Source organism: Acetobacter sp. (assembly GCF_022483985.1).
Lineage (GTDB): Bacteria > Pseudomonadota > Alphaproteobacteria > Acetobacterales > Acetobacteraceae > Acetobacter.
Genome location: NZ_JAKVME010000001.1, coordinates 1,265,281 through 1,322,951, shown reverse-complemented (window position 1 = coordinate 1,322,951; position 57,671 = coordinate 1,265,281). Strand labels below are relative to the sequence as shown.

The 57,671-nt window shown below is 59.1% G+C and carries 44 protein-coding genes and 1 pseudogene (2 of these 45 only partly in view); 28 read left to right on the top strand and 17 right to left on the bottom strand.

Annotation, left to right across the window (positions count from 1 at the left end):
- From prfC to LKE90_RS05815, 3 genes are all read left to right on the top strand, one after another.
- Positions 1 to 1,316, top strand: partial view of a peptide chain release factor 3 gene (gene prfC, locus LKE90_RS05825; protein ID WP_291493005.1) — the 3' portion only. The gene continues 247 nt to the left of window position 1, outside the view; the window shows 1,316 of its 1,563 coding nt (coding positions 248–1,563); its start codon lies beyond the left edge, outside the window; it ends in the stop codon at positions 1,314 to 1,316.
- Between the two features lie 319 nt (positions 1,317 to 1,635).
- Positions 1,636 to 2,448: an IclR family transcriptional regulator gene (locus LKE90_RS05820; RefSeq protein WP_291493003.1), complete on the top strand. Its 813-nt coding sequence runs from the start codon at positions 1,636 to 1,638 to the stop codon at positions 2,446 to 2,448.
- 118 nt (positions 2,449 to 2,566) lie between these two features.
- Positions 2,567 to 3,370 (top strand): DUF3108 domain-containing protein, encoded by an 804-nt coding sequence (locus tag LKE90_RS05815; protein WP_291493001.1) that lies wholly within the window; start codon positions 2,567 to 2,569, stop codon positions 3,368 to 3,370.
- Positions 3,371 to 3,455: 85 nt separating this feature from the next.
- On the opposite strand, the gene LKE90_RS05810 is transcribed toward LKE90_RS05815, so the two are convergent.
- Positions 3,456 to 5,138, bottom strand: a complete 1,683-nt coding sequence (locus LKE90_RS05810) for a M3 family oligoendopeptidase (RefSeq protein WP_291493048.1) — start codon at positions 5,136 to 5,138, stop codon at positions 3,456 to 3,458.
- Positions 5,139 to 5,328: 190 nt separating this feature from the next.
- Between LKE90_RS05810 and LKE90_RS05805 the strand changes: the two genes are divergently transcribed.
- The 11 genes and pseudogenes from LKE90_RS05805 to LKE90_RS05755 form a co-directional block, all read left to right on the top strand.
- Positions 5,329 to 6,171, top strand: a complete 843-nt coding sequence (locus tag LKE90_RS05805) for a 2OG-Fe(II) oxygenase (RefSeq protein WP_291492999.1) — start codon at positions 5,329 to 5,331, stop codon at positions 6,169 to 6,171.
- Between the two features lie 357 nt (positions 6,172 to 6,528).
- On the top strand, positions 6,529 to 7,932 hold the full coding sequence (locus LKE90_RS05800; RefSeq protein ID WP_291492997.1) for an aminotransferase-like domain-containing protein: 1,404 nt from the start codon (positions 6,529 to 6,531) through the stop codon (positions 7,930 to 7,932).
- A 336-nt stretch (positions 7,933 to 8,268) separates the two neighbouring features.
- Complete coding sequence (locus tag LKE90_RS05795) at positions 8,269 to 8,751, top strand: MSMEG_0572/Sll0783 family nitrogen starvation response protein (RefSeq protein WP_048834973.1); 483 nt, start codon at positions 8,269 to 8,271, stop codon at positions 8,749 to 8,751.
- A gap of 23 nt (positions 8,752 to 8,774) precedes the next feature.
- Positions 8,775 to 9,749, top strand: coding sequence for a Nit6803 family nitrilase (locus LKE90_RS05790; RefSeq protein WP_291492990.1), 975 nt, complete (start codon positions 8,775 to 8,777; stop codon positions 9,747 to 9,749).
- Complete coding sequence (locus tag LKE90_RS05785) at positions 9,746 to 10,855, top strand: MSMEG_0568 family radical SAM protein (RefSeq protein WP_291492988.1); 1,110 nt, start codon at positions 9,746 to 9,748, stop codon at positions 10,853 to 10,855. The genes LKE90_RS05790 and LKE90_RS05785 overlap by 4 nt, the downstream gene beginning before the upstream one ends.
- Positions 10,852 to 11,415, top strand: a complete 564-nt coding sequence (locus LKE90_RS05780) for an MSMEG_0567/Sll0786 family nitrogen starvation N-acetyltransferase (protein WP_291492986.1) — start codon at positions 10,852 to 10,854, stop codon at positions 11,413 to 11,415. The genes LKE90_RS05785 and LKE90_RS05780 overlap by 4 nt, the downstream gene beginning before the upstream one ends.
- On the top strand, positions 11,415 to 12,386 hold the full coding sequence (locus tag LKE90_RS05775) for a sll0787 family AIR synthase-like protein (protein ID WP_407066087.1): 972 nt from the start codon (positions 11,415 to 11,417) through the stop codon (positions 12,384 to 12,386). The genes LKE90_RS05780 and LKE90_RS05775 overlap by 1 nt, the downstream gene beginning before the upstream one ends.
- The gene (locus tag LKE90_RS05770; protein WP_291492984.1) at positions 12,383 to 13,558 is read left to right on the top strand and encodes an MSMEG_0565 family glycosyltransferase; all 1,176 of its coding nucleotides are present in this window, start codon (positions 12,383 to 12,385) and stop codon (positions 13,556 to 13,558) included. Before LKE90_RS05775 ends, LKE90_RS05770 begins: the two co-directional genes overlap by 4 nt.
- The gene (locus LKE90_RS05765; protein WP_291492982.1) at positions 13,551 to 13,838 is read left to right on the top strand and encodes an MSMEG_0570 family nitrogen starvation response protein; all 288 of its coding nucleotides are present in this window, start codon (positions 13,551 to 13,553) and stop codon (positions 13,836 to 13,838) included. The genes LKE90_RS05770 and LKE90_RS05765 overlap by 8 nt, the downstream gene beginning before the upstream one ends.
- A 14-nt stretch (positions 13,839 to 13,852) precedes the next feature.
- Positions 13,853 to 15,100: an MSMEG_0569 family flavin-dependent oxidoreductase gene (locus LKE90_RS05760; RefSeq protein ID WP_291492981.1), complete on the top strand. Its 1,248-nt coding sequence runs from the start codon at positions 13,853 to 13,855 to the stop codon at positions 15,098 to 15,100.
- A gap of 15 nt (positions 15,101 to 15,115) precedes the next feature.
- Positions 15,116 to 16,882 (top strand): annotated as a pseudogene (locus LKE90_RS05755) (AMP-binding protein); the annotation flags it as partial.
- A gap of 213 nt (positions 16,883 to 17,095) precedes the next feature.
- Here LKE90_RS05755 and LKE90_RS05750 read toward each other — a convergent pair.
- From LKE90_RS05750 to LKE90_RS05735, 4 genes are all read right to left on the bottom strand, one after another.
- A complete protein-coding gene (locus LKE90_RS05750; protein WP_291492979.1) occupies positions 17,096 to 18,316 on the bottom strand; it encodes a pyridoxal phosphate-dependent aminotransferase in 1,221 nt (406 codons plus the stop codon).
- Positions 18,317 to 18,335: 19 nt separating this feature from the next.
- Positions 18,336 to 19,538 carry a pyridoxal phosphate-dependent aminotransferase gene (locus LKE90_RS05745; protein WP_291492978.1) on the bottom strand — a complete coding sequence of 401 codons (1,203 nt, stop codon included), beginning with the start codon at positions 19,536 to 19,538 and terminating at the stop codon, positions 18,336 to 18,338.
- 477 nt (positions 19,539 to 20,015) lie between these two features.
- Positions 20,016 to 20,675 (bottom strand): tetratricopeptide repeat protein, encoded by a 660-nt coding sequence (locus LKE90_RS05740; RefSeq protein WP_291492976.1) that lies wholly within the window; start codon positions 20,673 to 20,675, stop codon positions 20,016 to 20,018.
- Entirely contained in the window at positions 20,662 to 22,995 is a 2,334-nt protein-coding gene (locus LKE90_RS05735) for a TonB-dependent receptor (RefSeq protein WP_291492975.1), read from the bottom strand. Before LKE90_RS05735 ends, LKE90_RS05740 begins: the two co-directional genes overlap by 14 nt.
- Before the next feature lie 248 nt (positions 22,996 to 23,243).
- Between LKE90_RS05735 and LKE90_RS05730 the strand changes: the two genes are divergently transcribed.
- Positions 23,244 to 23,393 (top strand): hypothetical protein, encoded by a 150-nt coding sequence (locus LKE90_RS05730; protein ID WP_291492974.1) that lies wholly within the window; start codon positions 23,244 to 23,246, stop codon positions 23,391 to 23,393.
- Between the two features lie 382 nt (positions 23,394 to 23,775).
- Here the strand turns inward: LKE90_RS05730 and gluQRS are convergent, their stop codons facing one another.
- Positions 23,776 to 24,657, bottom strand: a complete 882-nt coding sequence (gene gluQRS / locus LKE90_RS05725; RefSeq protein WP_291492972.1) for a tRNA glutamyl-Q(34) synthetase GluQRS — start codon at positions 24,655 to 24,657, stop codon at positions 23,776 to 23,778.
- 221 nt (positions 24,658 to 24,878) lie between these two features.
- On the opposite strand from gluQRS, the gene LKE90_RS05720 reads away from it, so the two are divergent.
- Positions 24,879 to 25,424: an HNH endonuclease gene (locus LKE90_RS05720; protein ID WP_291493044.1), complete on the top strand. Its 546-nt coding sequence runs from the start codon at positions 24,879 to 24,881 to the stop codon at positions 25,422 to 25,424.
- Positions 25,425 to 25,430: 6 nt separating this feature from the next.
- On the opposite strand, the gene LKE90_RS05715 is transcribed toward LKE90_RS05720, so the two are convergent.
- The 3 genes from LKE90_RS05715 to LKE90_RS05705 form a co-directional block, all read right to left on the bottom strand.
- A complete protein-coding gene (locus LKE90_RS05715) occupies positions 25,431 to 25,751 on the bottom strand; it encodes a hypothetical protein (RefSeq protein ID WP_291492970.1) in 321 nt (106 codons plus the stop codon).
- Positions 25,752 to 25,907: 156 nt separating this feature from the next.
- Entirely contained in the window at positions 25,908 to 26,117 is a 210-nt protein-coding gene (locus tag LKE90_RS05710) for a heavy-metal-associated domain-containing protein (RefSeq protein WP_291492969.1), read from the bottom strand.
- A gap of 194 nt (positions 26,118 to 26,311) precedes the next feature.
- Positions 26,312 to 28,732 carry a heavy metal translocating P-type ATPase gene (locus tag LKE90_RS05705; RefSeq protein WP_291492967.1) on the bottom strand — a complete coding sequence of 807 codons (2,421 nt, stop codon included), beginning with the start codon at positions 28,730 to 28,732 and terminating at the stop codon, positions 26,312 to 26,314.
- A gap of 154 nt (positions 28,733 to 28,886) precedes the next feature.
- Here LKE90_RS05705 and LKE90_RS05700 point away from each other — a divergent pair, with 154 nt between their 5' ends.
- The gene (locus LKE90_RS05700) at positions 28,887 to 29,471 is read left to right on the top strand and encodes a TadE/TadG family type IV pilus assembly protein (protein WP_291492965.1); all 585 of its coding nucleotides are present in this window, start codon (positions 28,887 to 28,889) and stop codon (positions 29,469 to 29,471) included.
- Positions 29,468 to 30,016: a TadE/TadG family type IV pilus assembly protein gene (locus LKE90_RS05695; protein ID WP_291492963.1), complete on the top strand. Its 549-nt coding sequence runs from the start codon at positions 29,468 to 29,470 to the stop codon at positions 30,014 to 30,016. The genes LKE90_RS05700 and LKE90_RS05695 overlap by 4 nt, the downstream gene beginning before the upstream one ends.
- Before the next feature lie 24 nt (positions 30,017 to 30,040).
- Here the strand turns inward: LKE90_RS05695 and LKE90_RS05690 are convergent, their stop codons facing one another.
- Positions 30,041 to 32,008, bottom strand: a complete 1,968-nt coding sequence (locus LKE90_RS05690) for an OPT family oligopeptide transporter (RefSeq protein WP_291493042.1) — start codon at positions 32,006 to 32,008, stop codon at positions 30,041 to 30,043.
- 245 nt (positions 32,009 to 32,253) lie between these two features.
- Between LKE90_RS05690 and LKE90_RS05685 the strand changes: the two genes are divergently transcribed.
- The 4 genes from LKE90_RS05685 (at position 32,254) to LKE90_RS05670 (ending at position 39,285) form a co-directional block, all read left to right on the top strand.
- Positions 32,254 to 34,674 (top strand): mechanosensitive ion channel family protein, encoded by a 2,421-nt coding sequence (locus LKE90_RS05685; protein WP_291492961.1) that lies wholly within the window; start codon positions 32,254 to 32,256, stop codon positions 34,672 to 34,674.
- A gap of 45 nt (positions 34,675 to 34,719) precedes the next feature.
- Positions 34,720 to 35,553 (top strand): SDR family NAD(P)-dependent oxidoreductase, encoded by an 834-nt coding sequence (locus tag LKE90_RS05680; protein WP_291492959.1) that lies wholly within the window; start codon positions 34,720 to 34,722, stop codon positions 35,551 to 35,553.
- A 215-nt stretch (positions 35,554 to 35,768) separates the two neighbouring features.
- On the top strand, positions 35,769 to 38,435 hold the full coding sequence (locus LKE90_RS05675; RefSeq protein WP_407066086.1) for a M16 family metallopeptidase: 2,667 nt from the start codon (positions 35,769 to 35,771) through the stop codon (positions 38,433 to 38,435).
- 58 nt (positions 38,436 to 38,493) lie between these two features.
- Positions 38,494 to 39,285 (top strand): class I SAM-dependent methyltransferase, encoded by a 792-nt coding sequence (locus tag LKE90_RS05670; RefSeq protein ID WP_291492957.1) that lies wholly within the window; start codon positions 38,494 to 38,496, stop codon positions 39,283 to 39,285.
- Positions 39,286 to 39,404: 119 nt separating this feature from the next.
- Here LKE90_RS05670 and LKE90_RS05665 read toward each other — a convergent pair whose 3' ends face one another.
- The 5 genes from LKE90_RS05665 to LKE90_RS05645 all read right to left on the bottom strand — a co-directional run bounded on the left by LKE90_RS05665 (position 39,405) and on the right by LKE90_RS05645 (position 45,375).
- On the bottom strand, positions 39,405 to 40,778 hold the full coding sequence (locus LKE90_RS05665) for an ABC transporter ATP-binding protein (protein WP_291492955.1): 1,374 nt from the start codon (positions 40,776 to 40,778) through the stop codon (positions 39,405 to 39,407).
- A gap of 100 nt (positions 40,779 to 40,878) precedes the next feature.
- Complete coding sequence (locus LKE90_RS05660; RefSeq protein ID WP_291492953.1) at positions 40,879 to 42,603, bottom strand: ABC transporter permease subunit; 1,725 nt, start codon at positions 42,601 to 42,603, stop codon at positions 40,879 to 40,881.
- 60 nt (positions 42,604 to 42,663) lie between these two features.
- On the bottom strand, positions 42,664 to 43,128 hold the full coding sequence (dut, locus tag LKE90_RS05655) for a dUTP diphosphatase (RefSeq protein ID WP_291492951.1): 465 nt from the start codon (positions 43,126 to 43,128) through the stop codon (positions 42,664 to 42,666).
- Between the two features lie 39 nt (positions 43,129 to 43,167).
- On the bottom strand, positions 43,168 to 44,553 hold the full coding sequence (locus LKE90_RS05650; protein ID WP_291492949.1) for a bifunctional phosphopantothenoylcysteine decarboxylase/phosphopantothenate synthase: 1,386 nt from the start codon (positions 44,551 to 44,553) through the stop codon (positions 43,168 to 43,170).
- A 3-nt stretch (positions 44,554 to 44,556) separates the two neighbouring features.
- Positions 44,557 to 45,375 (bottom strand): class I SAM-dependent methyltransferase, encoded by an 819-nt coding sequence (locus LKE90_RS05645; protein ID WP_291492947.1) that lies wholly within the window; start codon positions 45,373 to 45,375, stop codon positions 44,557 to 44,559.
- A 28-nt stretch (positions 45,376 to 45,403) separates the two neighbouring features.
- Here LKE90_RS05645 and mutM point away from each other — a divergent pair, with 28 nt between their 5' ends.
- The 6 genes from mutM to gyrB all read left to right on the top strand — a co-directional run bounded on the left by mutM (position 45,404) and on the right by gyrB (position 53,686).
- On the top strand, positions 45,404 to 46,339 hold the full coding sequence (gene mutM, locus LKE90_RS05640) for a bifunctional DNA-formamidopyrimidine glycosylase/DNA-(apurinic or apyrimidinic site) lyase (RefSeq protein ID WP_291493038.1): 936 nt from the start codon (positions 45,404 to 45,406) through the stop codon (positions 46,337 to 46,339).
- A 102-nt stretch (positions 46,340 to 46,441) separates the two neighbouring features.
- Positions 46,442 to 46,711, top strand: a complete 270-nt coding sequence (gene rpsT, locus LKE90_RS05635; RefSeq protein WP_291492945.1) for a 30S ribosomal protein S20 — start codon at positions 46,442 to 46,444, stop codon at positions 46,709 to 46,711.
- Positions 46,712 to 47,252: 541 nt separating this feature from the next.
- Positions 47,253 to 48,662, top strand: a complete 1,410-nt coding sequence (gene dnaA, locus LKE90_RS05630) for a chromosomal replication initiator protein DnaA (RefSeq protein WP_291493036.1) — start codon at positions 47,253 to 47,255, stop codon at positions 48,660 to 48,662.
- 152 nt (positions 48,663 to 48,814) lie between these two features.
- Complete coding sequence (gene dnaN, locus LKE90_RS05625) at positions 48,815 to 49,939, top strand: DNA polymerase III subunit beta (RefSeq protein WP_291492943.1); 1,125 nt, start codon at positions 48,815 to 48,817, stop codon at positions 49,937 to 49,939.
- A gap of 31 nt (positions 49,940 to 49,970) precedes the next feature.
- On the top strand, positions 49,971 to 51,107 hold the full coding sequence (recF, locus tag LKE90_RS05620) for a DNA replication/repair protein RecF (protein WP_291492941.1): 1,137 nt from the start codon (positions 49,971 to 49,973) through the stop codon (positions 51,105 to 51,107).
- 137 nt (positions 51,108 to 51,244) lie between these two features.
- Positions 51,245 to 53,686 (top strand): DNA topoisomerase (ATP-hydrolyzing) subunit B, encoded by a 2,442-nt coding sequence (gyrB, locus tag LKE90_RS05615; protein WP_291492939.1) that lies wholly within the window; start codon positions 51,245 to 51,247, stop codon positions 53,684 to 53,686.
- A gap of 355 nt (positions 53,687 to 54,041) precedes the next feature.
- Here gyrB and LKE90_RS05610 read toward each other — a convergent pair whose 3' ends face one another.
- On the bottom strand, positions 54,042 to 56,201 hold the full coding sequence (locus LKE90_RS05610; protein ID WP_291492938.1) for a VWA domain-containing protein: 2,160 nt from the start codon (positions 56,199 to 56,201) through the stop codon (positions 54,042 to 54,044).
- Between the two features lie 7 nt (positions 56,202 to 56,208).
- A protein-coding gene (locus LKE90_RS05605) for a DUF4159 domain-containing protein (RefSeq protein WP_291492936.1) crosses the window boundary here: on the bottom strand, positions 56,209 to 57,671 show its 3' portion. It continues 1,396 nt past the right edge of the window; 1,463 of the gene's 2,859 nt are visible here — the last part of the coding sequence; the start codon falls outside the window, past its right edge — the gene reads right to left on this strand; its stop codon occupies positions 56,209 to 56,211.

Below are 57,671 nucleotides of genomic sequence, written 5' to 3'. Positions count from 1 at the left end.
TGACCTTTGAATATGGTGGCTGTGTGTTCAATCTGCTGGACACGCCGGGTCATGAAGACTTCTCGGAAGACACCTATCGGACACTGACGGCGGTTGACTCGGCCGTGATGGTGATCGATGCGGCCAAGGGTATCGAGGACCGGACACGCAAGCTGTTTGAAATCTGCCGTCTGCGCGATATCCCCATCGTGACGTTCATTAACAAGATGGACCGTGAATCGCGTGATCCGTTCGAAATTCTGGACGAAATCTCCTCTTCGCTCGCGCTGGATACGACCCCGCTGACATGGCCTGTGGGACGGGCGGCGACCTTTGTCGGCACGTACGACATCAGGAATGGTGAGATTCATACGACGACGCCGATCGATGAGAGTGATCCGCGCATGGTGCAGGTGCGGGAAGAGCTTGAGCTTGTGTCCGCCGCTCTTCCTGAATTTGATCGTGAATCGTTCGATGAAGGTCATCTGACGCCGGTGTTCTTCGGTAGCGCCATGAAGGAAATTGGCGTGACCGACCTGCTGGACGCGCTGGTGGCCTTCGGGCCTGCTCCGCGCGCGCAGAATACTGAGAGCAGGACGGTTACGGCGGACGAGCCGCAGATGGCCGCGCTGGTCTTCAAAATTCAGGCCAACATGGACCCGAATCATCGTGACCGCATTGCCTTTGCCCGTGTCTGTTCAGGCAAACTGACCCGAGGCATGCGGCTGCTCAATACACGGACAGGCAAGAGCTTCGTGCTGCATACGCCGCAGTTCTTCTTCGCCCGTGACCGTCAGCTTGCCGAGGAAGCCTTTGCTGGCGATGTGGTGGGCATTCCCAACCACGGCACGCTGCGGATCGGTGATACGCTGACGGAAGGCGAGGCCATCCGCTTTACGGGTGTGCCGCATTTTGCGCCGGAAATCCTGCGTCGTGTCCGTCTGGATGATGCGATGAAGGCCAAGAAGCTCAGGCAGGCCCTGACGGAACTGGCTGAAGAAGGGGTTGTGCAGCTCTTCAGGCCACAGGACGGGGCTCAGCCTGTCGTGGGTGTTGTGGGAACGCTTCAGTTGGATGTGCTTCAGGAGCGTCTGAAGGGCGAATATGGCGTGATGATCGGCTTCGATTCCACGCCGTTCTCGCTAGCGCGCTGGGTGACGGGAGACAGGGCGAAACTTGAGACGTTCATGATGGCCAACCGCTCATCCATGGCGGATGATCTGGACGGCGATCCTGTGTTTCTGGCCAGTTCCGGTTTCATGATGCGTCGTACCGAGGAGATGAATCCCGATCTGGCGTTTCACGACGTCAAGCAGATTGGTATTGAGATCGGGTAAGCCCAGACGGGCAACCTGCTTCAGTCTGGCCTCGTCTGTGAAAAAGGACGCCTGTTAAGGCAGGCGTTTTTCCCCTTGCGGCTTTAACGAGACTGTTTTCGCTTTTTCTCACGGAGTGAGGCGGGGAAGTATTCAGGGGGAAGTATCGGAGGGTTGGGGCGCTGTGCGAAACCCGCACAGGAAAGGCTGATTTTTCAGCGCTCTTTCAGCCTATCCGACGAGACCGTGTTCTGGTTTTTGTTGTTCATTATATTGAACACGATCCCGTATCTCGGATATATCCGATTCTTGAGACCGACGTCAAGGACACTCATGGGTGATGATGATGAAAGACAGTGAGGCAGTTCCGGCTCTTCGGCGTGCGGTGAAAATTCTGGACCTTGTCAGCGCACAGGGGGCGCCGCCTAACGCTGCGACAATCGCTCGGCTGCTCGACCTTCCCCGTAGCTCGGCGCATGGGCTTGTGACGGTGATGGCGGAGCTTGGACTGCTGGAAACGACCGGAGGCGCTGGGGGAGGCGGTTTCAGGCTCGGTTCAAGGCTGCTCGACTGGGCGGTGCAGGTCAGCCCGAGACAGGATTTGCTGAATGCGTTTCATCAACTGATTGGTGAAAGGCCGGAGCTGGGCGCCTACACCGTCAGTCTGAGCACGCTGGAAGGCGAAGAAGTGGTGTATGTCGCCAGCCGGGCAAACGAGAAGGGGTTTGGCATCCATTACAATGTCGGGTTGCGTCTGCCCGCCATGTACACCGCGACGGGTATGGCGCAGCTTGGAGCGATGGAGGGGGCAGGCCTCAGAAAATGGCTCACGCTCTATCCCATGTCATCCTGGCCGGCTCCACCGACCACGGCGGGCGCTTCTGCTCCTGTCGCGGTGATGGACGAGATCGCCGGTGTGCGGCGTCGGGGATACGCGGTTGACGATGAGCAGGTGCAGGTTGGGGTCTGGTGTTTTGCCGCACCCGTTCATGATCTGGCCGGGAACGTCGTAGCGGGCTTGGGAATCAGCCAGCCGAAGCCAAAGGATACCCTGAAGCAGGCAGAGGCGATGGGGCGGCTTGTCGTGTCGATCTCCCAGACCCTGTCGGGACGGCTGGGATATCGTGGACGCTTGGGCGCACTTGGCGAGTGAAAGACTCTGGTTCTATGTAAAGCAGAGTTTTCCATCACAGCATTCGGTGAACAGCTTGACTGACCATCTTCTCCGGACCGGCGGCCTTTCCCTGCAAAACAGGACTGCGGCGAGGCGAATGCTGTTTCTGTCCGTATGCGGCCTGCTTCTTCTGACGGGCGGTTCTTCCCATGCGGAGGAAATCCCGCAGTTCAGCATTCCTCCAGCCAACACCGCGATTCATATCAAATACACGATTTATACGCACTGGCTGCCGGTGATGAAGCTGGACACCAGCTTTCTGCTTGAACAGACACATTACAACGTCGCTTTGCAGGCGCGGGCGGAAGGTCTGCTGAGTATTTTCACCAAACTGCGTATCCAGTCCGTGGCGACCGGAGCCATCCGTGATGATAGTGTTCTGCCATCCCGTTATGACAGTCAGGGGTTGAGCCGGTCGGCCCAGCGCCACGTCGTTCTGGATTATCCGCAGGGTCAGCCGGTTGTCACCCTGCTGGAGCCGAAAGAGGATGACCGGGAGCCGGTGCCGGACGCATTGCGGCAGCGTGGAGCGGATATCCTGACCACCATGGCGAAAGTCATCCTGAAAGTGCGTCAGACAGGCCATTGTGACGGCACTCATGACGTGTTCGACGGGATCAGAGTGTCGCATTTTACACTAAAAACCGCCGGGCAGGACATGCAGCCGGACGTCTTTCAGAACCGGAAAATTCCTGCGATGCGTTGTGAGTTTATCGGGTATCAGACGGCAGGCTTCATCAAGGGACATCAGGCGAAAGCCCTGCGCGAACCTCATGGCGGAACAGTCTGGTTCATCAATGTCGATGGCTACGGACCAGTGCCGGTACGCACGGAAATCGATCATCCCAAGGTGGGGCATCTGACCGTCAAACTGGACAAGCTTGAAAAAGGCGCGGGCTGAGAACCGCGCCTGCCTGTATCAGGGCATCGTCTGTCGAGGCATCCTCGCCCCGACACAGCTATGGCTGAATGTTGTAGCCGCCTCTTTAGCGGGGGCCATTTTCCAGAAAGTCAGCCGCTTCCCGAACAACGTCGGCCAGCACGCCGGGAGCGAACGGTGACACAAGTCCCGCATTGGCGATCAGTCCGGTGAACGGAGCTGATCCGCCCTGCGCGCACAGACCTTCATAAGCCTTCATCGCCGCAGGTTCATCGCGCCGGGACTGAAGCCAGAGCTGCATCGCGCAGCAGAGCGCCAGTGTATAGTCGAGGTAGTAGAACGGGTTGCGATAGATATGACCCTGAGCCTGCCAGCGTCCGCCCTGCGCCGGATAGGACAGGTCGCCATAGTCACGCCACGGCATATAATGACGTTCGAGCCGTAGCCAAGTTTCATGACGCTCCTGCGCTGTCATGGTGGGATTGGCGTAGACTTCATGCTGGAAGTGATCGACGCACACGCCGTAGGGCAGGAAACTCAGTGACCCGATCAGGTGCATCCGGCGGAAGCGGTCGGCGGCCCCATCTTCAACCATCAGTTCCATGTGTGGCCATGTCAGGAACTCCAGCCCCATGGAGTCGATTTCCGCGGCTTCCATGGTCGGCCACAACTCGTCGATCGTGGGCAGATCACGGCTGCGCCAGTTCTGGTAGGCATGCCCCATCTCATGGGTGAAGACATTGATGTCGCCATGCGTGCCGTTGAAATTGGCGAAGATGAACGGCATTCCGACATCGGGGAAGGCGGTGCAGAAGCCGCCGCCAGCCTTGCCGTCCCGGTTCTTGAGATCGACGTAGCCTCCTGAGACCATGCTCCGAAAGAACGGTCCGAGATCGCCTGACATGCGGTCGAACATGGTCTGGGCGCGTTCGATGAGCAGATCATAATCCCCAGCGGGCTTCGGGTTGCCTCTGGGATCGACAAAGCTCTCATCCCAGTAGTGCAGGGCGGGCCATTCCATCTCTTCGCGTCGCTGTTCCAGCAGCGAGGCGACCAGCGGCGTGACATGCGTGACAACTTCCTCGCGGAAGCGCGCGACGTCTTCCGGACTGTAATCGACGCGGCGCAGACGGCGGTAACCAAGCGGAGTATAGGTCTCGAACCCGAGAGTGCGGGCCATGTCCGTGCGCAGTTCGACCAGTCGGCCGTAAAGTGCGTCGAGTGTCTCTCCATGTTCGGCAAAGAATGCCCATCTGGCCTGCTCGGCGGCGTGACGTATCGCGCGGTCGGAATGCTCCATCCAGGGGGCCAGGCCGGACAGGTTGACCGTCTGCCCTTCGATTTCGATTCTGGCCGAGGCGAGCAGGGCGGTATACTCGCTTGTCAGGCGCGCTTCTTCCTCAAGGGCATTTTCAATTCTTGAATCGAACGTCGTGACGTCGCTTTTCCACAGGGCGATGACGTGCGGTCCGACAGTCGAGACTGTCGCGTCATGGAACTGGTCGGAGAGGAAGCGCTTTTTCAGGGTGACTTCGTGAGCCGTGGCCTTCGGGGTCAGGCGATCCGCGTAATCGCGATCCTGTCTTGCATTTTCGTTTGTCGTGTCCTGCGCAAAACGTAGGTAGACAAGCGCCGCCCAGCTCTCGAAGGTGCGTCGCTCACTGTCAAAACGCGACAGTGCACCCGCGAGATCATTTTTATCGAGCAGGTCTGCGACAGCGCCGAAGCCATCTGCGAGGCTGGCCTCTGTCGGGCGGGGGAAGGACAGGGATGAGAAGCTTTGGGTCATGACGTCATCGTGCATGGATGATGATCCGGCGTCCATCCTGATTTTTGCAGGAAACCGAATTGGGAGCATCTACGTTCTCTCTTAACGTCTGTTGCCTAAAATCCACGTGCGGCGATGACGATCAGGGTGGGAATGTCCGTCCTTGAGGGGAGCCCGTGTACAAAAAGATGAAGTCAGGAAGCGGGCGCAGATGAATACAGTTCTATCCGCAGCAGAGCACGGCAGGATCATGGCTGGCCTGTGGACTCCTCCTGAAGCTGCTTCTGTAGCGGAGCAGGCCAAACGGTTTCGTTCCACACGGCCTTTTCCTCATCTGGTGCTGGATAACCTCTTTGATCCTGCCTGCCTGTCAGTCATCCTGCGGGAAAGCCCGGATATCCCGCACGAAGTATGGAACCCCCATTATACCCGCCTTCAGAGCAAGAGAGTTGTGAACTCTCTTGAGCATATGCCGCCCGCACTGCTGGCTTATTTCGAAACTCTTCATTCCGCCACCTTTGTCTCTTTTCTCGAAACCCTGACGGGCCTGTCCGGGCTTCAGCCCGATCTGACGCTTTATGGGGGTGGTCTGCATGAAGCCCGTCATGACGGGCATTTTGAAATCCATGTTGATTTCCAGAAGCACCCGGTCACGCGACTACGGAACGCGTTGGTGGTGATCACCTATCTCAATGAAGGCTGGCAGGCCGGAGATGGAGGAGAACTCGAATTATGGGATGCCTTCGCCTGCCGGTCGGAGGTGCAGGTTGCTCCCCTGTTCGGTCGCACGCTGATCATGGAGCAGTCGGAAATTGCGCTTCATGGTTATCCGCGTCCTCTCGTCACCGGATCTCGACGCGCCCTGATCACCTATTTTTACAAATATGACTTGCAGGTTTTTGAACGTCAGTTCGAAAATACACACTATCTCCGTCGCCCCGGTCTGCCTGCTGACCGACGCCTGCAAATGGTGCTCCGTGACTATCTGCCGAAATCTGCCGTATCGGCGCTTCGTCGTCTTCGGTCGAACATTGTCTATCGCAGGCAAAAATAACGTCGACGGTTTCTAAGGGCGTATTGTTCGTCGAAAGAGGCGCTGCCTGAGGGAAACCTCTCAGATCAAACAGCCGACACTTTCATGTGGACATCCCCTTTTCGAAAATCCCGTGTATCGACATGCTTCTGCTGACGCTGTGTCGTCGAAGCGAAGCTGTCAGATGTCCGCCTGCCTACGGCTTGCGAGAGCAGACAGAATTATAATAGCTGCGTCTGGGCTCGAAGAATAATCGACGACAGAAGGAGTGTCGCCGCTCTGTCGAGCGTCAGGTGTCCTGTCCAGCATGGGAATGATTGCATGGATTGTATGGAGTATGGCAGGCATAACATGTGCTGAATGTATGGAATGCCTCGCATGTCTGCTTACGCTTATCTGGCGCACTGGAAAGAAGAAATCAGTCGCAGTCCCAATGCTATTTATCTGACGCTGGTTGACGCGCTGGCTCTTTCCATCCGCAAGGGCGATTTGCGGGAGGGTGACAGGCTGCCGCCGCAGCGGACAATCGCGGATTACCTCGGCACGAATCTGACGACTGTGACACGCGCCTTCACCGAGGCCCGTCGTCGCGGTCTTATTGACGCCACCGTTGGACGCGGGACGTTTGTTCGGGTCGGTGCGGGAGAGAGTCACTGGCGTCATACCGGTCCGGCCGTGATCGACCTGACGATGAACCTGCCTCCCGTCCCGCAGGACCCGCCACTTCAGCGGATCATCCAGAACGATATCGCGGCCATTCTGAAACAGCAGGATCTGAACAGCCTGATGTCCTATCGGGTGACGGGGGGGACAATCGAGGAGCGTCAACTTGGCGCGAAGTGGGTTGCTCCTGTCATCGGGCAGCGACGGACGGACGAAATTCTCGTGACTCCGGGCGCCCAGAGCGCGCTCGCGGCGATCGTGAGTACGCACACGCAGCCGGGAGATGTCATAGTCACCGACCGCATCGCCTATCCCGGCATCAGAACGATAGCGGCGCAGTTCGGCCTCATTCTCGTCGGGGTTGATAGTGATGTCGAAGGCATGATGCCGGAACAGCTTGACCGGGTCTGCGCCGAACATCACCCCCGGCTGCTTTACTGCATCCCGACCATTCACAATCCCACGACGGCGACGATGTCCTTGCAGCGACGCAAGGACATTCTTGCAGTCGCCCAGCGTCACCATCTGCACATTGCCGAGGACGACCCCTACAGCCTGCTGATGGACGACCCGCTGCCTGCTCTGGCGGCGCTGGACCATGGCCGTGTCAGTTATATCGCCACACTCGCCAAGACGCTCAGCCCCGGTCTGCGCACAGCTTATGTCGCTCTTCCCAATGCGGACATGACCCGGCGCGTGACGGCGGCTATCCGGGCGATCGTGCTCACCAATGCCGGACTGCTGAGCGCGCTTGCAGCACGCTGGATGCAGACAGGACAGGCGCATACGATCCTGCAAGCCATCCAGAGAGAATTACGTATCCGGCAGGCGATCGCCCGGAAGGTTCTGGGGGAAGGGCATTGCATGAAGCCGGATGGCCCGCACGTCTGGCTGAAGCTTCCCGACTGGTGGGGGAGTGCGGATTTTGTCGCCTACGCACGCAGGCGTGGTCTGGCGCTCGTCCCGAGTACCGTTTTTACCATCAGTGGCGAGCCTCCACAGCGGGCCCGGATCGCGTTGGGCAGTGCGCCGGACGCCGCCAGTCTTGAGGAATCGCTTCATGGCGTGCTGGCCGTTCTACAGCATAAGCGTTCCCCCGGTTTCGCCGATATTGTCTGAGCCGGACACTGAGCGCGACGTCAGAAAATGGTTTGATTCCGCTGCCGCGATACAGGAACGGAGAAAACAAGAAGCCTCTCTGTTCACGAATGCGTGATGTAAAAGCGTCGTCAGAACAGTAGCTTATGGATATTTTCGCCTATTGTATGGCTTGAATGATATTTTTGTATGCTTCTGTCGTCGCGGGAAAGCGACAGATGTTTTGTTTTGATTTTATTGTACCACAACCGTTATCCATACAAAATTTTACCCAAACTACACCCCGTGCCACGTTCGCTTCCGCAGCTCGGTCGGTCTCGTCTGCTGGCGGAGACCGCACCACACGGGAGAAAAACCATGCCGACAATCGAACACGCTCCACACAAAGATGGCGACTGCTTCGTCAATTATGAAAACAAGGTTTTTGAGGACGTCAAAGCCAATCCGGGTGAAAAAGCCCTCATTACTTTCCACACCGTCGCCAATGAAGGTTCGGTCGGGTTTGTAAATCTGCTTCAGGCCACTCGCCTGATCCGAAAAGGTTTCGAAACGTCCGTTCTGCTCTATGGCCCCGGTGTCACCCTTGGCGTGCAGCGCGGCTTTCCCCGTCTGGGCGACGAAGCCTTTCCGGGACACATGAACTGCAACAAGCAGATCGCGAAAATTCTTGAAGAAGGCGGTAAAGTCTATGCGTGCCGCTTCGCGCTTCAGGCTCTCTACGGCTACGGCGAGCAGAATCTGATCCCCGGCATCACGCCGATCAATCCGCAGGACGTGCTCGACATCATTCTGCTGGCCCGCCGTGACAACGCCTTCATCCTCAATACCTGGACTCTCTGAAGGCAGAAGGGAGGACCGCAAGCATGTCCCGTATCGTTCGCGCTGCCGCCATCCAGATCAGCCCCGTTCTTGGTGACGATGGTCTGGGGACAGCCCGGAAAGTCTGTCAGGCCATCCGCGACGCCGCCGGGAAAGGCGTGAAACTGGCGGTCTTTCCTGAAACTTTTGTGCCCTATTATCCCTATTTCTCATTCATCCAGCCTGCTTTCCGCTTCGGCGGGGAGCATCTGAAGCTTTACGAACGCGCTGTCGTCATTCCCGGTCCGGTCACCGACATGGTGGCTGAAGCCGCCCGTGACACCGGCATGGTCGTTGTGCTTGGCGTCAATGAACGGGATGTAGGGACGCTCTACAACACGCAGATCATCTTCGACGCGACCGGCGAGATCCTGCTCAAACGCCGGAAGATCACGCCCACCTATCATGAACGCATGGTCTGGGGGCAGGGCGATGGTTCCGGCCTGAAAGTTGTCGAAAGCGCCGCCGGTCGTATCGGCGCGCTGGCGTGCTGGGAGCATTACAACCCGCTTGCCCGCTACGCCCTGATGACCCAGCACGAGGAAATTCACTGCGCTCAGTTTCCGGGTTCGCTGGTGGGGCAGATTTTTGCCGATCAGATGGAAGTCACGATCCGTCATCACGCGCTGGAATCCGGCTGCTTTGTCGTGAACGCGACTGGTTGGCTCACGGAAGAACAGATCAAGGAAGTCGCGCGTGATCCCGCTCTGGAAGGGCCGCTGCGAGGCGGCTGTTTCACCGCGATTGTCTCGCCTGAGGGGAAGCATCTGGCTACGCCGCTGACCGAAGGCGAGGGGATGGTGATTGCCGATCTCGATTTCGCTCTCATCACCAAACGCAAACGGATGATGGACAGCGTGGGGCATTACGCACGGCCTGAACTGCTGAGTCTGCTTCATGACCGGCGTCCCGCCAGAACTGTACAGTATCTCGATGAAAATGTTCCGGCTCATTTGTCCGGCGATGAGAGCGTATCATGACCGTTCCAACACTCGGCACGCTTTCGGGGCGCAAGCTCGTCACGGATCTACAGTCTTTCGGACTTCAGATCGGCGGGCAGACCGGCGGTATCGTCCGTAAGGGAGGAGCCGGCCCCTCCGATCACAAGACGATCACCATCGCGGGGCAGACCATCATGGTGCCGGTCTATACAGCCGGTGCGCGGCGATCGCCGTTTCAGGCCAGTCCGCCCGATCAGAGCGGCGTCAGCACGCTGCTGCGCGACGGTCAGGCGCTGGGCACGATCCATTTCCCGGCAGCTCCGCGCTTCTACGGGTTAAGCACGGCGGACGGCATTCCCTACTGGAAGATCGCTCTTCTGCATGGTCGTGACACGCTGGCGACCACGGTGCACCAGACCTGCATCCGCTATGCCGACCGGCGCACGTCCTGCCAGTTCTGCGCCATTGGCCAGTCGCTGGAAGCTGACCGGACGATTGCCTACAAGACGCCCGCGCAACTGGCGGAAGTCGCCAAAGCTGCTGTGGAACTGGACGGCGTGCGCGACATGGTGCTGACCACCGGCACGCCCAATGTGATTGATCGGGGCGCTGCCGTGCTGGCGGAATCCGCGCGCGCCATCAGGGCGGCGGTGGACCTGCCGTTGCAGGTGCAGTGCGAGCCGCCACGTGATCACGGCTGGTTCCAGCGTCTGCGGGATGCGGGAGCCGACAGTCTGGGCATGCATCTCGAAGCCGCTACGCAGGCGGTGCGCGAGAAGATCATGCCCGGCAAGGCCACAGTCAGCGTCGATCGCTACATGGCGGCTTTCGCGTCCGCCGTGCCGATCTTCGGGCGGGGACAGGTCAATACCTACATTCTGGCTGGGCTTGGAGACAGCGCTGAGGATATTCTGGCCCTCGCCGAGCGTCTGATTGCGCTCGGGGTGTATCCCTTCGTGGTGCCGTTCGTGCCGATTTCCGGCACGCCGCTGGAAAATCATGCGCCACCTTCAGCCGAGTTCATGAAGTCCGTTCTGGCGCCGCTGGGGCGCATGCTCCGGGAAGCCAGCATGAAATCCACCGATATCCGGGCCGGGTGTGGTCGGTGTGGCGCCTGCTCCTCGCTCTCGGCGTACGAGCAATGAGCACGATCCTCGAAGACGTGGAAGACCGGCCGTTCATTCCTACGGAATATGTCGTGCGTCTTGCCCGTACGCCGTGGGAACGGGCTGGCTACCACGCGCTGCGTCGTGAGGTCTTCTGTCATGAGCAGAAGGTTTTCAAAAATGATGATCGGGATGCGATCGACGGAACCGCCATTCCCATTATTGCCGCCTGCTGCATGGCGGGAATGCCGGACCGGATTGTGGGAGCCGTGCGTATCCATGAGCCGGAACCCGGTGTGTGGCGTGGTTCCCGTCTGGCGGTCCATGCGGATCACCGCAAGCTCGGACGCATTGGAGCGGAACTGATCCGCATGGCGGTCTGCACGGCGCACGGTCTTGGAGCGATACGTTTTCTGGCGCAGGTGCAGGAACAGAACGTGCTGTTTTTCCGTCGCCTGCACTGGAAGAGTCTCGGTTCTGTGACCCTGCACGGCCTGCCGCACCATGACATGGAGGCCGACCTGTCACGCTATCCGGCGCATGGTCAGGACCAGACATGGCTGCTGCGTCCGCAACCACGGACCAGACAGGTGGCGTGATGACAGGACAACTCGCCACACTCCTCCGCACGCTTCGTCATGGCCGCGCCCTTGCCGGAAAGCAGGACATTGCTGAAGTCGCGGCCATCCTGAAGCCCGCCAGCCGCGATGCCATTCGTCTGGGTGATGACTGCGCCGCGATCCCGGATGGAGATGGTTATCTTCTTCTGGCCAGTGAGGGATTTCAGGACAGTTTTGTCCGCTCGATGCCGTGGTTCGCGGGTTATTGCGGCGTCATGGTCAATGTCAGCGACATTGCTGCGATGGGTGGTCGTCCCGTCGCCGTGGTGGATGCTCTGTGGAGCGACACGTCTGAGGCGGCCGCCTCCATCCTGACAGGGCTGTATGACGGCGCACGCACTTATGATGTGCCTGTTGTGGGCGGTCATACCAACATGCGGAGCACCCATAACTCCTTGTCGGTCGCGATCCTCGGGCGTGCCCGGCATCTGCTGACCAGCTTCGATGCCCAGCCGGGCGAGGTTCTGATCGCCGCCATCGACCTGCGCGGCCGCTGGCATGATCCACACCCGTTCTGGGATGCCAGTTCCGCGCTGTGTTGCACGGAGGGAGCGGCCCGTCTTCGCGGCGATATCGAACTCCTGCCCACCATTGCGGAAGATGGCCTGAGTCGTGCCGCCAAGGACATCAGCATGGCGGGGATTCTGGGCACGGCTCTCATGCTGGCCGAATGTTCAGGTGTTGGCATGAGCATTACGCTTGATGACATTCCCCGTCCTGATGACACCTCGATGGAGCGTTGGCTGTCCGCATTTCCCAGCTATGGGTATCTGCTGACGGCGCGTCCCGAGGATGCTGAAGTGATCATGGCCCGGTTCAGTGGACGTGACATTGCAGCTTCTGTCATTGGCCTGTGCAACGATACGCTCCGGGTGGATGTGACATGGGCTGGTGAGAAAGAAACCTTCTGGAATCTGGAACAAACATCACTCATGGGCTTTGCGCCATGACACTCTCGATCGGCATTCTGACCCATTCGACCAACCCGCGTGGCGGCGTGGTGCATGGCATGGCTCTGGCGGAAACCCTGCAAGATGATGGGCATGACGTTACGCTGATTGCCCCGGATGTGACGGGAGACGGTTTCTTCCGCACACCCCGTTGCGCCACCCGCTGCATCCCGGCTGCCCATGTGCATGATCTGCCGACGCTGGTGGAGCGACGCATTGTTGAGATTCGTGATTCACTAAGGGCCGATGCGCATTTTGATGTGTTGCACGCTCAGGACCCGATAAGCGCCAATGCTCTGGCTGCACTGGTGGAGGAGGGGCGGATACGGGGTTTCGCGCGCACGGTTCATCATCTGGATGCTTTCTCTCATCCCGGCGTTGCGGCGCGTCAGGAGCGGGGACTGACAGCTGCGACCGAGCTCTTTACGGTCAGCCCGCTCTGGGAAGAAAGGATACTTGCCGGATATGGACGGCATGCCCCTGTTGTTGGAAATGGTGTTGATCTGAAAAGATTTGTTCCAGAAATGGGACCGCGTGACCATCAGCTCTGCACGCGGTACGGGCTTCCACAGAACGCCCGTCTTATCCTGTCGGTTGGCGGGATAGAATGTCGTAAAAACACACTGTTTTTACTGGATGCGTTTGAAATCCTCTATCGGCAGAATCAGGAGCTGCATCTTGTGGTCGCCGGAGGTGCGTCCCTGCTGGACCACTCTGATTATCGCCGTCTTTTCAATGAACGGGTGCAGGCCAGCGGGCTTGCCGGCGCGGTGACCGTTACCGGAACCGTTCCGGATGACGATATGCCTGTATTCTACCGGCTGGCTTCCGTGCTGGCCTATCCCTCGCAGATGGAGGGTTTTGGTCTGTGTCCGCTGGAGGCGCTGGCCTGCGGTACTCCTGTGGTGGTGCCAGCCATACTTCCCTTCAAGGAGCATTTCCACACTCTTGAGGCTTTCTGGTGCCAGCCGGAGCGTCCTGAAACACTTGTCAGCGCGTTGCGTGAGGCTCTGACCGCAAGCAGTCAGAACCGCTTTCAGAGTGGCGGTCCGGCGACAGCCAGCCGGTTCGACTGGCGCAACGTGGCTGATCGTCATCTCCGCGCATATGGGCGGCTGGCAGCCTTGCCCCATGTGGCGCTCCCCGATTCAGGAGTTTTGAAACGTGCCTGAAATGATCTTTCACGTTCGCTGGCCTGATGGAAAAGAGGCTGACTGCTATTCCCCGTCGCTGGTCATACAGGACCACTTTGTTCCCGGTCAGGATTATCCGGTCCGGGAATTTCTTGAAAAGGCGGACACGGCTCTGACGGAAGCCAGCGAGCGTGTCCGCGCGCGTTACGGCTTTCCGTGTAGTCGCGCGCTTGGTCAGCTTCAATTGATCCGAGAAAGCTGCACGCCCTTCCTCAATCGACCCGATGCGCTGGTGCGCGTCCTGTCCTTCAGATACTGAGACGGAATCGTCCTATGACACAGAAAGAAAAATCCATTCCTGTCATCATCGTGGGTGGTGGACAGGCCGGACTCTCCATGAGCTGGTATCTCTGCCGCGAGAAGGTGGAGCACATTGTCTTTGAGGCGAAAGCAGCTTGCCACTCGTGGGATGATGAACGCTGGGACAATTTCTGTCTGGTGACGCCGAACTGGCAATGTGAACTGCCCGGTCATCCCTACAAAGGAAATGATCCGCACGGATTTATGATGAAGCAGGAAATCATCGAATACGTCAAAGGCTTTGTAGATTCTTTTGATCCTCCGCTACGTGAAAACACGCCCGTTACATCCATCACACGCCATGAAAACGGTGGTTATCGTGTGGTGGCGGACGGAGTGGTCTGGCACACACAACATGTGGTCATAGCATCTGGCGCCTATCAGGACGCCGTTATCCCCGGATATGCCAGCGCGATCGATTCTTCAATTTTTCAGGTTCATTCACAGGATTACCGCAATGCCACCCAGCTTCCGGAAGGGGCTGTTCTGGTGGTAGGCAGTGGTCAGTCCGGCGCTCAGATTGTCGAGGATCTTTTTCTTGAAAAACGCAAGGTCCATCTCTGTGTCGGTTCCGCTCCGCGTGTCTCGCGCTTCTATCGTGGTCGCGATGTGGTTGACTGGCTTGCGGACATGCACTTCTACGACCTCACAGTGGACAATCATCCTCTGCGAGATGGCGCACGGGACAAGACCAATCATTATGTGACCGGTCGGAATGGTGGGCATGACCTTGATCTGCGGCTTTTTGCGAAGGACGGCGTGGGCCTGCACGGCACGTTGGAGACAATCCGTGACGAAGTGGCGCATTTCGCGCCGGATCTGACAGAGAATCTTGATGATGCGGACAAGACCAATGCCGACATCAAGAAGTCCATTGACGCCTACATCGCCCGCGAAGGCATCAGTGCGCCGATCGAAGCGCCGTATGCGCCCGTCTGGGAACCCGATGAGAGCAACATTCCGCTGGACCTGAAGGCCGCCGGAATTACCTCGATCGTCTGGTGCATCGGCTTTCGTCCGAACTATCGCTGGATCGATGTGCCGGTCTTCAACGGAGCCAACAAGCCGGTCTGGCATCGCGGCGTGACCGATGCGCCGGGGTTCTATTTTCTCGGACTGCCGTGGCTGCACACATGGGGATCGGGGCGCTTTTCCGGCGTCTCCCGTGATGCTGCGTGGCTGGCCAGCCAGATTACCGGAAAAGACGTGCCTGTAGGCTGAGAAGAGCAAGACGCCATGCTTCCGTGGACGACATATGAGACGATGTATGACGCGGCCCTGAACCAGCCGGAGCAGTTCTGGCTGGCTGCGGCGCGTCACGTCACATGGCAGCAGGCGCCTGTGAGTGCGTGTCGTGAGCGGAGGGATGGCTGGCATGACTGGTTTCCCGACGCCACGCTCAACACCTGCCATAACGCCGTGGACCGGCATGTGGAGAGTGGTCGCGGTGAACAGGCGGCATTGATCTGGCATTCCTGTGGGACCAGGGAACGGCAGATTATCACTTATCGGGAATTGCAGGGCAGGGTAGCCGGTTTTTCCGGTGGTCTGCGGTCATTAGGAGTGGAGAAAGGCGATCGTGTCTTGATCGCCATGCCGACGATGATCGAAACGGCCATCGCCATGCTGGCCTGCGCCCGGATCGGGGCCGTGCATGTCGTGGTTTTTGCCGGTTACGCTGGGCCTGAACTCGCGCGCAGGATTGATGATGTGGCCCCGAAGGTCGTCATCATCGCCAGTTGCAGCTTTCAGGGGCAGATACCCGTTCCGTCCGCACCTGTTCTGAGCGAGGCGCTTACAGCGGCGACGCACAGACCGCAGGCCTGTGTGATCGTGCAGCGGGATGTCTGTCCGGCGACACTCCTGCCTCTACGCGACCATGATTTTCATACACTGGAGAATTCTGTTCCCGTAGAGCCGGTGATGGTGCGGTCTGAAGATTCTTTGTATATTCTTCATACATCCGGAACGACAGGCAATGCTAAAGGGATTGTGCGCGACAATGGCGGACATGCCGTGGCCCTCGCTTTGTCCATGGAACTTATCTACGGCTGCAAACCCGGAGATATTTTCTTCACCACATCCGATCTCGGCTGGGTCGTCGGGCATTCCTACGGTCTCTACGCTCCGTTGTTCGTTGGCTGTACGAGTGTGATCGTGGAAGCGGGAGCCTCATCATCAGCCATTGCGGCGCTCTGCCGTGAGCACGCGGTAAAGTGTCTCTTCACGACGCCTACCCAGATGCGGGTGATACGACGGGAAAGTCGCGCCAGTTCCGGGGTGAGTCTTCCTGCTCTAGCTCATGTCTTTGTCGCTGGAGAATATGCGGACCCGACGCTTCTGGACTGGACGCGATCATACTTTCAGTGCCCGGTCGCCAACCACTGGTGGCAGACTGAGACCGGCTGGAGCATTGCCGCCCATTTCTTCGGACTGGTGGACTGTGAATCATTCGCTGCTGCAAACGATATCGGCCGACCCGCTCCAGGCTTCCGGCCTGTCATCATGCCGTCCGTCGCTGAAGAACCATGCGGTGAGATTGTTCTGTCTCTTCCGCTGCCTCCCGGCTGTCTGGCGGGTCTATGGAAGGATCGGAAAGTTGTCGCTCCTTCAATGTATCTTGATGAAACGGGCAGATATTATCGCACGTTCGATGAAGGCACGATCGACGCAGATCGAGCCATTCACTTGCTGGGACGCACGGACGACGTCATCAAGGTCGCAGGACGCCGTATTTCAGGCGTGCAGATCGAAAAGATTATTGCCGCGTACCCAGGTGTGCAGAACTGCGCCGTGGCGGCAGTCTCCGATGGTTTGAGAGGACAACGACCGGTCGCCTATGTTGTGACGGGTCCTGATCTCGACAGGTCATCGTCTGCTGAGGACATTATCGGACAGGTGCAGCAGGTATTGGGGCGGTGGGTAGGGCTTAAAGAGGTCCGCTTCGTGGAGAGGCTGCCTACGACCATATCGGGGAAGATTACCCGTAAGTCTCTGAACGTTGTTGATGACACGCCCCGAGGGACCGTTCATGCGGGAGATGTCTGCGAGGTGGGATTGAAAAAGTAAGGTCAGCAAGCTGAACCGTCCGTAGACGGTTCTTACGTCTCACCGCCTTCCGGGCGAGTGAGACGGAAGATATGGCCCGTTCTTGTCGTGCCTGCCGGACAGGCTTTTCCGAGGGTGACGTTCTGCTGTCTCGGCCAGAACAGCCGGTTATGTTTGCGCTCGAACAAACCCGGCAAGGCGTTCACACGCCTCTTTCAACGTGTCATCCCCCGTCGCACAGGACAGCCGCAGGTACGGAGCCAGCCCGAAGGCGCTGCCCGGCACAGTGGCGACATGCGCTTCTTCCAGTAGCGCCATGGCGAAATCGGTATCCGTGTCCAGCCTGCGTCCACCGGCACTGGTGCGGCCAAGACATCCGGCAATACCCGGATAGACGTAAAAAGCGCCCGCAGGGTTGGCGCAGGTGAAGCCGGGAATATCGCGGAGAGCGGCGACCATCAGGTTACGGCGGCGCTCATAGGTGGCGACCATATCGCGGATCAGGTCCGGCGGGCTATCCAGCGCCGCTGCCGCTGCCGCCTGCGCGACCGTGCAGACGCCTGACGTGGCGTTGCTCTGGACGCTCCGCATCGCGGCAATCAGTCGCTTCGGCCCTCCGGCATAACCCACACGCCAGCCGGTCATGGCGTAGGCTTTGGCGACGCCGTTCATGGTGACGATCCGGTCTTTCAGGTCCGGCGCGATCGCGGCGAAAGAGGTGAAGCGATTGTCATCGAAGACGAGATGTTCGTAAATCTCATCAGACAGGATCCAGACATCCGGATACGCCCGAAGAATTTCGGCAATTCCGCGCAGATCGTCTTCCGGGCACAGTCCACCCGTCGGGTTGTTGGGAAAATTGAGCACCAGCCATTTGGTGCGGGATGTCATGATGGCAGCGAGGCGTTCGGGTTTCAGACTGAAACCATCGGCCTCATCGCAGACCGGATGGACCGGCACGCCACCGAACATTCTGGCGATCAGAGGATAGCTTACCCAGTATGGGGCGGGTACGACCACCTCATCACCCGGATTGATGGTGGCCATGAAGGCGTTGAAGATCACCTGCTTGCCGCCGTTCGAGACCATCAGTTCATCCATGGCGAAGTCCAGCCCGTTTTCACGGTTGAACTTGCGGGCGATGGCCGCTTTCAGTTCCGGTGTGCCATCCACTGGCGGGTATTTCGTCTTGCCCGCCAGTGCTGCCTGATGCGCCGCTTCCACGGCGACGGCAGGCGTCGGAAAGTCAGGCTCGCCAAGCGCCAGTGAAATGACCTTGTGCCCCTCGGCTCTCAGTTCTCTGGCCCGTCGCGCCATTTCGATGGTCGCGGGAGCGGGAAGTCCCTCAAGACGATGGGCGAGTGTTGGCCCCGAGGCGTGAGCGGTCATGGCGAGCGGGTCTCCGTTTTCAGATCAGGCTGGCGCAGAAGCGCTGGATACGGGTGCAGGCTTCACGCAGGCTTTCCGTGTCGGTCGCATAGGACACGCGGAAATGTCCGGCGAACATGAAGGCTGAGCCATGCACGGCGGCAACGCCTTCTTCGTCCAGCAGGGCCGTCACAAAGGCCTCGTCGGTGTCGATCACCACATCTTTCCGGGTGCGCTTGCCGAGGCAGCCGCTCATCGACGGGAAGACGTAAAACGCGCCTTCCGGACGACCGCAGGTGATGCCGGAAGCCTGATTGAGCATGGACACGACCAGATCGCGGCGCTCGCGGTAGGTCTCGCACATCGTGTCGATGAAGTCCTGCGGACCACTGACAGCCTCAAGCGCCGCCGCCTGCGCGATGGAGCAGGGGTTGGAGGTGGACTGACCCTGTAGCTTGTTCATCGCCTTGGTCAGTTCCAGCGGTGCGCCGGAAAAACCGATGCGCCAGCCGGTCATGGCATAGGCCTTGGAGACGCCATTCATGGTGACGGTGCGGTCACGCAGACGTGGTTCGACCTGCACGATGGTCGCGGGTTTGAAGCCGTCATAGACCAGCTTGGCGTAGATATCGTCGGTGAAGATCCAGACATGCGGGTGCTTCAGCAGCACATCGCACAGCGGACGGAGGTCTTCAGCAGAGTAGGTCGCGCCCGTCGGGTTGCAGGGTGAGTTCAGGAAGAACCACTTGGTCTTCGGCGTGATGGCGGCTTCAAGTTCTTCGGCGGTCAGCTTGAAGCCGTTTTCCGCACGGCACGGGACGATCACGGGGACTCCGTCAGCCAGCGCCACGATGTCGGGATAGGACACCCAGCACGGAGCGGGGATGATCGCCTCGTCACCCTTGTTGATGGTGGCGACCATGGCGTTGTAGATCACCTGCTTGCCGCCGGTGGAGACGATGATTTCCTCGGGCGTGTAATCCAGTCCGGAGTCCAGCCTGAAGCGCTCGGCGACGGCGGCGCGCAGGGCGTGCGTGCCGGGCACATCCGTATATTTCGTCTGACCTGTTTCGATCGCCCTGATCGCCGCCGCCTTGATGCTGGCGGGGGTGTCGAAGTCCGGCTCGCCTGCCGAGAGGCTGATGATGTCCCGGCCTTCCGCCTTGAGAGCGCGCGCTTTTGCCGTGATGGCAATGGTCTGGCTCGGGCTGATCTTGTTCAGGCGGTCGGCAATGAAGGACATAGGTTTCAATCCTGGGAAATGAAGTCCGGAGTTCTTGGGCTCCGGTGGTCGGCCCCACGCCGACGGCGCGGCACAATAGAGGTTTTTTCCACAATGAGGAACAGGCTGCTTGCATCATAAAAACGACGCTGAGCGGTTAAAATATTTTCGGAAGTCCGGTCTGGAAGGCAAAGAAGGATGTCGTATGCGAATATCATTCAGTTTGCATGGCAATTTTTAATACGATTTCACGATCTTGTGGGGTTCAGACCAGTGTTGGACGATGATCCCGCACATTGCCTGTCGAGCACGCAATCCACCCAGTCATGATGCCGCTTCCGGGTGTTTTTGCTTCGTCAGAAGGAGATATGGAACAGTCAGTGGCCATGTCGTCGCTGATGGCAGACGACTGCCGGAGAAGTATTTATCCATTTATTCTGTATGAAATCCCGGAAAAATACGTAGTCTCATTCATGTAAAGACACGCATCAGAGTTTTTTAATTCACTTCGCTGATGTCTTTTGCATCAAGCAGAAACTCATCCATCTTCTTTATAAACTCAGCCGTTGCCGATTGTCGGGCAAGGGAAAAATGTTCATTGGCTTCTGAAAAACGGCTTTCCTTTAACAGGAAGCGACCTAAGTTGAAATGTCCGCGAAAATCTCCGCATCGGGCTGCCTTGGCGTACCAGGCGCGGGCACGATGCAGATCGCCTTTGCAGGCCCATCCATCTTCGTAGAATCCACCGATAATATTGAAGGATTTGCAATGGCCCAGCGAAGCGGCCCGTTTGAACCATTCAAATGCCGCTTCGATATCCGGCTCACTGTCCCATCCCAGAGTCAGCCCGGTGGCATAGTTATACATGCCCCAGTCCAACCCGGCTTCGGCCGCACGGCGGTACCACAGCATGGCTTCAGGCTTGTTGACCGGTATTCCCCAACCAAGCTCACAACACCGACCAACCATGTTGCACGCCATCGGAACGCCCTGAAGGGCGCTGGTCAGAAACCAGAAAAAGGCGTTTTTCTCGTTGCGGTCGGCCCCGATCCCGTTAAGGAGCATCTGGCCGACCGCGAGCTGAGCGTCCGCGTCTCCAAGCCTTGCCAGTCGCGTGGCAAGGCTGAGAGGATCTTCACAAGGATCAGAAACGGGCATTCAGGTTGACCATTGCGGTGCGCCCGGCACCCTGCAACGCATAATGTGTTGCGTAAGCCTGCGTGAAATACCGTTTGTTGGCGATGTTCTGAATGTTGAGCTGCAGCGTGTAATGCTGCATGAAATGATAGCTCGCCATAAAGTCGAAGCGCCAGTAGGCGGGAACAAACTTGGGGACCGTAGGTGAATCGGTTCCGTAGACTTTGCTCATGTAGTACACACCGCCAGCCAGCTTGATATCGTGCGTAGGCTCAAATGTATTCCACAAAGACAGGCTGTTTGCTGGTGTGTTTGGTGCGCGGCGTCCGTCCATAAGCCCGGCGCTGGCGCCTGAGCCGCCGTTCTTCATCAGCCTTGCATCGAGATAGGAGTAGCCTCCGGAAACTTCCCACCACTTTGTGAGATGTCCGTTCCAGCTGATTTCGCCACCACGGGTGCGCTTTGTGCCCCCGTTGGAGATGCCGCCGTCAGCGGTTGTGATCTTGAAGTTGGTTGCGTCGATCTGAAACAGGGCGCCTGTCAGGAAAAGCCTGTTGTGGAAGAAGCTCCATTTCGTGCCGACCTCGATTGTCCGGTCACGCTCCGGCTTGAGGGTATCTCCGGAAATCGTGCTGCCGCGACCCGGAGCGAGAGAGCTGTCATCCGCGCCTTGTCCGACTGAGTTTCCAGACGGTATCGCCGAAGTCGCATAGGAGGCGTAGATCGAGCCATTCGGCGCCGGTTTGTAAACCAGACCGCCTTGATAGGTGAACAGGTTGTCACCCCGTCCATATTCGGCGGTGCTGGATCGATAGGTGCTTTGCACATTGTCGAACCGCACACCGAAATTTCCAAGCAGTTGCGGCATGAATGTAATCGTGTCGGTGAGATAGACGGCTTTCGTGTCAAAGCGCGTGCTGTTGGGATTATGCGCGCGGACGATATCGCCCGAGTAAGCGTCACGAGGATTGGGGTTAAGGATCGTCGTGCAGGTGCCGGAGGAAAAGGCGAGTGCGGTGGCGCAATGCGTGAAATTGGTGCCTGAAGTCACATTCACGCCGTTTACATAGGCGGCATAGCTATCGTTTTTACCCTGTTCACGGGTAAATTCCGTTCCCATTGCAAAGCCGTTCTTGAAACCGAGAATGTTGGCGTTGCCGTAGAAATCTGTCTGGTTGGTCGCTGTGTCCAGAGTTGAGATACGGCTGTTCATGCGTCGATAGACATATCCGTAATAGATATTGCCCTGGCTGTCGTCGGGCATCGTCCAGATATCGTTCTGCGTGGTCTCTGAATAACGGGTGGTGTTCCGTATATGCAGGTTGGGGCTGAAATCATGCTCCAGCCGCAGTGTTCCCATATCGATGCCATCGTGGTTGCGGTCTCGATCCTTGAGTCCGTACCATGTATTGGAAGGAATAGTGACGGGCGCACCGCTTCCCGCGCCGAAAACACGGGCGACGCCATCCTTTCTGGCATTGAAAGTAGGGTTATTGTAGGGAATTCCGACATCCGGAGTGTCGAAATTCTGCATGTGGTAGTACATCAGCGTGATACGGTTCGGCGTGCCCAGCCCGAAGGAGAGGGAAGGCGCGAGACCGTAGCGCTGGAAGTGGGTGGGGCCGCGTCCGGCCTTGTCCTCGTCATCAACCATCAGGTTGAAGCGGAAGGCTCCGGTGCGCGATATCCGCCAGTTTCCGTCAAATGTCGAACGTTTGTAGTCGGCATTGCCGAAACCGACATTGGCTTCAATGGAGTTCGTGAGCTTCGGCATCTTGCTGTTGATGACAATCGCACCGCCAGCGCCTGCACGGCCGCTGATTGCTCCGGTGTCTCCCTTGATGACCTCGATGGACTCGACGTTAAAGGTCTCGCGCGACTGGGCGCCGACGTCACGCAGTCCGTCGACAAACGTGCTCGACTGCGCGTCCTGCCCACGAATGAATGGCCGATCTCCTACCGGGTTGCCGCCTTCGCCCGCGCCCATGGTGATGCCCGGCACGTTGCGCAGCGCGTCAGCAAGCGTATGAGAGGCCGTATCATCGAGAATTTTACGCGATATGATTGAAACGCTCTTGGGCGTGTCAATCAGGGAGGCCGTAAATTTAGGCGAACGGTTCCTGAACTGACCGATGACTTCGATCTGTTCGTAAGACGGGATCGCTTTCTGCTGTTTATAGTCCTTGCGGCGGGCTGCTTTTTTGTTCTTGCCGTCCGTATGATCGGAGTCAGCGGCAAAAGCCGCGGATTGCATGCCGAACCACAACGTTGTTCCCAAAAGCGCCAGACCTGACGCGGTATCAGCAATTCTTCCGGAAATCGGTCTCTGCTGGTGACTCACTCTCGTGCCTCCCGATACACTTTTTGACATAAATGATAATCATTCGCAACAAGGCGTTCTGATCAGGAATGCGACTCATTGTCAATTCAAAATCATGGCCGCACCACGTCTGATCCGACCGTCCCGAAGAGGTGAATTACGGATGTGGCAAGAAAGATACGTTATGTTTGCTCTCCCCTCCCTGAATGTCATGACGAAGGAGCTGTTTCATTCTTGTGGGAAGCGCTGCCTGGAAGACACATATCCGGATGAACGGTCGTGTTTGCCCGCATTGTGGGATCGTGGGCAGGAGTGACAGACTGGACATTGATATCGACGTGGGGAGCCTGAGAGCAGGCATCGCGATCGAAGCTCGCATGATGACCGGATGGGCTGTCTCTCAGGGCGTGCTGGAATGATCCATCACATGGATCTGCTCTGATGTGTGTCGTTTGCTATAACGAGGCGTCCGACCGAAGGTGATATTGAATCCGCCGTTGAATAGTCTGTGGATTCTCTCAACACTATAAGATTCAGGCAATCCACGGACGCCACCTCAGAAAAGCATTTGTGGCAGGGAATGAGTCATCCTTGGATGAGGGGCTGTTTCAACAACCGCGCGTTCCTGAACCCATCGGCCAAGCTACACTCACCGAGACCGGGCAATAATCGTGCGCGACATGAGCCGGCTCTCCATGAAAGCGTCATGTGTGCAAGCCTTCCTTGGCCAATCCCGGTCAGGCATCATGACGATCCATTGATCCACGCGAGAAGCCTGACCCGGAGACCAAAAGAAGCGCGCTATATCAGATGGCTGTCCGCTATGACCTTTTTTATGTTTTCGGGACTCCTGCCACTCTCACGCATGGCCTTGATGGACAGGGCTCCATCACGTTTTGACAGTTTTCTACCAGCGGCATCGGTGAGCAGAGGGTGAAAAGCATAGACAGGCTCGGGCCACTTCATCAGTTCCTGAAGCAGGCGGTGAACCGCCGTGACATCCCGCAATTCTTCCCCACGGGTTACCAGTGTCACGCCCTGAACCGCATCATCATGGGTGACACACAGATGATAGGAGGCGGGAGTGTCCCTTCTCGCCAGTATGACATCGCCGAAAAGGCCGGGGTGGCAGGCGACGCTGCCGTGGCCGAGTTCCTGATAGGTGAGGGATGGCGTGCCCAGCCTGTCCAGCGCCTTCTGAACGTCGAGACGCAGGGCGTATGGCAGACCGGCGGTGATCCGGCGCATCCGTTCCGCATCATCCAGCAGGCGGCATGTGCCGGGATAAAGCAGGCTTCCGTCCGGGGCGTGATGGGGGGCGGAAAATGCCGCCGCCGCCTCCCGCGCGACATCGGTCCGCGAACAGAAGCAGGGGTAGATCAGCCTTTCCTGCCGGAGGGTATCAAGAGCCTGCCGATAGAGCGGCATGCGCTCTGACTGCCGGAGAACATCGCCTTCCCAGTGCAGTCCCATCCACCCCAGATCGTCCAGAGCTTCCTGAATGAAAACCTCGCGACAGCGCACGGTGTCGATATCCTCAATGCGGAGCAGGAACCGCCCACCGTGCCCGGCATGACGCCGTGCAAAAAAAGCTGCGGCAATGTGGCCAAGATGAAGAGGGCCGGTAGGACTGGGCGCAAAGCGTGTAACCCAATGGTCCTGCTTGTAAAAAAGTGGCGTCATCCTGGCTCTGTGGTCGGACGGGAGGTGGGGGGCAGACTGACTGTCACGGAAAACTCATGATTCATGGACCGAACTTTTCTTGCAGTCTGAAAAAAGCTGCGCTTATACTTCGGTAACACTTCTCGACGACGCGTGACCCATTGGTGTGCAGTTTCGAGTTTGCCAAATGAGGATCATGAGCCGTCTCCGGGAAAAGGAAGCGCGCCTTGTCGTCTGGCAGTATGCACTATCCATCGCTCGTTTTGAACGCAGATTTCAGACCTCTTTCCTACTTTCCGCTGTCGCTCTGGTCGTGGCAGGATACGATCAAAGCTGTCTGTCTCGACCGCGTATCCGTGCTCAGCGAATATGACGAGGAAGTGCATTCCCCCAGTTGCAGCATGCGTCTTCCGAGCGTTATCGCGCTCAAGGAATACGTCCCTACGGCGCGCCGACCGGCCTTCACCCGCTTCAATCTTTTCCTGCGGGATAACTTCTCCTGCCAGTACTGCCATGACCAGCTACCCACCCACGAACTGACATTCGATCATGTCATTCCCCGCAGCCGTGGGGGACGGACGACATGGGAAAACATCGTCACGGCGTGCAGTTCCTGTAATCTGCTGAAAGGCTCGCGGATGCCGCACGAAATCCGCATGTTCCCGCGTCGGCAGCCTGCCCAGCCCTCCTCCTGGGAATTGCAGGATAACGGGCGGGCTTTCCCTCCGAACTATCTGCACGATAGCTGGCGGGACTATCTCTACTGGGATGTTGAACTGGAAAGCTGAAACAGCCTATTTGCTGTAGCTGTAGCCGTATTCTTCCGCCATCGCCTGTAGGTCGGGCGCATTGTGCAGCTCAAGCGGTATGGGCTTCGCCTTCGCCTCGCCGATTATGAAGCCATGATTGGTCATGCGCTGGCAGGTATTGGCCGCCAACGGGAACGACAGGTGGACAGCGCTGCCCATCTGCTTGCGAAGACAGGACACATCCGTATCGTTCCACATCCGCCCTGTCTCGGCGGCACAGCCCGAGAGACAGACAAGCACGCCCGGAACGAGCCAGTTTCTGACGTTTCTGCGCAGGCGGGAAGCGGTTGAAGACGCCACTGTCATTCCTCGTTCGTCTCGAATTCTGTCAGGCAGGAAGGGCTGTGCCCATACCTGTCTGTCGACAGCTTCTGCCATGACTGCCAGCCTCGGGGAAGACGGGCGATGGCATCCCCCCCGCGTGCTGTTCGCATGACGTCCATGCCATGACGGGGACTGCAATCAGCCGACGACTTCAAACCCTGCGGCCTCGATGGACGGCGTAAAGTTGCGCGGACCCGTTTCCTTCGGGTCATATTCAATCTTCACAGTCCCTTTTTCCAGAGACGGCTCAGCCGATTTCACTCCGGGAATGGCTTCCAGCGCACGCTTGACCGATGATACACACCCCTCACAGGTCATGCCCTCTACCATGAGCGTTGTGGATTCCATGATCGTTCTCCCTTGATTATGTGTCTGATTTTCAGAGCAGCTTTGCACCAAACATCCACCCACCGGCACGGTTTGTCCACTGCTGGCCGTGATGGCCGGAGCACTTGCATTGAGCGCGGGCTGTCCAGTGCAAGCGCCCTGACTCATTGTTTATGGGTCTCTTCATCAGTTTAGCCGTTTCCATTTGAACAGGATCAGCTCCGCTCTGGCGCTCCGGTATTCACGGTGGCAAGCGGTTTCCATCGGTTCAGCAGCAGGGCGCTGGTCACGACCGAGACAGAACTCATCGCCATCGCCGCGCCCGAAAGCATGGGGGGCAGGACGCCAAAAGCCGCAAGAGGGACTCCCAGCACGTTATAAATACAGGCGAAAAAGAGGTTCTGCCGTATCTTGCGCGAGGTCGCCTGTGAGAGGCTGACGGCATCCACCAGCGCCAGAAGACGGGAACGCATCAGCACGACATCGGCTGTTTCCAGCGCAACGTCGGTGCCGCTTCCCATGGCGATACCGACATCGGCGCTGGCAAGGGCAGGGGCGTCGTTGATTCCGTCGCCGACCATCCCGATCAGCGTGCCGGCGGGAGCAGTGGCACGGGCCTGCTTCACGGCGTCCGCCTTGTCACCGGGCAGAACTTCGGCCTGTATATCGGTAATCCCCACGGTGTTCGCGACCCTGCGCGCGGCGGCCAGTGTGTCGCCCGTCACCATGATCGGGTGGATGCCGTAATGTTTCAGCAGGGAGATGGCCTGCGCCGCATCGGGACGGATGGTATCGGCAACCGCAATCCAGCCCAGAAGTCGACCGCTTTTTTCGACACCGATCAGCGTCTGCCCCGTTTCCATCGCGCTCATGGCCTCACCTGACGGCGCTTTTTCAAGGAAGCGTGCCGAGCCCAGCCTCACGGGGACACCTCCTACAGAACCTTCCAGCCCATGTCCGGCAACGGCCCTGTTGTCGGCTACGATATCCGGCGCAATCTGGCGGGCGTTCGCGGCGTCCCGCACGGCTCCGGCCAGCGGGTGAGACGAATCTCCTTCAAGTCCTGCCGCCAGAGCGAGAAGTGAGGATTCAGTCGCATCATCCTGCGGGAACAGGCCTGACACGCGGGGACGTCCCTCCGTCAGGGTGCCGGTCTTGTCCATTAAAAGAACGCCGATACGTCCCGTCTGTTCGAGCGCCTCGGCGGAGCGGAACAGCAATCCTGCCGCTGCGCCACGACCGGCTCCGACCATGATCGCCGTAGGGGTGGCGAGACCCAGCGCGCAGGGACAGGCCACGACCAGCACGGCGACCGTGTTGATCAGGCTGCGGTCAAACGAGCCCGTGACGAGCCAGCCACCAGCAAGCGTCAGCAGGGCGATGGCGAGGATGACCGGCACGAAGATACCGGAAATCCGGTCAACCAGCCGTTCTATTGGCGCTTTCGATCCCTCGGCTTCATCCACCATGCGGGTAATCCGGGCCAGCGCCGTATCCGCTCCAACCGCCATCGCCCGGACCCTCAACACCCCGACGCCGTTGACCGTGCCGCCCCGTACCGGATCATCGGGACCGCGTCCGACCGGCATGCTTTCCCCGGTCAGCATCGCTTCATCCAGACTGGACTCGCCGCTCAGGATCACGCCGTCTGTCGGCACCGCCTCACCGGGGCGGATCACAAACACATCGCCGACAGCGAGAGAGGCCGCCGGACGATCCTGTACGCCCTGCGGTGTTTCGACATGCGCGGTGACCGGCTGGAGCCGCGCCAGCCTCTCCACTCCGGCAGCCGCCCGGTTCCTGGCACCGGTCTCCATCAGCCGTCCTGCGGTGACCAGTGTCAGAACGGTCGCCCCTGATTCGAACCAGACCTGCTCCGGAAGCCCTAGGACGGTGATAACGGCGCTCGCGCACCATGCTACTGTCGTGCCGAGCGCCACAAGGACGTCCATGTTGGCGCCGCCACCGCGCAGCGCCGCCCATGCTCCCTGGTAGAATTTGGCGCCGAGACCGAACTGGACCAGCGTGGCCAGAACAAGCTGAATCCATCGCGGGAGCATCAGATTCATGCCGCCCACCATGTCCAGCAGCAGGGGAGCCGTCAGGAGAATGCCGACGGCCAGTTCCAGCTGCAGACGATGCTTTTCCCGATCGCGTCGTGCCTTGCGGGCCGTGTCGTCGGTGCCGGCCACGGTGGCGCTGAAACCGGCCTTCGTGACGGTTTCGATCAGATCACTGATCGAAACAGCGCCCGGAATGAAGTCGATTTCGGCCTTTCCTGTCGCCAGATTGACGTTGGCGGACACGCCTTCCTGACGCTCCAGAACCTTGGTGAGTCTGGCGCTACAGGACGCGCAGGTCATGCCTTCGACGGCGAGGGTGACGTGTTCCGGAACGACGCTGAATCCGGCCCGCGCCACGGCGTCCGTCACATCTTTCAGACCCGCGTGATCCGGGACAAGTGTGAGCGCCGCCTTGTGCGTTGCGAAACTGACGTGGGCGGACACACCTGTCAGTCGATTCAGGACTTTTTCCAGCCGCGTCGCGCAGGCCGCGCAGGTCATGCCCTCCACCGACAGGGCGAACGTCGTCGTCTGTTCCCTCCGGGTCTGCTGGATGTCCGCTGCGTCTGTCATGTGCGTGCCCTTGAGCCCATTCCTTACGGAGTGGCGACTGTCTGGAGGTCGTAAACCTGTTTTTAAGAGAGAGGGAGGTTATAACCGTTCTACCTTCAACAGAACGGTAGTCCCATCCCGTGCGCTTTCACAGGGTCATTGTCTGGAATGCTGGATGAAAAGTCAGACACATTCTTCAGCTTGCAGAACAGGGCGTAGAGCGACGTTCTTTTCGGTCCTGCTCAGCCAGACAAGAAAAGGGATTTCCGATCAGAAGGGAGTTGCCGCAATTGAGTTTGCACTCGTCTGCCTGCCGCTTTTTGCGTTGATTCTGGCCAGTCTGGTGATGAGTGTCGTCTATTTTACGCAAAGCGCGCTCGACGCCGTTTCCGACCAGCTTTCGCGAGAAATTCTGACCGGACAGGCTCCCGCCTCCGGCAATGCGGCTCAATTCAAAAGTCAGGCCTGCGCGGTCCTGCCGTCGTACATGAGCTGTTCCAACCTTCTTGTGAATGTGCGTTCTGTCAGCAGCTTCGCGGACGCCAGCACGACCGCGCCACAACTGTCCTTTGATTCCTCAGGCGCTGTGACCAACTCCATGAGTTACGATCCGGGCACTGCGGGCAGTATCGTCGTGTTTGAACTGATGTACATGCTTCCCGTAATGAAGTCTCTCGACGGCTTTACGGCGGCAACCCTGAACAATGGGTCACGACTGATCATTTCGACGGCGGTGATCAAGGTGGAGCCGTCTTCATGAAGTCCTTCCATGCCTTTCTTCGTGCGCGGGAAGGCGTTGCAGCCGTTGAGTTTGCGCTTATTACACCCATTCTGCTGATCATGCTGATTGGCGGCACCGCGCTGGAAGAGGCTGTCGTGGTGTCGCGTAAGGTGACGGGCGCGGCGCACGCCCTTGCCGACGTGACGACTCAGTATACGTCTGTGGCGGATAGCGACCTGACTCTGGCCCTACAGGCTTCAACGCTGGTTCTGGAGCCATATCCGTCAAGCTCTGCCAAGATGACGGTTTCAGAAATCATGGTCGCGTCAAACGGACAATCAGGGACAGTGGTCTGGAGCCGTGCGCTCAATACCGACCCCCGGACAGTAGGGGCGAGTGTGGCGATCCCGGCCGGTTCCACCACCTCGACGTCTGGCGGCACATACCTGATTCTGGGTGAAATATCCTATAATTATACCCCGCGTGTCGCAAACAACATTGTGCCGGGCATCACATTCTACCAGAGTCTTTTCATGGTGCCGCGGCGTTCCACCTCCATCCCGCTGGGATCTTCATCCAACTGAGCATGTCTGCGACCGGAGGTGCGTTCACGCCCCTCCGGATTTCGTGACACGGCGGGCAAACCACAGACAGACGGCAGTAAAGACCAGCAGGCCGGCAACTCCATTCCATGGAGCGGGAAGGCCGCCGCCGACCGCCAGAAAACTGTCACTGCCGGTCAGACCGGAAACGGCGGCGAGAGCAACGCCTGTCAGGCTTTCTCCCACGATCAGGCCGGAGGCGATCATGGTGCCCTCATCCGTCTGCCCGTCTCGGCGGGAGGCTGCTTTTTTGACAAGCCATCCGAGGCAGGCGCCGACAGCAAGGGTCGTAGAGACGGAGGGCGGCAGATAGATGCCTATCCCGACGGCCAGAGGCGGAAGTGACAGTTTGCGGAAACGCAGGATACGGTCCAGCGCCACCAGCGCCATGCCGGTAGCAGCACCGATCGCGAGCATGCTCCAGTCGAGATTCTGCCTGAAAATACCGGAAGCGATCATGGTGACGATGGCAGGCTGAGGGGCTGCGAGGACATGTGTCGGGTCCATATCAGGACGCGGCATTGCTCCGGTAAAACCATAGGCCTGATAAAGCAGGTTCAGAACGGGAGGCACAACAAGCGCACCGATGCCGCAGCCCAGCAGGAGAACGCCTTCCTGCCGCCATGGAGAGGCTCCCACCAGTTGCCCCGTTTTCAGATCCTGAAGATTGTCGTTGGAGATGGAGGCCGCCGCCACGATCGCTGACAGGATAACCATCGCAAAGGCGATGGCCAGATGGTGATCGTCGGCTGAGAAAACTGATGGGAGCAGCGCCAGATGATCCATCAGCATAAGCAGCGAGCAGACCAGAACGGTCGCCAGCAGCACAATGCCGGAAATGGGTGAAGATGATGATCCGACCAGCCCTGCCATATAGCCGCAGGTCGCGGCCGTCAGAAAACCGAACACTCCCAGAAAAACCGTTCCGAACAGCGCAGGCACGACAAAATGTGCGGTGAAGGGATAGAGGAAGAGGCTGAACAGCAGAAACAGCGCGACCGACAGCAATGCGCCTGTGATCATGATCGTGCGCGCAGACAGATCTTTCCCTGTGTCTGCCCCTGTGCCGGCCCCCCTCTCTGCGCTGGTCGCCGTGCTGCCGAGTGCGCTTCTGATACCACGGAAAACCGGAATCGCCAGTTCTCCGAGCGTCCACAGGGAAGCGGTCGCGATGGCTCCTGCGCCAATGAACCGGACCTTGTGCGCCCAGACCGACGTGGCGAAGGATGCGGCGTCAAGATGATCCGGATTGGGTGTGGTGGCGGTCAGCCAGGGCACAGCCACGATCCACGAAAGCATGTAGCCGAACAGCATCGCCAGTCCTCCTGCCGCGCCGACAAGGTATCCGGCACCAAGAAGCGCGAGGGAAAAGCCGGAGGACAGCCGGAACACGCTGGCGCCCAGTGCGAAGGTGGTGGTCGCACCGTCGGTGAGGAGACGCAGCCCTCCGGAAGCAAAGGAAACGGCTGCTGACACAGCAGCGCCGCCGATCAGGGCTTTCAGGCCGCGATGTGACGCCTCACCGGAGGCGCTTTCATGTCCGGCGCGCAGGATTTCGGCGGCGGCGACACCCTCAGGGTAGGGGAGAGGGCTGTCGTTCACGAGGGCGCGACGCAGCGGAATGGTGAACAGAACGCCCGCCATGCCACCGACCGCCGTCAGGCCAGCCGTTTCAAGAAAGGGAAAATGGTTCCAGTGGCCGATCAGGATCAGAGCCGGGAAAACGGCGAAGACGGTCGAGATGGTTCCGGCTGCGGAGGCCTGACTCTGGACCATATTGTTCTCAAGGAGACTCCCGCCTCCCAGCAGTCTCAGGACGGCCATGGAAATCACGGCCGCCGGGATCGAGGAGGCGAAGGTCAGCCCGATTTTCAGACCCAGATAGGTGTTGGAAGCGGTGAAGACGACGGTGATCAGGGCGCCCAGAACAAGGCCACGCACAGTCAGTTCGCGCGACGTATCGGAATGCGGCATCGGGCCTCCCAGCCAGACAGAAGGAAAATCAGCGACCAAGACGCTTGTCCGCACGTTGCAAGCGGCCATCGTAAGCCAAGCCTTCATGAGACAGCCGTATCATGACGAAAAGACGAAGCGGTGGGAATGACTGTTGGCCCGAAGCGAACGAAAATGCTTTCTGTGAGTTATCAATGAGATCATCTGATGTGCGTGACCCACGGTCAGCGCCATCTGTGAGAGTGGAATGGCGGGCAGGTTTGTTGATGTTTGGAATATGCAAGCGGCAGGATGATCAGGTTTCCGCGCTGAAAAAAGATCTGTTTCAGGGGTTTTTTCTGTGCCTGATGGCGCTGTTCATGATGTCTCCGGCTTTTGCCGACGATGCGCCCGATCAGGATTCCCTCATTGCCGTTCCCGCAACCGTTGTCTCTGACAATGCCCTGAATAGTCTGGAAGCATCCATTCGGAGCGTTTATCAGGCTCGAATCGATGTGCGGAAAACAGGCGGGGTCCACAAGATCGCCGTGAATGAACTGGCGCAGCAGGCTTCCACGGATGAAGCTTCCGCCAAGGGCATGGTCGCCAGACTCGAGCCATACGAGAAGACCTACAAGAACCTTCTGGATGTTCTCGGGACAGCGCCCGCGAAAGATGCGTCGTCGGAGCCCGCTTCAATCACCAGACAACGCCAACTGCTCCTGCGGGCCCAGAATGATCTGAACAGTCGTCTCATGCGTGCGCGTCTTTACGCGCTGGAGGCGCGGGCTCTTTCGGAAGTCCTCAGTCAGAGAACGGATGCCGTGCAACAGGCCCTGCTTCTCCAGAGCTTTGCTTCCCCGGTCACACCGACATTCTGGCTGAGCGTATCAAACGAGTTTTCCGCAACCGAACAGAGTGTTCTGACGCTGTATTCGGAAGCCCGCAAAACCATCATCCAGGATGTGCGGGGGTGGAGAATCGCCCGTCTGCTCGGGGCTTTCGCCGCCGCTGGCTGCCTGATTGCAGCGCCTTTTCTGCTTTTGCGTCAGGTGAGGCGGGCAGCCGCCAGAGTGCTGCCGGATGGAAGGCTGCGGCGTGTCACGGCGGCGGCTCTGTTCGCGCCCCTCTGCCTCGTCTGCGCCTCGCTGTCCGCCGGTGCGTTATGGCTCGGTCTTACGGGCGGCGATATGCCGGATGGAAGCGCTCTCGCCAGTATGGCGGGCATGATCAGCACACAGATTCCGCTGATCGGTTTCATTCTGGGAGCAGGCTTCGCCACGCTCTCTCCCACAAACCCGGACTGGCGGGTGCTCCCGATCAGCGACAATGCGGCGAAAGCCCTGCGCTGGCATGTGGTGTGGTTCGCGCTGCTGATCTTCTTCCGTGGCGCGTTACGGTATTTTGATATGGAAGCCGGACTGGGCCAGACCACGGTGCAACTGCTGGATGCCGGGTTCATCCTCCTTGCCGCTCCGCTGCTTCTGTCGATCCCGCTCCAGATTGAACGTCATCCCGCCCCGATCGCGGAAGGTGGCGTGGTGCGTCAGAGCATGCTGGGCCGGGTGACGAGAATGCTTCTCTCCCTTGTCTCTGTCTTCAGTATTATCGCCATGCTGCTGGGGTATATTCCGCTCGGCTATACGACCCTGTCATGGGTCTGTTCCATGGTCATCACACTGTTCGGCCTCGCGCTGGTCTATCTTCTGGTCAACGATTTCTCCAGAACCGAACTCCTGAGCGCCGGGCGGATCGGCCGCTATTTCGTCTCCATGGGAATGCCTGACCGGATCATTGACCAGATGATGACCGTTTTGTCCGGTCTGTTCAGCGTTTTTCTGCTCTTTGTCGCGGTCGCCGTGGCGCAGTCGGGTGGTGATTTCGATTTCGGCGTGATTTCAGGAAATATCGGCAAAGTCGTGCTGGGACAGAGCATCGGCGGTGTCACACTCTCCTTCGATGTTCTGCTGAAATGCCTCCTGATCCCGGTTGTGGGGCATTACAGCATCAAAATCGTGAAACGGTGGCTGACAAAGCGTTTTTTCCCCACCACCGCTCTGGACAAGGGCGGGCAGACGTCGATCCTGACGATCTTCACCTATGCTTCGTGGATCGGGATCATTCTGATTGTCATGTCGTCCATCGGCGTGACGGTCAGCAGCATGACGTGGGTGGTCAGCGCCCTGTCGGTCGGTATCGGTTTTGGTCTCCAGTCAATCGTGCAGAACTTCGTGTCCGGCATCATCCTTCTGGCTGAACGTCCTGTGACCATCGGTGATCTGGTGGAGATCGGCGGCAAGACGGGCGATATCCGGCGTATCAGCGTGCGTTCGACGGATATCGGCCTTCCGGACGGTTCGACTCTGATCGTGCCGAACTCGCAGTTCATCACATCGGCCGTCAGAAACGCGACTTTCGGTCGTCCTGTGGGCGCCATGTCTTTCACCATCGGGCTGCCTTTGGGCACGGACCTGTCGAAGGTCATCCCTCTGATGGACGAGGCTCTGGGGACGGTGGAGGGGCTGCTGGCAACCCCGGCTCCTTCCGTCACGATCGCTGATATCCAGTTCGACAGGGTGATTGTGAAGATTTCCGGCAAAACCGCTTCGCCCCGGAGTGTTGATGGCATTGCCAACGAGGCCCGTCTCGTGGTTTGGGATGCGCTTGAGAAAAATGGAATAGTCGCCAGTCAGGAAAGCAGCGGCTAAGGTATGATCCGACCGGACATACGCCCGGTTTTTCAGGGACAGACTATGACCAAGGCAACCGATTTCTGCGAAACACCGCGCTCCGGCACGCGGCTGCCCCGTGCGGTTGTCACCGGAGGATCGGGGGGAATCGGGGTTCCTGTTGTCCGTGGCCTGCTCGGACTTGGTTACGAGGTGGTGGTGCTGAGCCGTCGTGCGCCGTCTTTGTGTGATCCGCACCTGTCCCATATTGTTTGTGATCTGGCCGATACGGGCGACATAGAGCGTGCCGGTTCAGCAATCGTGAGTGCCGGGGCGCCGATTGCGGTGCTCGTTCACTGCGCGGGAATCATTGAACCGGGCGCTATCGACGGGCTGAAGGCCGATGCCCTTCAGAGACAGATCGCCGTCAATTTCACAGCGCCGGTTTTCCTGACCTCGCTTCTTCTGCCGCTGGTGAGGCGCGGGGGGCATATCGCATTCGTCAACTCGCTGGCGGCGGTTTACCCGCTTCCGGAGAGTTCTGTTTATGCCGCGGCAAAGGCCGCTCTGAGAAGTTTCGCTCTGGCGCTGACAATCGAGGCCAAGCCGCGAAAAATCTCCGTATCGTCGATCTTTCCCGGTGCGGTGGATACGCCGATGCTTGAGCAGGAAATGCAGAGTGGCGGCTCGGTCCTGAATTTCGTCAATCCGCCCGCAACGCCCGAAAGCGTGGCGGCGACGGTCATCAGGGCGGTTGAGAGCGCCCACGGCGGGGAGTATTTCCGGCCCGCGATTGACGGCATATTCGGGCGTATCTGCATGGGTTGTCCGAAACTTCTGCGTTTCGTGCTGCCTCTTTTCACGTGGATCGGGAAAAGGGGTATGAAAAGGCACGCGAGGATGAAAAGGCGGGTCTGAGGGTGGGCCGGAACATGTCTGTTCTCTTCATGAAGAATGTTTCATGACCGGTTTTTGAAAGCCTGCAAGAGGTGACAGATCAGTCCGCAGCCTGCATGATCCCGCGCAGTCAGACGCTATGGGATTGCAACTGCACGATGTTTTTCAGGAATTTCGGCTTATTTCGCCCACTTCTCTGCTCTGCGCTGCTCGCCGGAACCACACTGGGCGGCTGCATGACGGAAGGCGGTCTGCTGGACGGGGTTGCGCTGTTTCCTCAGGCGGTCGCCCGTGAAGCGGAGACTGCCACCCGACAGATGCCGTCCGTGGCCAGAGCCACTCTCCCGAACGGTCTGCGGGTCGTGGTCGTGCAGGACAGGCTGGCTCCGGTCGTTACGACCGAACTGAATTATCTGGTCGGCTCATCCGAAGCGCCTGCCGGCTTCCCGGGAACGGCACATGCGCTGGAACATATGATGTTCCGCGGCAGTGACGGGCTGGACAAGGACCAGCTTGCGGCCCTCGGCGCGCGTCTCGGCGGCAGTTATAATGCCGACACGACCGAAGACGTCACGCAATATTACTACACCGCTCCTGCCGAGGATCTGGACGTCCTTCTGCGGATTGAAGCCCTGCGCATGAAGGGGCTGACCCTGTCCGAGGCGGACTGGGACAAGGAGCGGGGCGCGATCGAGCAGGAAGTCTCGCGTGATCTTTCCAGTCCGGCTTACCGGTATATTTCTCAGTTGCAGTCGATCCTGTTCAAGGGAACCCCCTATGAGCATGACGCTCTGGGAACACGTCCCTCTTTCGACAAGACGGATGCCGCGCTGCTCAGGAAATTTTATGAGCAGTGGTATGCACCGAACAACGCTATCCTCGTGATTGCGGGTGATGTCGATCCGGAAGCGACGATCGGCAGGGTTCGCGATATTTTCGGGGCCATTCCCAGCAAGTCATTGCCGGAGCGCACACCTGTAAAGCCCGCCCCGGCACCTGCGCAGACCCTGACATTCCCGACAGATTACCCGGTTGGTTTTGCAACAATCGCTTTCCCGATGCCGGGGCAGGACGCGAAGGATTTCGCAGCGGCGGATATTCTCTCCGACGTTCTGGCAAGCCAGCGCGGCGCGCTTTACCAGCTTGTGCCCGCAGGCAAGGCGCTTTTCGCCGGGTTTGAATTTGCGCCGAAAAAATCAGCCGGTTTCGGACTGGCTCTTGCAGCGTTTCCAAAAGGCGGCGATTCTGGAAAGGTTCTGACGGACGTGCGCGCCATCCTGTCCGACATCCGGAAAAACGGGGTTCCCGCCGAACTCGTCGAAGCGGCGAAGGTCAAGGAAATTGCTCAGCTTGGCTTCTCATCCAACTCCGTAAGCGGACTTGCCGAAAGCTGGTCGGAGGCTCTGGCCTTTAAGAATCTCCAGTCGCCTGAAGACATGATCGCGGCCTATCGTGCCGTGACACCTGAAGAGGTCAATCGGCTGGCGGCGCGCCTGCTGGACCCGAACCGTGCTGTGACAGCGATCCTGACACCGGAGAATTCCGGCAAGCCGATCGAAGGCAAGGGATTTGGTGGCGCTGAATCCTTCGCCTCGGCGCCTGACAAGCCCGTCAAGCTGCCTGACTGGGCTGAAAAAGCTTTGGCCCGTCTTGAAGTTCCTGAAGCAGCGAAAGCACCGCTGGTGCAGACGCTGCCAAACGGTCTGATCCTGATCGTGCATCCATCGCATGTCAGCCAGACGATCGAGGTCGCCGGTCTGATCCGCCATAACTCCGATCTGCAGGAGCCGCAGGGCAAGGAGGGTGTTGCTGATGTGACTGAGGAGCTGTTCGGTTACGGCACGCAGAAGCATGACCGACTGGCGTTCCGCAAGGCGCTCGACGATGTGCCTGCGTGGGAAAGCGCCGGAGCGGAATTCTCGCTGCGGGTGCCGTCGAACAAATTCGAACAGGGCATGGCCCTGCTTGCGGAAAACGAACTCCAGCCGGCCTTCCCGGAGCAGGCGTTCCAGATTGTCCGGCAGCAGGCAGCGCAGGAGCAGGCCGGACAGTTGCAGTCGCCCGGCTATCTTTTCAGTCGCGCCGTCATGGGGGCCGTGTCGCCTAAGGGAGACCCGAGCCTGCGTGAAGCCACGCCGAAAACATTGATGGGCCTCTCGCTCAATGATGTGAAAGCCTATTACGGCGCTGTCTGGCGGCCGGACATGACGACCATTGTGATGACTGGAGACGTGTCCCCGGAACAGGCGCGGACAGTCGTGGAGAAGACGTTCGGAGCGTGGAAAGCGTCCGGTCCGAAGCCCGTTGTCGATCTGCCGACGAGACCGGAGAGCAAGACCTCACGCTCGCATGTGCCGGACAAGAGCAACGTGCAGGATACCGTTGTTTTGCCGGAGAGCCTCGGGCTGACGCCAACCAATCCTGACCACTTCCTGCTGACGCTGGGAAATGAAGTGCTCGGCGGTGGTTTCTCATCCCGCCTGTATCGTGATCTGCGCGTGAAGACGGGCTATGTCTACTCCGTCAGCAGCAGCTTCGACTGGAGCCGTAACCGTGGCGCCTATTCGGTGTCGTATGGAGCTGATCCGGACAAGGTTGGTGATGCCCGGAAAGCGGCGCTGCGTGACATTCACGCCATGCAGGTTTCTCCGGTGACCGATGACGAACTGACTGTCGCCAAATCATCGCTTCTGCGGGGTATCCCGCTTGGACGCGCCAGCCTCGGGGCAATTGCGGGCGAGTATCTGCGTCTGATCGAACTGGGTCTGCCACTTGATACTCCCGATATTGCGGCGCACGCCTATTACAAGGCGACAGCCGCTGATGTGCAGGGAGCTTTCAGTAAATGGGTCAGGCCGGACGATCTGGCCGAAATTGTCAAAGGCCCTCAACCACGCTGGTAAATTCACAAGATCCCTGTTTCGTGTTGAAACAGGGATTTTTCATTTGGGAGAAGATGGAATGCGCAAGAAAATCGTCATGTGTTCGGTCATGGGGCTGCTGGCTGGAACAGGCCTGAGTGTTCCGCATGGTGTGCAGGCCCAGCCCGCTTTCAGAGGCAGTCAGGTCAGAACATTGCCGATTGCGGCGGCGCTTTCCAACAAGGACCGACCAGAAGCGGACCGTGCGCGGGACAGAACTCGCAAACCGGCTGAACTGCTGGCGTTCGCCGGAATGGGACCGGGCATGAAAGTCGCGGACATCATGCCGGGGCAAGGTTATTTTACACGTATTTTCAGTAATGTTGTTGGAAAGACCGGGCATGTTTACGCGCTTGTCGCGGCGGAGCGTGTGGCTGAGAAGCCGAGTGCAGCCGATGCCGTGAAGGCGATCGCCGCTGAGCCAGCATTCTCCAATGTTTCGGTTCTGGCAGAGTCGATGCTCGCCCTGTCACTTCCCGAACCTGTCGATATGGCATGGACCTCTCAGAATTATCACGATGTTTATGGTCGTGGTGTGGAGGCCGCGCTGGCTTTTGACCGGTCGGTCTTTAATATTCTGCGTCCCGGTGGTGTGTATATGGTCATTGACCATGTTGCCGCAGCAGGGAGCACAGAGGACACGGCAAAAACGTTACATCGTATTGACCCGGCTTTGATCCGCTCACAGGTGGAAAAAGCGGGCTTTGTTTTTGAGAGTGAAAGCAGCGCCTTGCGTAATGCACAGGATACGCATGCCGCATCTGTTTTCGACGAGACCATAAAAGGACACACGGATCAGGTCGTTTACAAATTTCGCAAACCGGCCCGATAACTCATGACCGTGTGAAAAACACTGATCAGAGCGTGGTGTGTGGGCTGTCAAGACACGGCGCTCTGATGGATTATGGCGGGACGTGTCATGGTCCGTTTAAAACAGCGTGCCCCAAAGGGTCAGGTCGCGCTGTCCCTGTTCAGGAAAAGCTGGTCAGATTCTTCATTGTAGTCAAACAGCTCGGCGTAGCGCGCCCATGCAATGATGGTTTGCAGGGTCTGCTGGGCGTAAGCCGCGGACATGCTTTCTCCCAGTTCTTCCCGGAAACGGTCCGCCCCAACCGTATGGCTTGGGCGTTCATCCAGAACGGCGCAGATCGTTTTGACCAGAGGCAGGGCGTTGAGCAGGGCATGGCGCAGGATCGTCTTGCGCTCATCAAATTCGCTTTCCGCGAAACGCTGGGCTTCATGTGTCAGCAGAAGATCGCCATCCTCGACTTCCGCGAGTTCGAGAATTTGCAGTGCCTCGACGAGAGGAAACAGATCATCGAGTTCGAGATGCGCCTTCGCCGCGAGAAAGGGAAGGTCGGCCCGACCGTTGACCGGCGGGGCCGCCAGTACCTCTATCAGTCCCACCATGCTGCCCACTGAAACAGCCGCGATCGGGAGATGTCGGGGCTGAACGGTCTGTCCGATTGTCGTGTCAGGCAGATCGGCTTCCGAGACGACGGGTGTGCGTCGTGTCATCAATGTGTAGATATGGTCAACGATTTCAACAAAGGAAGGATCGTCGCGCAGGCGTGGATGAACAAGAGGGACGACGACTTCATGCTCGATGCGACCGGGATTGGCCGCAAAGACAAGGATACGGTCGCACATCAGCACAGCTTCTTCGATACTGTGCGTCACCATCAGGATCGATTGCACCGGCAGTTTTTTCTCGCACCACAGTTCGACAAGATCCGTGCGAAGATTCTCCGCTATCAGAACATCGAGCGAGGAAAAGGGTTCATCCATCAGCAGAAGATCGGGATGAACCGCAAGAGCGCGCGCCAGTCCGGCCCGCTGTGAAAGACCGCCGGACAGTTCATGCGGCCAGGCATTTTCATACCCTCCGAGGCCGATCAGATCGATAGCTTCTTCCGCCCGTTGCTTTCTGTCTTTTCCCTTCATGCCGTTTGCTTCAAGGGCCAGTTCGACATTGTCCTGGAGATTCAGCCAGGGAAACAGGGAAGGGGACTGAAACACCATAGCCAGTCCGGCTATGGGACGTTTCAGTGTCGTACCGCGCCAGAGCACTGTGCCGCTGCTGGGTGTGAGAAGACCGGCCATGATACGCAGCAGCATGGATTTTCCGGACCCGGAACGTCCAAGAAGGCCAACGATTTCGCCGGGTTTCACATCCAGTGAAACCCCGTCGAGAATCTGGACGTCCGTTGAGGAATCCCGATGATAGGACTGGCCCACATCGCGTAGCGACAGGAGCGGCGCGTCAGGTCTGGATGTGGCAGCCTGCTTTTTTTCCAGAGAGGGGTGGGCGTCAGTGGAAAACATGGCGCTTATCCTGCGTAATTATGTCTGGAAATGATCCGATGACAGCCTGACAGGTCATCTGAAACGGAAAAACCCTTTAAAACGTGGAGAGAATACATGGTCAGGGTATCTCCTTCACGTGTCCGGCCGTGCGGCGTCTGACATAGAGGTCGAGAGGCCGCCAGATCAGGGCTTCGCTTCCCATGGCCAGAAGTGTCATGACCATGATGCCAAGTGAGGCCTGCGCCATATCGCCTTTGCTGGAGGCGTTGATGATGGATCGACCGATCAGGCCGTGCTCGGAAACATGAGTGCCCCATAACGTCATGTCGGCGGCAATAATGGCGTTCCATCCCCAGAAAAACGCCCTGTGAACCCCTCTGAGCCATGACTGAGCGAGGCCCGGCAGAAGAATGGTCTTCCACTTGAGCCAGCCTCGTATGCGATAGGCTCTGGCAACCTCCTGAAGATTGCGGGGGAAGTCCCGGACGCCGACGAGCAGATAGAAGGCGAGAAAGAATGGCAGGCCGACAAACAGCAGAGGCGACAGGACAGACTCAGGCCCAACCAGCGCGACGACGAGCGGAAACAGCAGAACCGCTGGAAAAAGGGTCAGAAAGCGGAAGATTGGCAGGATCGGGTCTGCCCAGCGCTTCAGTCCAACGGCGATGGGGAGCAGGACAATGGAGCAGAGACCCAGTGGCACAAACAGGTTCAGCATTTCGCCGATACCGAGAAGTCCGGCCCGCAGCCATTCGTCGGGATCAGGGAGACCCTTGGGGGAAGCGGCGCATGTCAGAAGTCCGGCAACGCCCAGAAGAGCAGGAATGATGAGAGCGATGATCCGTGGCGTCTGCTCGGGGTCGTCCAGAACGGTTGCTCTTGGTGCCGGGCCAAGAGGCAGATTGCCGACAATCCTCAGAAGTCGTGTTCCGTCGGTGAGTATACGCCCGATCAGGGGAATATCTCCCATGAAAGGGGATGTGCTGCGACCGGATACGCCTTTTTCAAAACGCTGACCCCATTTCCTCATGGGACGGACACAAAACATATCCGTCATCACGACAAGCCCCCCCATGGCGAGAAGCGTCAGGGTGAAGGGTAGGGCGGCGTTGTTCCTGATTGCGGACACGGCATGACCGCCCAGTCCCGGCGGGAGAGGCAGCCCTTTCATCCCCGCGTAGACCTCGGCAAAAATAAGGCCGAGCCAGACATTCGACATGGCGTGTCCGATGCTCTGGACGGCGGCGGGCAGACCGAACGGTGCGTAAAGTCGCCAGAAACGTGGCCATGCCCGGAGACGCAGACTGCGGGCCGCAAGCACAAGATGCGAAGGCACCTCCTGATGGGCGCGGATGGCTGCGTCGGTCATGGGAAAGGTGAGCGCGGCGAAAGCGGGGGCTCCGATCAGAATCTCGCCGGCGAGCGGATGGCCGGCAAGCCAACCATGAGCCCCGAAACACACAGGCAGGGCGAGCACCATGAAGGCAGGGATCGGAACCGCCTGCACGATCTCAAGAAGCGCGAGCGCCACTCGTCCGGGCTTTTCCCGTCCGAAAACCAGCGCCGAGCCTGCAAGGGCGCACAGGACGGACAGGGTAAACCAGAAGGCAACACGCGCTGTCGTGACGAACAGCGCGAGAGGCAGCGCGGTAAGCGGTAAAACCTGCGCCGGTGACTGTGGGTCGGAAACGACGACGCCAAACCAGCTTGTGGCATTGGAGCCGAATCCCAGCATGACACCTGCGACGCAGAGCATTGCCACAATCATCGTCAGGCGAGGGGAAGCATGGCTGACTCTCTTCGTGAGTCCCGCAGCATCGAAAAGGAAAGACGTGCCGCTCATCGGGAACCGTGTCGTCCGGTGTGGGGGCGTCCGATGCGGTGGAGGCGATTCATGCTTCTGTCAGGAAGAGTGCGTGCCTGTGCTGCCAAAGCCACCAGCGCCACGTTCCGTCGCCTCAAGGTCATCAACCTCATTCCATGCAATCCGAAAAACCGGAGCGACGACTGCCTGAGCGATCCGCATGCCCCGTTCCACCGTAAAGGCTTCCTGTCCGGCGTTCATCAGAATAACGCATAATTCACCACGATAATCCTCGTCTATCGTGCCGGGTGAATTCGGCAGGGTGATGCCGTGCTTCAGGGCAAGGCCGGAGCGGGGACGGATCTGCAACTCGTAACCGGCAGGCAGGGCGATGCAGAGTCCTGTCGGAATCAGGGTCCGTTCTCCCGGAGGCACCGTGATCGTGCTATCGACGGCGGCGAGAAGGTCCATGCCAGCGGCACCGATGGTGGCATAGGATGGCAGGGGAAGCCCTTCCGAACGGGGCAGGCGCCGGACAGCGACCTGAACAACCGGTGCGTTCACAAAAAAGTTCCGTTTCCGAGAGTGATGGAGAAGCCAGCATCATGCTCGGCCTTCTTCACTGTTTGCAAGGGCGGGAGCCCCGAAACGCAGGGCGATGCAACGAGCCAGATTCAGCGCAAGAGTGGTTTTGGCCATCAGGGGCCAATGTTCCACGCCATCTTCGGTAATCAGGATGACCGTGTTTTCCGTCCCGCCCATGACATTTGTGCCTGTCGAGACATCATTGGCGACGATCCAGTCGCAGCCCTTGCGCTGACGTTTGGCGATGGCGTTAGCCTCGACATCATCGGTCTCGGCGGCGAAGCCGATCACCAGAGAAGGTCGGCTCGGGCCCGGTCTGGAAATACTGGCGAGGATGTCCGGATTGGGTTCGAGGACGAGGGTGGGCGGGGGAGAGCCCGCCTGTTTCTTGATCTTGGACGAAACGGGGACCGCCACGCGCCAGTCGGCCACCGCCGCCGTGCAGACCGCGATATCAGCCGGGAGCGAGCCCATGACAGCCGCTTCCATCTGCTGCGCGGTTTCGACCCGGATCAGGGAAACATTGGAAGGGGCCAGCAGAGAGGTCGGCCCGCTGATCAGCGTCACCTGTGCGCCCAGATCGGCAAGCGCCCCGGCGATGGCATAGCCCTGCAGGCCGGATGAGCGATTGCCGAGATAGCGCACCGGATCAATCGGTTCATGAGTCGGTCCCGCCGTCACCAGCGCATGTTTGCCGATCAGGGGACGCCAGTGTGAGGAAATTTCCGGGGCTACGTCGTTCTGCACGCGGTGGGACAAATATCCATTACGCAGACTGACGGCGGAGGTGTCGGGCGGCTGCGTCGGGACGGCGGAAGAAGCGTATTTGCCGGAGGAAAGCGTCTCAAGGTGTGCGAGGATGGCGTCACGCAGAACTGTCGGCTCAACCAGCCGACCGGGACCATATTCACCACACGCCATTTCGCCCTCGTCCGGCCCGACGACGACCACGCCGCGCTGTCGCAGCGTATCCATGTTCGTGCGTGTCGCAGGATGGTCCCACATCCGTACATTCATGGCTGGCGCGACCATGACAGGTGTGTCGGTGGCCAGCAGCAGGGTGCTGGCCAGATCATCGGTCAGACCGGACGCCATTTTCGCAAGGATATTGGCCGTGGCGGGCGCCACAACCACAAGGTCCGCCGAGCGGGAGAGGGAGATATGCCCCATTTCCTGCTCGTCGGTCAGGGAGAACAGGTCTTGGTGGACGGGTTCGCCGCTCAGCGCCTGGAGCGACAGCGGTGTGACAAACTCACTCGCGGCGCGGGTGAGGACACATCGGACCCCGATTCCGGCTGTTTTCAGCAGGCGGACCAGTTCGAGCGCTTTGTAGGCCGCAATGCCGCCGCTGACGATGAGCAGAACGCGCCGGGGCGGTCTCGCCTGTGTCGTCGCGGCGGTCATGGATCAGAGTCTCCAGCCGGAGTGGATCGCGGCGATGCCACCGGACAGGGACTGGTAGCGAACATGCGAGAATCCGGCCTCACGGAACATGTCAGCCAGCGTTTCCTGATCCGGGAACATGCGGATGCTCTCGGCCAGATACTGGTAGCTGTCACGATCCTTGGCGATGAGCGCCCCCATTGTGGGGAGAACCTTGAACGACCACGCATCATAAATAGGCGCCAGAGCGGCGACCTGCACGCGGGAGAATTCGAGGCAGAGGAAACGACCGCCCGGTTTCAGGACGCGGCGTGCTTCCTTCAGGACGGCCAGCTTGTCCGTGCAGTTGCGCAGGCCGAAGGAGATGGTCACGCGATCCATGCAGCGGTCGGGAAGTGGAATCTGTTCGGCGTCCACCACGCAGAAGGACAGGTCCGACACATAGCCGCGCGAGATGGCGCGGTCACGGCCAACCGACAGCATGTTGGCGTTGATGTCCGTCATGATGGCCGGTCCGCCACCGCCAGCGAGCCAACCGAACGTCACGTCGCCGGTGCCGCCTGCGAGGTCGAGAAGCTTCAGGCCGGGCTGCGGTGCAAGCTCGGCGTTGAAAATCCGTTTCCAGACTCGATGAACCCCCAGAGACATGAGGTCGTTCATCACATCATAGCGACTCGCTACACTGTCGAAGACCGCCCGGACGAGAGGTTTTTTCTCTTCTCTGGGCACGGCGCGGAAGCCGAAATCGGCGGTGTCGTCGCCAGCAGCCCCGGGAGTAGTCCCGGTGGAATGCGGCGCGGCGTGGAGGTCATGAGTGTTTCTGGGGGGGGCATTGTCGGTCATGGCTGCACTCTATAGCGTGTTTGGCGTCATGCCAGAACTCCCTGAAGTAGAAACCGTGATGCGTGGAATGATGGGACGCCTTCTCGGCGAGCGCATCCACGCCATCGTCGTGCGTCGTCCTGACCTTCGCTGGCCTCTGCCGCCCGGCCTCGGGCAGGCGCTCAAGGGCCGGACGATCGAGAGTTTTCGTCGGCGGGGGAAATATATTTTCATCCGTGTGTCCGGCGGTCAGTCGGTTCTGCTGCATCTCGGCATGTCCGGGCGGGTCATGCTGGATGACGCCGACGCAACGCTGGAAGTGGGGGAGGGCAAGCTGCGTCACGAGCATGTTGCGTTCACCACGGAGGGCGGTCAGCGCTTCGGGCTGGTCGATCCGCGTCGGTTTGGCGCGCTCGATCTTGTCCCCACGGATGGGGAGGATGAGCACCCTCTGGTTGCGGCCATGGGACCGGAACCTTTTGATCCCGCTTTCACCGTCGATGTGCTTCTGAGAGCCTTCTCAGGACGGCGCAGCCCGGTGAAGGTGATGCTGCTGGATCAGCGGGTCGTAGCGGGTCTGGGTAATATCTATGTGTGCGAAGCCCTGTTCCGTGCGCGTATCCACCCTGAAACGCCTGCGGGTCTGCTGGGACGGCCGGCGCTGAAGCGGCTGGTCGTGGCGATCCGAGCGGTGTTGCAGGAGGCGATCGAAGCGGGCGGTTCCAGTCTGCGGGATTATGTCCAGCCGGACGGCGAGCTTGGATATTTCCAGCATGCCTGGCGTGTTTACGGTCGTGCCGGACAGCCATGTCCGGATTGCAGGGGGAAGTCAGGTTGTCCGGGCGTGGCGCAGATCACGCAGGCCGGGCGCTCCACGTTTTTCTGTCCACAACAGCAGCCTGCTGTGGATAATCAGCTGGCGGTGAGTGTGGCTCCCGGCAACAGGCAGGGCAGAATCTCGCGGAAAAGCAAGAACTCTGCTTGACGCGCGGCCTTTCGTTGGCTTAGAGAACCGCACCTAATTCAGCGCGGCCGCTTTCGGGTGGAGCGCGTATAACCGTATCGACTTCTGGATCAGATAGACACAATGGCGAACATCGCATCTGCCCGTAAGCGCATCCGTCAGACGGAGCGCCGCACTGCCCGCAACACAGCCCGCATGTCCCGCATGCGCACCTTCATCAAGAAGGTCGAGACGGCTATCGCCAGCGGCAACAAGGAAGAGGCAAATGCAGCCCTGAAGCTTGCTCAGCCGGAAATCCAGCGCGCAGCAACCAAGGGCGTGGTTCACCACAACCTTGTGGCTCGCAAGATTTCCCGTCTGTCTGCCCGTATCAAGGCAATCGCAACGGCCTGAAGAAAGCGGGGCGAACTGTTTTTCTGAAACGGTCTGCCCTCCTTCACAGCGCCTGAGACGGCTGAGAAACAAGCCGGATTCCCATCGGGAGTCCGGCTTGTTTTTGCTCTATGGTCAGACCATGCGGTGATGTGGGATGATGGCTGTTTCAGAATAAATGGTTATTTTTCATACGGGTTTTCAGGCATAAATGCGTTGCTTTGGCAGGTGCATTTGCCTAATCTGAAATTTCGTCGGGATCGTGAATGTACGGTCTTCTCTGGAGACAGGGAGAGCCGCTTCCGAACCCAATATGCTGCCGTTGTCCGTCCGTTCCTGTCCAAAATGAACCCCGGAGGTTTTCCGGGGTGTGCTTTGTCCCGGATGTCGGTGTGTCTTTGATGATTGGTCGCCGAAGTTGCCGGGTAGGGTCTCGCAGGGCCTGTCTGATCCAGCAATGATCCGGGGAAGTGAGTGCGCAGAAACGATGCCGGTAACCCCATCTTCCGAAATGCCGTTGAGTTCAGATGAAGGTGCCGGATTGCAGTCTGCTTCGTCTGGTATGTCAGGCCTGCTCACAGGTGCATGGGACAGAATTTCCGGTCGCATGAGGGCAGAGGTCGGGGATGTGGAATATCGCACCTGGCTTCAGCAGATCGTGCTGGGGCCGGTCGATGGTGATGAAGTCACCCTGATGCTTCCCACACGCTTCCTGCGGGACTGGGTTCGTAGCCAGTATGGTGACCGCCTGAGCACATTGTGGAATCAGGAAATCCCGGCCATCCGTCGCGTCGAGCTTCAGGTCATGCGACCGGGCGATGCTGCTGCGATGCCGTCTGTCGCGGATGGAGAAGATGAGACGTCTTCCGCTCCCTCCGAAGTGACGCCTGTGACGACGACCCGTGCGGCGTCCGCTCCGGCTGACCGTGTGGCCGATACAAGAGCCGATCTGGTGGCCCCGCTTGATCAGCGTTTCACGTTTGATACGTTCGTCGTTGGCAAGCCCAACGAATTTGCTTACGCCTGTGCGCGTCGTGTCGCCGAGAAGCCGTCGAGCGTCGGTTTCAACCCACTGTTTCTGTATGGGGGCGTCGGTCTGGGAAAGACGCATCTGATGCATTCCATCGGCGCGGAACTGATGCGTCGGGGTGGTATTTCAGTGGCCTATATGTCGGCCGAGAAGTTCATGTACCGCTTCATCGCCGCGATCCGCTCCCAGTCGACGGTCGAATTCAAGGATCATCTGCGTTCGGTCGATGTGCTGATGATCGACGATCTCCAGTTTCTGATCGGCAAGGACAACACGCAGGAAGAATTCTTCCATACATTCAACGCGCTGGTCGATGCCGGACGACAGATCATCGTGTCGGCTGACAAGTCGCCTTCCGATCTTTCCGGGCTGGAAGACCGCCTCCGGACCCGTCTCGGCTGTGGCATGGTTGCGGACATTCACGCGACCACCTTTGAGCTGCGTATTTCCATTCTGGAAGCAAAAGCTTCCGCGTCCGGCGTGGTTGTGCCGGGGAAGGTGCTGGAATTTCTGGCCCACAAGATCACGACCAATGTGCGTGAACTTGAAGGCGCGCTGAACCGCCTGATTGCTCATGCCAATCTGTTCGGGCGTCCGATCACTCTGGAATCCACGCAGGATGTGCTTCATGATATTCTCAAGGCGCATGATCGCCGGGTGACGATCGAGGAAATCCAGCGCAAGGTTTCCGAGCACTGGAATATCCGTCTGACCGACATGTCCTCCGCCCGCCGCGCCCGTGCCGTGGCGCGTCCCCGGCAGGTCGCGATGTATCTGGCGAAACAGTTGACCAGCCGTTCCCTGCCTGAAATCGGGCGTAAGTTCGGTAATCGTGATCACACGACGGTCATGCACGCGGTCTCCCGTGTGCAGGAACTGATGGAGCGGGATACGGCTTTTGCAGAGGATGTTGAACTTCTGCGTCGGATGCTGGAGAGCTGATCGTCTGAAAAGCAAAGGTTTCAAAAAGAAAACCGTTTCTGACTCTTTGCCCCAGCCCTGTCGCCTGCTAGATTGCCTGCCTTGATTTCCAATCTGCTTGATGAGGGTTGGAGCGCGGAAACACTATCCGCAGGACAGGGGAACTGGTGTCGATGAAGTTTACGGCCGATCGCGCAACGCTGCTCAAGGCTCTTGCACACATTCAGAGCGTTGCCGAGAAGCGGAACACAATTCCCATCCTCGCCAATGTTCTGATCGACGCCAACAATGGCAGCCTCAGCCTGACCGCGACGGACATGGAGATTGCGGTCGTTGAGGAGGTTCCTGCGGAAATTCAGACGCCCGGCGCGGTAACAGCTCCGGCGGCTGTTCTGTATGAAATTGTCCGCAAGCTGCCGGATGGTGTTGAAGTCGAACTGAGCCATCCGGGTGGAGAGTCCCAGCTCGATCTTCGTGCCGGTCGTTATGCGACACGGATGAATGCGCTGCCGGTCGATGACTTCCCCTCCATGGTGGCAGGCGATCTCCCGCATCAGTTCAAGCTGAACAGCGGTGTGCTGAAATCCCTGATCGACCGTTCCCGCTTCGCCATTTCCACGGAAGAAACCCGCTACTATCTGAACGGCATCTACATGCACGTGACGGAAGGTGACGCGGGCGGTGTACTGCGTGCTGTGGCGACGGACGGTCATCGTCTGGCGCGTGTCGAGACCGAGGTTCCTGCGGGGGCCTCCGGAATGCCGGGGGTGATCATCCCCCGCAAGACCATTGGTGAGATACGCAAGCTGCTGGATGAAGCGCCGGATGAAGTGGACGTCTCCGTCTCCGACACCCGCATCCAGTTCGGGGTGGGGGGCATCACTCTGACCTCCAAGCTGATCGACGGCACGTTCCCGGAATACCAGCGCGTCATTCCGTCCGGCAACAACCGCACCCTGCGCGTCGGCAAGAAGGATTTCTCCGATGCGGTCGGGCGTGTCGCGGCGATCAGTCAGGAGCGCTCGCGTCCTGTGAAGCTGGTGCTGTCGCGTGATCTGCTCATCCTTTCCGCCACGAGTGCTGATCAGGGCACAGCGAAGGAAGAGCTGGACGACACGCGCGTCACCTATGATGGCGACGACATGGAGATCGGGTTTCAGGCCCGCTATCTGAACGATATTACCGATCAGGTCAGCAAGGATGTTGAGTTCGTGTTCGCCGACAGTTCGGCGCCGACCATCGTGCGTGATGTTGACAGTCCCTCGGCGCTTTACGTCCTGATGCCCATGCGGGTCTGACCTGATCCGTTCCTTCTGACCGGTCTCAGTCATGACGTCGCTCGATCGTCTCGTTCTGGCCGGTTTCCGGAATTATCGACGGTTTGTATGGGAACCTGAGCGCTCGCCGGTGGTGATCACCGGTGAGAATGGCAGTGGCAAGACCAATCTGCTGGAAGCGCTGTCGCTGCTGGTTCCCGGGCGTGGCCTGCGCGGGGCCAGAAATGTCGATCTCCCGTTGCGGGAAAGCGCCACTGCTTCTGCAATGACAGGTTGGGGTGTCACGGCCCGATTTTCTGACGATACCAGCGATTTTGAGGTTTCCACCGGTATGGAGCCCGGGCAGTCCGGTGCGCGGAAATTCCTGCTCGATGGCGTGCAGATGCGGGCGCGGGACGTTGCCGCGACCAATCTGTCCGCTGTCTGGCTGACACCGCAGATGGACAGGCTGTTCGGCGAAAGTGCGAGTGGCCGCCGCCGCTTTCTGGATCGCCTCGTCGTGGCGATGGTGCCGCAGCACGCGCCGGAACTGGCTGCCTGCGAACGGGCGACGGCGCAGCGGAACCGCTTTCTCTCAGAAGGTCGCACGGATGATGTCTGGCTGTCCGGGATTGAGGACGCCATGGCGCGGCACGGCGTGGCCGTTGTCGCGGCGAGACGCGAGATGGTCGCGCGTCTGAACGTCACAGGCGCTGATCCGCAGGGGGTTTTTCCTTCCGCCCATCTTTCGCTGCTCTGTCCGATCGCTGATCGGCTCAACGTGGAACCGGCACTTGCGGTCGAGGACTGGTTGCGGGGCGTGCTGGGGAAGGGACGTCCTGCGGACCGACAGCGTGGGCACGCGCTTGTCGGGGCTCATCGTAGCGATTTCATACTTCAGGATCTTGGAACGGGAAGGCAGGCGGCGGAGGCCAGTACCGGGCAGCAGAAGGCCCTGCTGATCGGCATCATTCTGGCGCACGCCCGCCTGATGGGTGAAAGCGCCGGAACCGCGCCGATGCTTCTACTTGACGAGCCGCTGGTGCATCTCGATGAACGGCGCAGGGGAACGCTGCTTGAGACTCTTCTCGGTTTTCAGACGCCGGTTCTGCTGACCGGGACAGACCATTCTCCTTTCGCACCATTGATGAATGAAGCCAGTTTCATCACGCTTCGGGACGGGCAGATAGTTCCATCCACCGTTGCCTGAAAAATACGTCGGGCAAAGATGGAAAAACCACTGATGAGGGTGTGTAGATGCGCTCACATGCTGGTCGGGACGGAGATAAGCAGCTATAAACGGGCTCCGCTGCACCCTGAGCGAACGACCGGAGCATTCATCCCGTTATGACCGAAACTTCCAGTTCTGTTTCTTCCGCCGAAAATGACGACTACGGCGCGTCCTCCATTTCGGTGCTCAAGGGACTGGACGCTGTACGCAAACGTCCGGGCATGTATATCGGCGACACGGATGACGGGTCCGGCCTTCACCATATGGCGTTTGAAATCATTGATAACGCGGTTGATGAGGCGCAGGCTGGGTTCGCGACACATTGTGAGCTGACGCTGAATGCGGATGGGAGCGTCACCGTTCGTGATAACGGTCGTGGCATTCCGACCGACATGCATGAAGAAGAAGGGGTCAGCGCGGCGGAAGTCGTTCTGACCAAGCTGCACGCAGGCGGCAAATTCAACCAGAACTCCTATAAGGTCTCCGGCGGTTTGCATGGCGTCGGTGCGGCCGTGGTGAACGCCCTTTCCGAGTGGATGGAAGTGCGGATCTGGCGACAGGGACTGGAGCATGTCATCCGCTTCGCGCATGGTGAGCGTGTTGAGCCGTTGACGGTTGTAGGACCATCGGATGCCGAGCGTGGCACGCAGGTCACCTTCAAGCCCAGCGCTGCGACTTTCACAAAAACGATCTTTGAGTTCTCCGTTCTGGAGCGCCGTCTGCGTGAACTGGCGTTCCTCAACTCGGGACTCAAGATTACTCTGCGTGATGAACGCACCGAGCCGTTCAAGGAAGAAGTCTTCCACTATGATGGTGGTCTGATCGCTTTCGTTGAATGGCTGGATCGTGCCCGCGCGCCGATCATCACGCCCCCCATCTCCGGCAGTCTTGAAAATCCGGAAAACGGCATCAAGGTCGAGTTCGCCCTGACCTGGAACGACAGCTATCACGAGACGATGCTGTGTTTCACGAACAACATCCCGCAGCGGGATGGTGGTTCGCATCTGGCCGGCTTCCGGCAGGCGCTGACCCGTATCGTCGGCAAATATGCCGAAAGCATTGCGAAGAAAGACTCAGCCTCGCTGGTGGGTGAGGACATGCGTGAAGGTCTGACCGCCGTGCTGTCGGTGAAGGTGCCTGATCCGAAATTCTCTTCACAGACCAAGGACAAGCTGGTTTCGTCCGAAGTACAGCCTGTCGTGCATACGGCTGCTGCCGACATGATCGGTCACTGGTTCGAGACACACCCGAAAGAGGCGAAGCAGGTTGTCGCCAAGGTGCTCGACGCCGCTTCCGCCCGTGAGGCCGCTCGCCGTGCTCGTGAACTGACGCGCCGCAAAGGCGTGCTGGATATTTCCTCGCTGCCCGGAAAACTGGCTGACTGTCAGGAACGCGACGCCTCCAAGGCCGAAGTCTTCATCGTCGAGGGTGACTCCGCTGGCGGGACCGCCAAGCAGGGACGTGATCGCCGTTTTCAGGCTATCCTGCCGCTCAAGGGCAAGATTCTGAACGTCGAGCGCGCACGCTTCGACCGGATGCTCGGTTCTGCGGAGATCGGTACGCTGATCACGGCTCTCGGCACCGGAATAGGAAGAGGTGAGGCTGATCAGGGCGGTTTCGACATCAGCAAGCTCCGTTACCATCGTATCGTCATCATGACCGACGCTGACGTGGACGGGTCGCATATCCGTACGCTGCTGCTGACCTTCTTCTTCCGCCAGATGCCGGAACTGATCGAGAAGGGCTATCTCTACATCGCCCAACCGCCGCTTTATCGCGCCAAACGTGGCAATGAAGAACGCTATCTCAAGGATGATGCGGCCCTTGAGCAGTATCTGCTCGACAAGGCGCTGGGTAATGCCGCGCTGACACTGGGGGGCGGGCGTCTCCTGCAGGGTGACGATCTGCTTGCGGAGATCAACTTCATGCGGGACGCGTCCCGTGTGATCGGGCGTCTGTCATCCCGTATCCCGCTGTGGGTCATTGAACAGGCCGCCATCGCCGGAGTTTTCAATAGCGATCGCGATGCGGCTCTGTCACAGGTTCCGGAATTGCAGCGACGTCTGGACGCGGCTTCCCGCGAGTCCGAGCGTGGCTGGAAGGTCTCGCTCAACGAGTCCGGTCTGGAAATGGGCCGGAGCGTGCGCGGGATTGGCGAGACCTATCGCATGGAGGCCTCCACACTGGCTGGAAACGACGCCCGCTGGCTCGCTGCCAATGTGGAGCGGTTTGTGCGGGATTACGCCAACGGAATTCACCTCAGGCTTGATGCCGGAACGGAAGTCACGGTTGCAGGCCCGGCTGAGGCCTTCGCCCGCCTGCTGGCGCAGGGCCGCAAGGGACTGGCGATCAATCGCTTCAAAGGTCTCGGCGAGATGAATGACGAACAGCTTTGGGACACCACGCTCGACCCGGCGACCCGCACTCTGCTTCAGGTCCGTGTCGAGGATACGGAAGAGGCTGGCGCGGTGTTCTCGACGCTGATGGGGGACGTGGTTGAACCGCGCCGTGACTTCATCGTCGGCAATGCGCTCAAGGTGGCCAATCTCGACGTCTGACGCAGAGGCCTAATAGTCGTATTTTCTGGTTTATTGAGCCTGAAAAAGCCCGTTTTCACTTGTTGTCAGGTGAGGATGGGCTTTTTCTTTTTCGGAGTGACCCGATGTTGGTCTGAGACTTGTTTGCGTTTTAGCGGGCATCTTCGCGTAGTGCGGTGAGACGTCACTGGGATGATGTAGCGCGGGGAATACTTGCGTTACGCTCCGTGGTTTCTTCCGTTTGCAGGAAGGCCGAGTGATCCGAACGATGCTTCAGATTCACCCGCAGACACGCACGGCGCCGGTCGTTCGAGCTGACTAATGCTCCCGTAGGAACCGACATCCGTGTTCGCCAGAGGCTACGGACGCCTAAACACTAACCTCTCCCTTCCCGGTACCAACCTGCTCCAAGCAAAAGAACAACAGCGAGGAGAGTAGCCCATGCAGGCAGCAGCGGTGATGCGCTGGTTCCTGTCAGGATATGGGCATGTCTCTGAGGAAACCCGAGAAAATCTTTGCCTGTGCCATAACGGAGAGGGGGGACGATCAGTTTGTTAATGTCGTCACCAAGCCACGCAACTATTCCTCCTGTACGGGAGGCGACAGGGCCGATGGTGTCGGCTGTGAGGCGCAGATCGGAGAACTCTTCGGGGTTGGTCTGCACTGGTGCGGCGAAAGCGCGATGAGTGCCATCGTCGGCCGTCCAGATGCCGGATTGCGCCACAGCAAGCTGTCCGACAGCAACGCCGGGACCTGCTCCATGCAGGGTCATCGCCGATTTCGTTCCATCCGGCGCCGTGAGTGTAACCTCTGGCGAAGCGGTATCTGAAACGCTGTGCCGTGTGACGGTCAGAGCCCCGTCAAAGATGTGAGCCTCCAACCGCTCTTCCTCAAGGTCGGGCTCCTTCATCAGCCAGTGTGAGATTCGTCGCAGAAGCTCAGCCTGTGGCCCACCCCCCAGTTCTCCACGGGACCAGAGCCATATCTGGTCAGAAAGAAGCAGGGCTACACGTCCGTTTTCGACGTGATCCAGCACCAGAAGTGGAGACGCATCGGGAGCGCTCATCAGCACCTGTCCATGCGTCTCATCGGGGCGTAAGGCCCGGAACCACGGTCCCCATTCATTGGCGATTTCTCTATCCGCATCTGTAGAAGAGCGTGGGGCTGGGGCTCCCGGAAGCTCGGCTGTCACGGGGTGACGTCGCCCTTCTTCCGTTAACTGGGGGCGGAAGCGACGGATGGTGACGCCGGGTGCGGCCTCGGTCGGAGCGAGATCGGGTGGAGAGGCAGGCACGTGAGCCGGCAAAACGTCTCCAACGGCGGTCTCCTGTAGCGAATAAGGCCCGGTGAATTCCGGCCCTGCAATCAGGAACAGACCACCACCCTTGCGCACGAAACGGGCGATGTTGCGAAGATAGACTGGTGGCAGAATGTGCCTGTTCTCGAAACCATCGAGAATAATGAGATCGAATTGATCGATCTTGTTCTGGAACAGCTCTTCGACGGGGAATGCGATCAGCGCCAGATCGGACAGAGGTGTGCCGTCATCCTTTTCCGGCGGACGCAGGATGGTGAAGTGCACGAGATCAACGGACGGATCAGCTTTCAGCAGACGACGCCAGACACGCTCACCCTGATTGGGTGTGCCGGAAACCAGCAGCACGCGCAGTCTGTCTCTCACGCCGGTAATGGTCAGAATGTCCTGATTGTTCTGCGTGGAAACTTCACCCGGAAGTGTCGAGACGTTCAGACCGACAAGCGTTTCGCCGGGATGAGAGACCGGCAGCGAAATATCCTGAGGCTCACCCGTCCGGACAGGCACGCTCAGGGCCGGGTTGCCATCAGTGGTCAGTGTGATGGTAGCCGGTGTGCCGGGTTGCGTTCCCGGTCCCAGATCATCGACCTGAATGCGGATAAGCGCGGATTTACCGACAATGGCGTAAGGGGGAGCCTGAAGAATACGGAGACGACGGTCGGTCTCCTCTCCGCGTCCGGCCATCAGTACATGCAGCGGCAGAGTAACCGCATGGCCCTGACTGTCATGTAGGGCCAGACGATCCGGAATCCCCTTTGGCGCATCACGGGTCTGGCCGTCCGTGATCAGGATAGCACCCGCCAGTTGCTCCGGCGGAATGTCGGCGGCGGCCTGCGACAATGCATCGAACAGGCGCGTGCCCCCCGTCTGCTCTCCTCGCACGGTGACGGTGCGTAATCCGGGTCCGCCGGAGCCCTGTTCACCAAGGATGCGGGCAGCAGCACGGGCGATGGCGGCACAGTTTTTCACCTGCATCGATCCCGTCTGATCGACAATGACCAGTGCGGTTTCAGGCAGTTCCCGATGCGTTTCCTTCAGCGATTGCGGGCCTGACAGCCACAGCAGAACAACAGCACCGGCAAGCGCACGGAGGACGGTGCCACGCATACGGACCAGCAGGCCGATCGCCGTGATGATGACCAGCAGGCCACCCAGCGTGAACAGCAGCCAGTGAGGCAGCAGAGGAACGAAGGCGATGGTATGAGTGAAGGTATCGATCATGCCGCCCTCATTGTCCCAGACGTTTGAGGATTGCCGGAACGTGGACCTGATCCGCCTTGTAGTTGCCGGTCAGCGCATAGATGACGGCATTGACCCCGAACCTGTAGGCCGTGCGCCGCTGCTCGTCTCCGCCGGGAAGGACTGCGAACCGTGTGTCGCCATTCTGATCCACGGCCCACGCATGCGCCCAGTCAGCGCTGCCGATGATCACGGGACTGACGTCATCATTCTCGGCCTCACCGTCGCGGGCGACCCATACAGGCTGACCGGCGTAGCGGCCCGGAAAGTCATGCAGCAGATAGAATGTGTGGCTCAGCACATGATGGTCATCGAGATGGGTGAGCGGAGGAATGGGCAGTCCCGCCGTAACGCGACGAAGCGCGGCGGCACTGCCGGGAGCCTCGCCCGCCAGTGTGTCGCTATCGCCGGAGGTAGTGGTATCCACGCCCTGCGTGTCGATGATGATCATGCCACCATGTGCGATGAAGGTGGTCAGGGCGCTCGTCACAGCCGGATCGACATGAGAGTCCGGCGTGATCGGCCAGTAAAGCAGCGGGTAATAGGCGAGGTCATCCTTGCCCGGATGCACGCCGTCTGGATGTCCGATCACCGCAGAAGTGCGGGCGTTCACATAGTCGGAAAGTCCCTGAAGTCCTTCCTGAGAGACAGTATCCACTTCCGGATTGCCTGTGATGACATAGGCCAGCCGGGTTTCCAGAGCCGCTCCCGGCACGTTGGCCGTAGCAGATGGAGGGACTTCAGGAGCGACAGGCGCATCCTGTGCAAATCCGGAAGAGGCGAGAGCCGCTGAAGAAAGTCCGAAAATGATCGAGAGATGGAGGGCTCTGCGTATACGTGAGAGGGAGAAAAAACCACGCAGAAAGAGCGTCGCCAGCGCATCGGTTGCCAGAAGCAGAAGTGCGATGGCCAGCAATGTCGGACCTATCAGCCTGTCAGGTCGATGCCCGGCAGGATTGGTGACGGCCCCTGTCGGAGGCAGTGGTGACAGACTGTGAAGCGTGTCGCCTACGTTCAGGGCGCGTCGTGCGGCGCGTGAGCCATACAGTCCGGGCGGATGCTCCGGAGAAACGGCCGTAGTGCCGAACTTGCTGGAAGCCAGTCCTCGGGCGAGCGGAGAGGGCGAGCCGAGAACACCCTCTCCATCCAGCGTCATGACCGGAGCCAGCACACTGTTGTCGGACGGGATATCCACACCACCAGCATGTTCGATAAGCCGTGTGAGCATGGACACGAACAGGCCGGAGAGCGGCAGATTCGACCAGTCCGCCGTGGGGGTGACGTGAAACAGCACGATCTCTCCCTTGCCGAGTGTGGCATGGGTCACGAGGGGCGTGCCGTCAGTAAGCCGCGCCCAGCTATGAGCCGAGAGGTCTGTCGCTGGCTGTGCAAGGATCTGCCGGGAAACGGTCACATCCTTCGGGACAGTAAGGCCATGGAAGGGGGAATCTG

Coding starts and splice junctions, on each gene's coding strand:
- LKE90_RS05740 (WP_291492976.1), bottom strand. CDS start 20,675: ATGCCCGTTTCTGATCCTTGTGAAGATCCTCTCAGCCTTGCCACGCGA.
- LKE90_RS05785 (WP_291492988.1), top strand. CDS start 9,746: ATGACCGTTCCAACACTCGGCACGCTTTCGGGGCGCAAGCTCGTCACG.
- LKE90_RS05750 (WP_291492979.1), bottom strand. CDS start 18,316: ATGACCGCTCACGCCTCGGGGCCAACACTCGCCCATCGTCTTGAGGGA.
- LKE90_RS05790 (WP_291492990.1), top strand. CDS start 8,775: ATGTCCCGTATCGTTCGCGCTGCCGCCATCCAGATCAGCCCCGTTCTT.
- LKE90_RS05815 (WP_291493001.1), top strand. CDS start 2,567: ATGCTGTTTCTGTCCGTATGCGGCCTGCTTCTTCTGACGGGCGGTTCT.
- LKE90_RS05660 (WP_291492953.1), bottom strand. CDS start 42,603: ATGAGCGGCACGTCTTTCCTTTTCGATGCTGCGGGACTCACGAAGAGA.
- LKE90_RS05705 (WP_291492967.1), bottom strand. CDS start 28,732: ATGACAGACGCAGCGGACATCCAGCAGACCCGGAGGGAACAGACGACG.
- LKE90_RS05810 (WP_291493048.1), bottom strand. CDS start 5,138: ATGACCCAAAGCTTCTCATCCCTGTCCTTCCCCCGCCCGACAGAGGCC.
- dnaA (WP_291493036.1), top strand. CDS start 47,253: ATGTCAGGCCTGCTCACAGGTGCATGGGACAGAATTTCCGGTCGCATG.
- LKE90_RS05675 (WP_407066086.1), top strand. CDS start 35,769: ATGACGGAAGGCGGTCTGCTGGACGGGGTTGCGCTGTTTCCTCAGGCG.
- mutM (WP_291493038.1), top strand. CDS start 45,404: ATGCCAGAACTCCCTGAAGTAGAAACCGTGATGCGTGGAATGATGGGA.
- LKE90_RS05720 (WP_291493044.1), top strand. CDS start 24,879: ATGCACTATCCATCGCTCGTTTTGAACGCAGATTTCAGACCTCTTTCC.
- LKE90_RS05745 (WP_291492978.1), bottom strand. CDS start 19,538: ATGTCCTTCATTGCCGACCGCCTGAACAAGATCAGCCCGAGCCAGACC.
- LKE90_RS05795 (WP_048834973.1), top strand. CDS start 8,269: ATGCCGACAATCGAACACGCTCCACACAAAGATGGCGACTGCTTCGTC.
- LKE90_RS05760 (WP_291492981.1), top strand. CDS start 13,853: ATGACACAGAAAGAAAAATCCATTCCTGTCATCATCGTGGGTGGTGGA.
- LKE90_RS05610 (WP_291492938.1), bottom strand. CDS start 56,201: ATGATCGATACCTTCACTCATACCATCGCCTTCGTTCCTCTGCTGCCT.
- LKE90_RS05800 (WP_291492997.1), top strand. CDS start 6,529: ATGTCTGCTTACGCTTATCTGGCGCACTGGAAAGAAGAAATCAGTCGC.
- gyrB (WP_291492939.1), top strand. CDS start 51,245: ATGACCGAAACTTCCAGTTCTGTTTCTTCCGCCGAAAATGACGACTAC.
- LKE90_RS05805 (WP_291492999.1), top strand. CDS start 5,329: ATGAATACAGTTCTATCCGCAGCAGAGCACGGCAGGATCATGGCTGGC.
- recF (WP_291492941.1), top strand. CDS start 49,971: ATGACGTCGCTCGATCGTCTCGTTCTGGCCGGTTTCCGGAATTATCGA.
- LKE90_RS05710 (WP_291492969.1), bottom strand. CDS start 26,117: ATGGAATCCACAACGCTCATGGTAGAGGGCATGACCTGTGAGGGGTGT.
- LKE90_RS05780 (WP_291492986.1), top strand. CDS start 10,852: ATGAGCACGATCCTCGAAGACGTGGAAGACCGGCCGTTCATTCCTACG.
- LKE90_RS05670 (WP_291492957.1), top strand. CDS start 38,494: ATGCGCAAGAAAATCGTCATGTGTTCGGTCATGGGGCTGCTGGCTGGA.
- rpsT (WP_291492945.1), top strand. CDS start 46,442: ATGGCGAACATCGCATCTGCCCGTAAGCGCATCCGTCAGACGGAGCGC.
- LKE90_RS05775 (WP_407066087.1), top strand. CDS start 11,415: ATGACAGGACAACTCGCCACACTCCTCCGCACGCTTCGTCATGGCCGC.
- gluQRS (WP_291492972.1), bottom strand. CDS start 24,657: ATGACGCCACTTTTTTACAAGCAGGACCATTGGGTTACACGCTTTGCG.
- LKE90_RS05680 (WP_291492959.1), top strand. CDS start 34,720: ATGACCAAGGCAACCGATTTCTGCGAAACACCGCGCTCCGGCACGCGG.
- LKE90_RS05645 (WP_291492947.1), bottom strand. CDS start 45,375: ATGACCGACAATGCCCCCCCCAGAAACACTCATGACCTCCACGCCGCG.
- LKE90_RS05650 (WP_291492949.1), bottom strand. CDS start 44,553: ATGACCGCCGCGACGACACAGGCGAGACCGCCCCGGCGCGTTCTGCTC.
- LKE90_RS05730 (WP_291492974.1), top strand. CDS start 23,244: ATGAACGGTCGTGTTTGCCCGCATTGTGGGATCGTGGGCAGGAGTGAC.
- LKE90_RS05685 (WP_291492961.1), top strand. CDS start 32,254: ATGTTTGGAATATGCAAGCGGCAGGATGATCAGGTTTCCGCGCTGAAA.
- dnaN (WP_291492943.1), top strand. CDS start 48,815: ATGAAGTTTACGGCCGATCGCGCAACGCTGCTCAAGGCTCTTGCACAC.
- LKE90_RS05820 (WP_291493003.1), top strand. CDS start 1,636: ATGATGATGAAAGACAGTGAGGCAGTTCCGGCTCTTCGGCGTGCGGTG.
- LKE90_RS05700 (WP_291492965.1), top strand. CDS start 28,887: ATGAAAAGTCAGACACATTCTTCAGCTTGCAGAACAGGGCGTAGAGCG.
- LKE90_RS05770 (WP_291492984.1), top strand. CDS start 12,383: ATGACACTCTCGATCGGCATTCTGACCCATTCGACCAACCCGCGTGGC.
- LKE90_RS05665 (WP_291492955.1), bottom strand. CDS start 40,778: ATGTTTTCCACTGACGCCCACCCCTCTCTGGAAAAAAAGCAGGCTGCC.
- LKE90_RS05715 (WP_291492970.1), bottom strand. CDS start 25,751: ATGACAGTGGCGTCTTCAACCGCTTCCCGCCTGCGCAGAAACGTCAGA.
- LKE90_RS05695 (WP_291492963.1), top strand. CDS start 29,468: ATGAAGTCCTTCCATGCCTTTCTTCGTGCGCGGGAAGGCGTTGCAGCC.
- LKE90_RS05690 (WP_291493042.1), bottom strand. CDS start 32,008: ATGCCGCATTCCGATACGTCGCGCGAACTGACTGTGCGTGGCCTTGTT.